The sequence below is a fragment of the Ruegeria sp. CDSA193 genome, assembly GCF_059611885.1.
This window is the reverse complement of sequence record NZ_JBXWPN010000007.1, coordinates 56623-112030: the sequence shown is the minus strand read 5'-3', so window position 1 is coordinate 112030 and position 55408 is coordinate 56623. Positions and strand designations below refer to the sequence as shown.

Sequence of the window (55408 nt, the reverse complement as noted above, 5' to 3'; positions counted from 1 at the left end):
GGCACAGCCGAAACCGATGGCGGCGTTGAGTTCTCGGCTCGTGTACGTCTGCAGGCTGACGAAGACTCGTCCACCGGCGAAGCCAACTCGGCTGGCCTGAACGGCGCGCGCTTCTCGGTCATCTACGGTGGTCTGCGTGTTGACGCCGGCAACGTTGCTGGTTCTTTCGACAACTTGGCAAACTACTACGGTAACGAGCCTGGCCTGGAAAACTTCATCGGTCAGTATTCTGCCGTTGACTATAGCTTCCTGGGTTACTCGTCGACCGGTTCGGGTTCGAACGCTGTGTTCTTCCAGTACGCAGTTGGTGATTTCGCCTTTGGTGCGTCGTACGACCAAGCAACTATCTTTAACGGTGGTGGCAGCACAACCGACGCGGATCGTTGGGACGTAAGCGCGACTTACACCTTCAACAACATCACTGCAGCGCTGGCCTATGGTCAAACTGACGCGGGCACTGGTGGCGACGATCCAAGCCTGCTGGTCTTCACCCTGGGTGCAGAATTCGGCGACTTCTCGGGTACGCTGTTTGTTGCTGACGATAAAACCGAAGTTGACGCCACCGACGGCACTGCTTGGGGTGTATCGGGTGCCTACAATGTTGGCGCCGCGACCACTCTGACCTTCGCCTACGGTGACGGTAACGCTGATGCGGACACGCAGCAGTACGGCATCGGCGCCATCTACGACCTGGGTGGCGGTGTATCGCTGCGCGGTGGTGTAGGTGTCAGCGACTGTGACGTCTGCGACGACTCGACCACACGTGCCGACTTTGGTGCACAGTTCAACTTCTAAGTTGATCTGAGCCGCAAGGTTTAAGGGCAGGTCTTCGGACCTGCCCTTTTCTTTTTGTCCGACATAGTGTTTTTCTTCGCCCATAACTGATCGAGGACCCAAATGTCGCTGCAAGAAATATCTGCCCGGATAACCAAAGCCGAAACTGCCTCGGGGCGGGACGCCGGGGCCGTGAAGCTGATCGCCGTGTCAAAGGTTCAGCCGAATGAGCGTGTAGCGGAAGTGCTTGCTTTAGGGCATCGCTGTTTCGGTGAAAACAGGGTTCAAGAAGCCGTCGGAAAATGGCCGGAATTCAAATTGCAGTACCCGGATGTCGATTTACATCTGATTGGGCCGTTGCAAACGAACAAAGCCCGTCAGGCGTTGGATCTGTTCAGCACGATCCATTCTGTTGACCGCCCCAAACTGGCCAATACTCTGGCCCGGCTCGCGCAAGAGGTCGGCACTTGCCCGGACCTGTTCATTCAGGTCAATACCGGTGAAGAGGATCAAAAGGCAGGAATTCTGCCCACTGAGGCAGACGCATTTATTGCCGATTGCCGCGGGCTCGACCTTCCGATTCAGGGCCTGATGTGCATTCCGCCTGTCGAGGAAGAGCCATCTCTGCATTTCGCCTTGCTTGCCAAGATAGCTGAACGCAATGGTCTGAAAGGGCTATCCATGGGGATGAGCAGCGATTTCGAGCAGGCCATTGCACTTGGCGCGACCCATGTGCGCGTCGGCTCGGCCATTTTCGGCGAACGAGTTAAGCCTGAGGGATAATCAGCCGCGTGCCCGGCTCGATTCGATGTGCGATCCACCGCAGATGGTCGCGCCGAAAGGCAACGCAGCCTTCTGTAGGAAAACCAGGCCGTCGCCATTGATGCAGGAAAATTGCTGAACCGCGCCCGGCCACCGCATTGGGCCAGTTCCAGTCAGTGATCAGAACCAGATCGTAAAGCGGGTCCGCGCGGCGGAGTTTTTCGTGGCTGAAAGGATAAGGTGCGCTGACCATATGATTGTACTGCGTGTCTTGCACATCATCTGACCAGAGGTCCTGAGGACCGATTGGGATGGCCCAAGGCGACGGTCTTGCGAGCCGGTCGGGCCGGTACAGCATACCAACGATGTTGAGACAGCCGGTCGGCGTGGCGCCGTCCCCCTCACGCTTGCTGTTGCTTAACCCACCTTTCCCGATCGAACATGGAAAATACCCGCCGCGAAAACGAACGCCGCGGCGGGTTAGAACCAGATCTGCGGGTGTCACAGCAAATGTCCCGACTTGGCTGCTTTGGTGGCCAGATAGTCGCGGTTATGGGCAGTTTCGCCGACTTTCAGCGGGACGCGCTCGGTGACGGCGATGCCGGTCTTCTCCATCATCGCGATCTTGGCGGGGTTGTTGGTCAACAGCCTTACAGAACTGAAGCCGAGCAATTTCAGGATGTCCGAGCCCAGACGGAAATCGCGCTCGTCATCCTCGAACCCGAGACGGTGATTGGCCTCGACTGTATCGAACCCTTGATCCTGCAGGAAATAGGCGCGCATCTTGTTGGCCAAGCCAATCCCGCGGCCTTCCTGATTCAGATACAGAAGTACTCCTGCCCCTTCAGACCCCATCTGGGCCAGGGCCCCACGCAGTTGTGGCCCGCAATCACATTTCAAGCTGCCCATCAGATCACCGGTGAAGCAGGCCGAATGCAGCCGAGCCAATACCGGTTTGCTGCGGTCGGGGCGGCCGATCTCTATTGCGTAATGTTCCTCGCCGCCATCTTCAGGGCGAAAAACGTGCAGGCGCCCGGCTTCGGATACCTCCATCGGCAGTCGGGCGGCCACGACCTCGTTCAAAATGCTTCGATCCGACAGATGTGGCGCGGCGCGGGTATGGTCTATACATGTCAGGCCATGTGCAGTAGCGAAGTTTCGGCCGTCTTGGACAGGAACAACGATTGCCGCTGGCAGAAGGTGGGCTGACTTGGTCAAAGCAATGGCAATGCGATGCAGATTGGCGTTGCCCTGACGCTCTGTCATCAGTGGGCCTTTCATAGGCGCGTTCAGATCGTCCGAGGGATCGGCCACCGCCTGCACCCAGGCAACATCGGCATCTGCCGGAACGATCACGCGCGCCAGGTCACCGTCATAGGCCCGTGCCTTTAATGTCTCGGCCCGTCGGACAGTCACTGCGACAACAGGATCGCCACCCAGACCTTGCAAGTCGGCAAGCCGCTGTGCGCTCAGCGTTTCCGACGCAATGGCCAGTACGCTAAAGCCGGTGTCATCCGTCAGGGCGACCGGCAAGCCCATGCGCAGGTCAGCCCGTGCCCGAGCAAGCAGTTCCGAGATATCCGGGATAAGACTCATCTATTGTTACCCTGTAACGATCAGCCCTTCATGTAGCCTGATCAAAAGGAAATGTGAAACAATTCCTCATCCTGAGACACGAGGGCGTGAAACGGTTGCAGCAAACCTTGTTGATTGCATCTTTCGCGCGCAAGTGGTGGAAAAGGGCTTAGGAGGACCGGATATGGCACAGCTAAAGAAAATCCTGCTAGTGGATGATGATGAGGATCTGCGCGAAGCGTTGAGCGAACAGCTCGTGATGACCGAGGATTTTGATGTATTCGAAGCATCGGACGGGGCATCAGCCATGGAGCGGGCTCGCGAGGCGATTTACGATCTGGTCATTCTGGATGTTGGCTTGCCCGACACGGATGGGCGCGAGCTGTGCCGCCTGATGCGCAAGCAAGGTGTGAAAAGCCCGATCCTGATGCTGACCGGTCATGACAGTGACGCGGACACCATCCTGGGTCTGGATGCTGGTGCCAATGACTATGTTCCCAAGCCGTTCAAGTTTCCGGTCCTTCTGGCTCGTATCCGTGCGCAGCTTCGCCAGCATGAACAATCAGAAGACGCGGTATTTGTGCTCGGGCCTTATACGTTCAAGCCGGCGATGAAGATGCTGATCACCGACGAAGACCGCAAGATTCGCCTGACCGAGAAGGAAACCAATATCCTCAAGTTCCTGTACCGGTCCGCCGACGGTGTCGTCGCCCGTGATATTCTGCTGCATGAGGTCTGGGGCTATAATGCCGGTGTCACCACACATACGCTGGAAACTCATATCTATCGCCTGCGTCAGAAGATCGAGCCCGATCCATCCAACGCGCGCCTTTTGGTCACAGAATCGGGTGGATATCGCTTGGTATCGTAACTTGATGTGGATTGACTTGGATCAAAGTGATACCCTGTAGACATCTTTAAGTTACTCCCAACCCGTACATGTCCGGGTAATGACATGTACCTCCCTGTTGGACTGCCGGGCCTGATGGCCCGGCCTTTTTTGTTTGTGCTGCAAAATGTTTTGCGGCTCCTAGCGGATTGCGACAAAGTGTATGTTCATGTAATGTTCTATTTCTGGAGTGCAAAATTGGAGGCGAAAGTGATTCATGGAAGTTGCCTGTGTGGCGCCGTAAAATTCCAACTTACCAGTGAACCTTCGGTTATGGGAACATGCCATTGTTCGCGTTGTCGGAAGGCAGGTGCAAGCACTGTTGTCTTCGTCAAGAAAGATGATGTTGTTTGGCTGGACGGTAAGGACCGAGTTGTCACTTACCAGCCTGAACCGCCCTATAAATATGGCAGGTGTTTCTGCGATACCTGTGGGACGTCGCTTGGTGAAATTCTGGCTGATGCGGACAGTTTTCCGATTGCGGCCAATGCGCTGGACACTCCGTTTGATCTGAAAGTCCAGTTTCACGAATCCGTATCTGAGAAACCGCATTGGTACGAGATTTGCGATGATGCGCCCCAATCCTCAGGGCATCCGTCCTGATAATTTCTTTTACGATGGTACCTGTGAAAGCACCGCGTTAGGGTGCGCCAACCGCGACAGAGGAATTCCCTATGCCTTTTACTCTTGCCACATGGAACATCAACTCGGTCCGCCTGCGCGAGCCTATCGTGCTGAAATTGTTGCGCGAAGAGGCGCCGGATGTTCTGTGCCTGCAGGAATGCAAGTCTCCGGTGGACAAGATCCCCACCGAAGGGTTTGCCGAACTGGGTTACACTCACATAGTTGCGCGCGGGCAAAAGGGCTACAACGGCGTTGCGATCCTGTCTCGCCTGCCAATGGTCGAGGCGGGCGACAAGGATTTCGCAGATCTCGGTCATGCGCGCCATATCGCGGGGCGGCTGGAAAACGGCGTGACGATTCACAATTTCTATGTCCCTGCGGGCGGTGATGTGCCGGATCGTGAGGTGAATGAGAAATTTGGCCAGAAGCTGGATTACCTGACCGATATGCGTGACTGGTTCCACGCGGAAAAGCCGGAAAAATCCATTCTTGTTGGTGATCTGAATATCGCCCCGCGTGAGGATGATGTCTGGTCGCACAAACAGTTGCTCAAGGTCGTTTCGCATACACCGGTCGAGGTCGAGGCTTTGGCCGAAACGCAGGACGCAGGCGGTTGGGTCGATGTCACCCGGCAGGACATCCCCGAAGGGCAGCTTTATAGCTGGTGGTCCTATCGCGCGCGGGATTGGGACGTGGCCGACAAGGGGCGGCGGCTGGATCACGTCTGGGCGACCCCGGATATCTCGAATGCAGGCCATTCCAGCCGCGTTCTGCGCAACGCGCGCGGGTGGGAAAAGCCCAGTGATCACGCCCCGGTCTTTGCGACCTTTGACGTCTGACGTGAAACTCTGCCCTTGGTTTCCGGGTCAAGCGACTGCATATAGAGCGCAAGTTTAATCGAAAGAGTGACAGCCATGGACCTTCTGAACGGCGCAGACACCCCCGCCACCGATCTGATCAAGGACGGGACCGAAGCCACTTTCATGGCGGATGTGGTCGAAGCCTCGCAGGACGTGCCGGTCATCGTTGATTTCTGGGCGCCGTGGTGCGGCCCGTGCAAAACGCTTGGCCCGCTGTTGGAAGAGGCTGTGACCGCCGCCAAGGGTGCGGTCAAGATGGTCAAAGTCAATGTGGACGAGGCGCAGATGATAGCCTCACAGATGCGCGTTCAGTCTATCCCGACCGTGTATGCCTTTCACAAAGGCCAACCGATCGACGGATTTCAGGGCGCAGTGCCCGGATCCGAGATCAAAGCATTTGTCGATCGCGTGATCGAGGCGACAGGCGGCGAAAGCCCGGGTGGTCAACTGGACGATGCTGTCGAGGCTGCCGAAGAAATGTTGACTGAAGGTGCCGCGGCGGATGCTGCACAGACCTTTGCCGCCATTCTGGGCGAAGATCCCAACCATGCCGCTGCCTATGGCGGGCTGGTACGCGCACATATCGCCACTGGCGATTTGGAGCAGGCCGAGGCAATTTTGAACGGTGCCCCGGCGGAGATTTCCACATCGCCAGAGCTTGAAGCGGCAAACGCACAGTTGGAACTGGCCAAGCAAGCGGCAGATGCCGGCCCGGTGGCCGAATTGACCGCAGCGGTTGAGGCCGATCCTGACAATCATCAGGCACGGTTCGATCTGGCGCAGGCCCTGCATGCCAATGGCGAGGTTGAAGAGGCGGTGGCGCAGCTGCTGGAAATGTTCCGCCGTGACCGTGAATGGAACGAAGGCGCGGCCAAGTCTCAGCTGTTCACGATATTTGATGCGCTCAAACCTAATGATCCGATTGTTCTGAACGGGCGGCGCAAGCTCAGCTCGATGATATTTGCCTAATTCTGGATCAGAGCTACACTCGGGTACATGATGCATCCCGCTGATCTGCCGGAAACGGTATCCGTTTTCCCTTTGCCCGGGGCGCTGTTGCTGCCCCGATCGCGCTTGCCGCTGCATATATTTGAGCCGCGCTATCTGCAGATGCTGGACGACGCTTTGAAAACCCAGGAACGGTTGATCGGGTTGGTTCAACCGAATCCCTGTCAAAGCAACGAAAACAAGCTGCACCAAATTGGCTGCGCAGGGCGGGTGACGCAGTTTTCCGAAACTGAAGACGGCCGCTATCTGATCACTCTGACTGGCATCTCCCGGTTCCGTATTCAGGCCGAGTTGGATGCATTTACCCCATACCGCCGTTGTAACGTGACCTGGCGCGGGTTTGACCGTGATCTTGGCAAGGTCGAGCACGACGAGGGTTTTGATCGCGTGGGGCTTTTGAAGCTGTTGGAAAAGTTCTTTTCGTCGCGAAAGTTGTCGGCTGATTGGGATATGTTGAAAGACGCGAATGATGAACTGCTTGTGAATTCGCTGTCGATGTTGCTGGATTTTGATCCGGAAGAAAAACAAGCCTTGCTAGAGGCTCCCTGTTTGCGCACCCGGCGCGAGACTTTGGTGACACTGATTGAATTCGCCATGCGCGGCGGAGCGAATGAGGAAACACTACAATGACCACCGTTGAACACGCTTTTGACCGCCACATGCTTGAGGCGCTAATTTGTCCGAAGACGCATACAACGCTGCATTATGACGCTGAAAAGCAGGAACTGGTGTCAAAAGCGGCGGGTTTGGCCTTTCCGATCCGCAATGGCATTCCCGTCATGTTGGTGGATGAGGCGCGCGAGCTGGACTAGATCGCCCGACCCTGCAGTAGTTTTGGCAGGTCCCCAGTCAGGCCGGCGGCCTCGCGCACGAAACCGCGACGCAGGCCGGGTAGTGACCCGACGACGCCCATCCCGATATCCCGTCCGATCCGTAGTAGAGGATTGTCGTTGGAAAACAGTTTGTTGAACACATCCGTCGCCATCGCCAAAGACGCGGTATCAAACCGTCGCCATTCCTGAAAACGCTCCAAAACCAGTGGCGAACCAATATCTTCCCCGCGCCGTCCGGCCAGGGTCAGTACCTCGGCCAGGGCGCCCACGTCGCGCAGGCCCGCATTCAGGCCCTGGCCTGCAATCGGGTGCATTCCATGGGCTGCGTCTCCGACCAGCGCCATCCGTTCTCCGATGAAAGAGTTGGCGATGGTCAGGTTCAGCGGATAGGTAAACCGATCTCCGGCCAGACGGATTTCGCCCAGGAAATCGCCGAATCTGGGGCGCAGGACCTGCAGATAGTCCTCCTCGGGCAGGGCGTTGATGCGCTTGGCCATTTCTGTTCGCTCGCTCCAGACGATAGAGCTGCGATTGCCGGTCAGAGGCAGAATGGCCAAAGGGCCGGGTGGCATGAAGAACTGATGCGCGATGCCGTGATGCGGCAAGTCATGTTCGATGGCGCAGACCAGCGCGGTCTGCCCGTAATCCCATCCTGTGCGTTTGATCCCGGCACGTTCCGCTGTGCCGCTGCGACGCCCATCGCATCCGATCAGCAGCGCACCCTTGACGACCACGCCATCATCCAATGTCAGGCTGACGCCTGTTCCCGAGGTCTGCTGTGACACTACCGTCTTGCCGCTGATCTGGGTAATGGCCTTTTCCGCGGCCATCGCGTCCAGAAAGGCACGGCGCAGGTGGCGGTCTTCGACCATAAAGCCCATCGGACCTTCTTCGATCTCGGCATGGTCGAAATGCATGAAAAACGGCGACGGGCCAGCGCCTGCATGGCCATCGGTGACCTTGATTTCGAGCATTGGCTGCGCGTGTTTGGCAACCCGTGTCCAAACCCCAATCGCCTCTAGCAGGCGCTGCGAGGCCAGGGCCAACGCATAGGCTCTGCCGTCAAAAGCCGCATTTTTGCGAACCTTTTCGGCCAGCGCGTCAATGACGGTAACTCTGTGCCCTGTTTGTGCCAGTGCCAAAGCCAAAGCAGGGCCATTCAGGCCGCCGCCGACGATCAGGATATCCGAGCTCTGTTCCATGCTGCGCACTATGCGCGCCCATTCGGGATTGTCCATGTGCGGTCCTGTCGCTACCGTCGCTGGGAATGCAGAAATCGAAGGGGGCAGTGATGCAGGATTGGTTGTCGATGACGGCTTGTGATCTGGGTCGGGGCATTGGCATGGGCCAGATTGACCCGGTTGAACTGACAGAGACCTTTCTGACTGCGATAGCAGCCCACCCGCATCGCGACCGAATCTATGCCCGCGTGACCGAAGCGCGCGCCCGAGCCGAGGCTGAGGCGGCGCAGGAACGGGCCAAGCTGGGATTGCGCCGATCATTGTTGGATGGGGTGCCGATCAGTTGGAAAGACCTGTTCGATACTGCCGGGACTGCCACCGAGGCAGGAACGGCACTGCTGAAAGACCGGGTTCCTAAAACTGATGCAGTCGTGCTGCGAAATGCCAGTGCCATGGGCGCTGTATGCCTTGGCAAAACCCATATGAGCGAGCTGGCTTTCTCGGGTCTGGGCCTGAACCCGATCACCGGAACACCGCCCTGCATAGATGATGAGGATGCGGTTCCCGGCGGTTCATCCTCGGGGGCTGCGGCTTCCGTGGCTTGGGGGTTGGCAGCTTGCGCGATCGGCTCGGATACCGGTGGGTCAGTGCGGATACCGTCAGCCTGGAACAATCTGGTCGGGCTGAAAACCACTGCCGGGCGGGTCAGCCTGGAGGGTACAGTCCCGTTGTGCCTGCGGTTTGATACCGTTGGACCGCTGGCCCGCTCGGTCGAGGATGCGACCCATATGCTGGCCATGCTGGAGGGCGGTACGCCCGCTGATTTGCGCGGAGCCAATCTAGAGGGGCGTCGTTTTGCGGATTTACAGACTGTCGCCAAGGATGATTTGCGCGCAGAACCGCGTGTCGCTTACGAGGATGCCCTGGATCGGTTGCGTGAGGCCGGTGCAGATATCCTGCCTCTTGAGGTCCCTGAACTAGCCGACGCGATGGGGCTGTCGGGGGTTCTTTACCCCACCGAAGCCTATGGCCTGTGGCGCGATGTGATCGAGGCCAACCCAGATGTGATGTATCCCGAAATACTCGAACGGTTCCGTGCTGGACGAAATGCTTCGGGCCCCGATTATGTTGCAGCCTGCTCAAGGCTGAAGGCGTGTCGCGGTGCATGGGACGTGGCCACTGCCGGGTTTGACGCCGTTTTGGCCCCAACTGCACCGATCCTGCCGCCCAATCTTGAACGGCTGATGAGCGATCATGACTATTACGTCACCGAAAACCTGCTGGCTTTGCGGAACACCCGGATCGGCAACCTCATGGGGCTGGCAGCGCTGACCTTGCCGACCGGAAAACCGGGCTGCGGGCTGATGATGATGGGTTATCCGGGGTCCGAAGAGGCGCTTTTGCGGCTTGGTTCCGCGGCCGAGGCCGCATTGGCCTGAATGCCACAATCCCCTGATTCGGCACCGCTTTGTCTGGACGAAGCCCCGCCCGGCCTGTAACCTGCTTGAAAACGGGGCGAAATGATCCCGATATTGAGGCAGTAGTTATGAATTTCCCCGAGCGGTTTTCGAACCTTCCGGAATACGCATTCCCGCGCCTGCGCACCCTGTTGGATCATCACCAACCGGGCGGTGAAGTGATTCACATGACCATTGGTGCGCCGATGCACGCTTTTCCGGCCTGGGTCAGCGACGTGATTGCGGAAAATGCTGCCGGTTTTCAGGGATATCCGCCGAATGAGGGCTCGGCCGAGCTGCGCGGTGCGATCACTGACTGGATTGCACGCCGTTATGGCGTCACGATGGATCCGGACACGCAGGTTATGGCCCTGAACGGGACGCGCGAAGGGTTGTATAACGCCGCCATGGCGCTGTGCCCCGAACAGAAATACGGACAAAAACCGGTCGTTCTGTGCCCGAACCCGTTCTATCAGGTCTATATGGTTGCCTCGATCTCGGTCGGGGCTGATCCGGTTTTTGTCCCGGCCACGGCGGCCACAGATCATCTGCCGGACTATGCGGGATTGCCCGCCGATGTGCTGAACCGCACCGTCGCCGCCTATATCTGCTCCCCCGCCAACCCGCAGGGCGCAGTGGCCACGCGCGAATATTGGGCCGAGCTGATCCGGCTGGCCGAGACATATGATTTCCGCATCTTCGCCGATGAATGCTATTCCGAGATTTACCGCGACACAGCGCCAACGGGTGTTTTGACGGTCGCAAAGGAACTGGGCGCTGATCCCGAACGGGTCACGCTGTTCAACTCGCTGTCAAAGCGGTCGAATGTGGCCGGGCTGCGGTCAGGTCTGATTGCAGGCGGGCCGGAAACGATCAAGCGGGTCAAGCAGTTACGCAATTATGCAGGCGCGCCATTGCCGCTGCCGTTGCAGGCCGCCGCCGCAAGGCTCTGGGCCGATGAGGCGCATGTGGACGAGAATCGCGCGCTCTATCAGGAAAAATACGCCATCGCAGACCAGGTGTTTGCAGGCATCCAGGGCTATATGCCGCCCGAGGCAGGGTTCTTTCTGTGGCTGCCGGTCGAGAATGGCGAGGAAACCGCATTGAAACTGTGGCAGCAGACCGGAGTTCGGGTGCTGCCGGGGGCATATCTTTCTCAAGGTGATCCGGGGCAAAACCCGGGCGAGCAATTTATCCGGGTCGCTATGGTGGCCCCAAAAACAGAGATGCGGCAGGGGCTGATCACGCTCCGCGACTGCATCTATTCGTGAGGTACGAGGGCAAAATGGCATCATATAACGCGCGCAACCGCGATCCATTGCTGGACAGCACGACTCAGGCCGCCATCGAAAGGCGCAGCAAAGAGTTGATCGGCATCGCCCTGATCCTACTTGGGTTGGCTTCGGCGGCAATGATCTGGTCCTACACACCGGATGACCCGAACTGGATGGTGTCGACGGATGCACCAGTGCAGAACTGGATGGGGCGTGTTGGTGCCTCGATCGCGGCGCCATTGTTCATGATTGTCGGTTGGGGCAGTTGGAGCATCGCGTTGGTGTTGATCGGCTGGGGTGTGCGTTTTGCCGGACATTTCGGTGAAGATCGTGCCGTCGCCCGCCTGATATTTGCACCGATCTGGATCGCCATTGTCTCGGTCTATGCGGCGACATTGGTGCCGGGTGAGGCTTGGCGCGTAACGCATAGTTTTGGGCTGGGTGGATTGTTTGGGGATACGGTCATGGGTGCCTTCCTGACCTTGTTGCCTATATCCTCGCATTTTATTGTCAAGCTGATGTCTCTGGCGATGGCTATTGGGATGCTGACGCTGGGCGTGTTTGTTCTTGGTTTCACCAAGGACGACGTGCGCAAGGGGTTCCGCGCCTTCCTGCTGGGATTGGTCATGTCCTATGACATACTGATGAATCTGCTGGGTCGTGGGGCTGCCGCAACAGCGGAGGCTGCGCGCGAACGTCGTGCCCAATGGGACGAACGCAAGACGGCCCGCGCCGAAGGGGCCGTGTTCGACGACGAGATTGCCTTTACGGACCCTGTTTTCAACGAGCCACTTCTGGAAGCGCCCGAACCGATAAAGACCGGCCTTCTGTCGCGCATTCCTGATCTGATCCGTCGCCCGGACCCCATGCCCGAACCCGAGCTGATCGACCGTGAACCTGTCGCGGGTTACGAGGAAATGCCGGGCGAGGATCGTATCCGTTCAAAGATTTCTGCCGCCGTGCGCAATCGTAAGGTTGCAGTCGGAGAGATGGCTCCTGAGCCCGATCCCGACCTGCCGCTGACCAAAGGGCGGGGCCGTGGACCCGACCCGTTGATCCTGAACGCAGGGCCTGCGGACGATCTGCCGCCCGAGCCGCCAGTGACATCAACCGGGCTGCCGCCCGAACCGATGCTGTCAGCGAAGCCTGAAACAGAATGGCAGGAACCGCTGCATCAGGATTTTGCGCCCGAGCCAGATTTCGATGACGAGGCCGTTTTCGAGGATGACGCCGATGAGATGCCGCAAGCCCGCCCAGCGATGAAAATCCCCGTGGCCGAGCCGCGCAAGCCTGTGGTTGCGCAACCCGTGCGCCGCACCCCGACGCCCTCGCGCCGGGCCCAGGCCGAGGCGCAGCCCGCGTTGTCGTTCGAGGAAAAGCACTCCGATTTCGAACTGCCTCCGCTGGGCCTGCTGTCCAACCCCTCCAGCATTCAGCGCCATCACCTGAGCGATGAGGCCCTGGAAGAGAATGCGCGGATGTTGGAAAATGTGCTGGATGACTATGGCGTCAAAGGTGAGATCGTCAGCGTCCGCCCCGGTCCAGTTGTCACCATGTACGAACTTGAGCCGGCTCCGGGTTTGAAAGCCAGCCGCGTTATTGGTCTGTCGGATGACATTGCCCGCTCGATGTCGGCCCTGTCGGCGCGGGTTTCGACCCTGCCGGGCCGCTCGGTCATCGGGATCGAACTGCCCAATGAAAACCGTGAAATGGTGGTGCTGCGCGAAATCCTTTCGAGCCGTGACTTCGGAGACGGCAATCAGGCGCTGCCTTTGGCGCTGGGCAAGGATATCGGCGGTGAATCCGTTGTGGCCAACCTGGCCAAGATGCCCCACCTGCTGATCGCGGGAACCACCGGTTCCGGTAAATCGGTGGCGATCAACACGATGATCCTGTCGTTGCTGTATAAGCTGACGCCGGATGAATGCCGCCTGATCATGATCGACCCCAAGATGCTGGAATTGTCGGTCTATGACGGCATCCCGCATCTGCTTTCTCCGGTCGTGACAGACCCGAAGAAGGCGGTTGTCGCCTTGAAATGGGTCGTGGGAGAGATGGAGGATCGCTATCGCAAGATGTCCAAGATGGGCGTGCGTAACATCGCGGGCTATAATGGCCGGGTGAAAGACGCGCTGTCCAAGGGCGAGATGTTCAGCCGCACGGTCCAGACCGGTTTTGACGACGAAACGGGTGAACCGATGTTCGAGACCGAGGAATTCGCACCCGAGTCGATGCCCTATATCGTTGTTATTGTCGACGAGATGGCCGACCTGATGATGGTCGCGGGCAAAGAGATCGAGGCCTGCATCCAACGTCTGGCGCAGATGGCTCGGGCCTCGGGTATCCACCTGATCATGGCCACGCAGCGCCCCTCGGTCGATGTGATTACCGGCACGATCAAGGCGAACTTTCCGACCCGGATTTCCTTCCAGGTGACGTCAAAGATCGATAGCCGCACCATTCTTGGTGAAATGGGCGCCGAACAACTGCTGGGTCAGGGTGACATGCTGTATATGGCGGGTGGCGCGAAGATCACCCGTTGCCACGGTCCGTTTGTCTCGGATGAAGAGGTCGAGGAAATCGTCAACCATCTGAAGCAATTCGGCCCGCCGGATTATATGAGCGGTGTGGTCGATGGACCGACGGAGGAAAAGGCTGATAATATCGACGCTGTTCTGGGTTTGAACACCGGGGGCAACACCAATGGCGAAGACGCCCTGTACGATCAGGCCGTGGCGATTGTGATCAAGGATCGCAAATGCTCGACCTCGTATATCCAGCGGAAACTTGCCATTGGCTATAACAAAGCTGCGCGTCTGGTTGAGCAGATGGAGGACGAAGGCATTGTTTCATCGGCAAATCACGTCGGAAAACGCGAAATCCTGGTGCCAGAGCAATAGGATATTTAATAACAAGGGCAGAGCGCTTATCTGGGTCTTATGAAACAGATTGCTTTTGCCCTTGCACTGACACTGGCCGCACCCGCCGCCTGGGCGGCGGACAAGCTGCCGCTGTCGCAGATATCGAATTACCTCAATGGCCTGAAAACTGTCGAGACGACATTTACACAGGTCAATGATGATGGCTCACTGAGCACAGGAAAGCTGTGGATCGCACGGCCTGGAAAGATGCGGTTCGAATATGACCCGCCAGACAGCGCCGTTGTGTTGGCGCGCGCTGGCACCGTTCAGATATTCGATCCGAAATCCAATCAACCGCCCGAGCAGTATCCGTTAAAGCGAACACCTCTGTCTCTGGTTCTGGCACGGAATGTCGATCTGGGTCAGGCTAATATGGTGGTTGGGCATGACTTTGACGGAACGGCCACTGTCGTGACAGCACAGGACCCGAAAAACCCTGACTCCGGTCGAATTGAGCTGATGTTCACCGGCGATCCGGTTGAGCTGCGAAAATGGGTGATCCACGATAATGCAGGCGGACAGACAACGGTTCTGCTGGGTCAGCTTGATACCGAAAAAAATCTAAGCAGCAGCTTGTTTTCGAACAAGAACAGAAGCGGGTCAGGCAATCGCTGACCCGCTGTTTGTTCAGTAACGACAGCCTGACAGTTGCGCCTGGTACATCCGGGCGCGCGCATCCACATCATTGGCCACGTTCAGCAACCACGTCTTGCTGTAATGGCTGCCGCGGGCATAACCGGTATGGCCTTCATGATAGGCCAGATACTGATTGCGCGTGTCGCTTGGCTGGATGCCATTCCGCTCATAGCTTTTGTTCATGTACCAGCCGATGAAATCCGAAGCGTCGCGGATACGGTCCCGCTTGGCCCGGCGTTTGCCGGTTTCGCGCTGATACTCATCCCATGTCCCGTCCAGCGCCTGGCTGAAGCCATAGGCGCTGCTCTGACGGCCCATCGGAATCACACCCAGAACATATTGATGGGGCGTTCGCGCATCGTGGCGATACCGGCTTTCCTGATAGATCGTTGCCATCTGAACGTGAACGGGGATTCCCCATTTCCGCTCGGTGCTTTTGAACGCCTTGATATATTCGGGCCGTTCACGCGCAATGCTGCATGCATCATTCAGCTTGCTGGGTGGCTGGTTAGAACCACCCCCGCAGGATGCCAAAAGCAGCACCCCGAAGAGTACGATAAGAATTCTGCTCATGTGCCTCGTGCCTTTTTTCTTCATTCTAGCGCAGATTGAGCGATTAGGAAATCACAATCGCTACAGAACAAAAGCTAGAATTATAGGCAAAGCGCCGACGGACATCAGGGTTGAGACCATAACCAGCCCCGCAACCGCGTCAGAATCCGCCTCGAACCGTTCGGCCAGCAGGTATGAGGTTACGGCAACCGGCGTACACATCTGCACCACCAGAACGCCGAACGCGACGTTATCCAGATCAAACCCTTTTGCGATTGCCCATGCCAGGGCAAAACACACGACCAGTTTCAACGCCGATAGCCAGACCGCTTGCCCTAGCTTTCTGGTGGTCAGCCGCGCAATCGCAACACCAAGCGTGATCAGCATCATCGGAATCGCCATCTGTCCCAGCAGGTCCAGCGTATTGGTCACGAAGACAGGTGTTTGCCAGCCCTGCCACAGAAACAGCGCCCCCAGCAGAGTAGCCCAAACCATGGGTTCACGTGCTACCTTGCCGAAAGCGCCTTTTCCCGCCACCAGGTAGATCCCGTAAGTAAAGGAAAACAGGGCGGTAACGGCCAGAAATATCACCGCGAAACCCAAGCCTGCCTGCCCAAATGCGAAAATGGCCAGAGGCAGGCCCAGATTCCCCGTGTTGCCGAATATCAGCGGCGCCAGATAGGTGCGCCTTTCCAGCTTGCTGGCCCGGACAAATACGCCAAATGCGACCGCCAGCCCGACATGGCCTGTGATGGCGGCCAAAGTGAAACGGGTCAGCTCTCCGGGCGGGATCTGGGTTTGCATCAGGGCCACGAAAATCAGGCTGGGCACGGCGAGCGTCACCGCAAGGCGGGTCACAAATTGCAGCCCGTATTCAAAGCCAAGTTTGACCCAGGCAAACCCGATCCCCGCCAAGAGGAAGACCGGGGCCACGATTTCGAGTACTGTCAGTAAGAGGTTCACAGACTGTTTCCCATTATTTTAGATCAATGATTGGCATTCCTATGAGGAAACGGGTAGTAAGACCTTTGGGGGCAAACGTGATGCTAAAGACACAAGCAAAGTACCGGCTGGGCCAAGTCGTCCGCCACAAAAAACATCCCTTCCGAGGGGTGATTTTTGACGTGGACCCAGAGTTTTCAAATACCGAAGAATGGTATCAGGCCATTCCCGAAGACAGCAGGCCGATCAAGGATCAGCCGTTTTATCATCTGTTGGCGGAAAATGACCAATCCTTCTATGTTGCTTATGTTTCTGAACAAAATCTGATTGCTGACCAGTCCGGAGAACCGGTCGAGCATCCGGATATCCCTGATATGTTTGGTCCGTTTGAAAACGGCGCATATCCGTTGCATTTCCATTTGAACTAAAATTGGAAGCGTGGGTGAAGCCGGGCCCATACTGTCAATAACCAAGCGCGCACCCATCTTTTCGTGGATCGCTTGCGCCTTGCAAAACGCCGCTCTTCTGGATTCGGATCGCTTGAGCCCCGCCAAGAGGTGTTTCTGAAATCAAAACTTTGTGGCCGATTTCAGATAATTGTTGCGCAACATTACGCGGAATTCCGCGTTCCAGTTTCAAGACAGGTCCGTCTGCAAAGGCGCGCGGTGTGTCTATGGCCTGCTGCAGCGCAAACTCATCGTCGGTTAGTAGCGAGACCAGCTTTGCATGCCCTGTGGGCTGAAAGGCGCCACCCATCACACCGAAGGGCATCAGGATTTTGCCTTTCTGTTTCAACATGCCGGGAATGATTGTGTGCATCGGACGTTTGCCGCCGCCGAACTCGTTCGGATGGCCTGATTGCAACGTAAATCCAGACCCACGGTTTTGCAGCAGAATGCCGAATTTCTCAGAAGCGATACCGGATCCAAAGCTATGAAAGATCGAATAGATCAGCGATACCGCCATCCTGTCCCTGTCGACCACCGTGATATAAACCGTGTCCTTGTGGATGGCTTCGGTCAGTGGGGCAGCAGCGGGCATGGCATGGTTTGGATTGATAAGCTCTGCCAGCCGATCGGCTGTTGTCTGGTCCCAAAACCTGTCTGCGTGTGTCGTATGATCCGGATCGGCGATGAACCTGTTGCGGGCATCGTAGGCGAGTTTTGAGGCTTCGGCCTCGATATGCAGACGCTCTGCGGATAGCGGATCCATGGATCCGAGGTCAAAGTTCTTGAGGATATTCAGCAGCAAAAGGGCGGTTGCACCTTGGCCATTGGGCGGATGTTCCAGCAGGTCCAAGCCACGATAGTGCCCTGCGACCGGAACTGTAGGTGTGGCGGCGGTCGCGTCCAGATCTTCTGCTGTGTGTACCCCGCCCATGGCCGTCAGGGTCGAGATAATATCTTCTGCGACCTCGCCCGCGTAAAACGCCTTTCGTCCGTATTTGGCGATTCTGCGCAGCACTTCTGCCTGCCCGGCGGACCGGAACATGTCTCCGGTCTTTGGAACGTCTCCTTTCAGCAGATAGTGGTTCCTGGCTGCCCCCTGCAACGTGTTAGCACCCGGGCCCCAATCAAAAGCCACACGTGGGGCGACCGGCACGCCCTGGTCTGCATAGCGGATGGCGGGTTGCAGGATGGCGTCCAGCCCTAGTTTGCCCTCGGTTTCGGCCAGCTGGCAGAACGCCTCGACCGCGCCGGGAATGGTGACCGCATCCGGTGTATTGAGTGGAACTGCAGTCAGTCCCTTATCGCGCAAGCTGCCAGCGTTGGCTGCTGCCGGTGCCCGGCCAGAGCCGTTGAGGGCCCGAACCTCATCTTCTCCGGCGCGGTTGTACAGAACAAAGCAATCTCCGCCCAGGCCGGTCATTTGTGGTTCGCAAAATCCCAAAAGCACTGCCCCGGTGATGGCTGCGTCCATCGCGTTGCCACCTTGCTGTAGAATGCCAAGGGCCGCTTGGGCTGCCAGCGGGTGAGATGTGGCGCACATCCCTTCGGTCGAAAAAACTTCGGATCTGCCTGGTGCCTGAAAATCCCGCATTGCGCTGCCTTCCCGTGTGATCGCGCAGAAGGTATCGCGCGTCCGGGTATTGTCCAGTCAAATCAAAGGGGAAGTTCCTCGGCATCGTTCACTGGGTGGGGGCTGTGACATACGATGCCGAGGGAAGCTATCTGAGCTACAGTTAAGACTTTGATCTTTGTTTGCGGCGCTACAATGGTTCGAAAAGGGCCTTATTGTGACGTTTTATAGCCCTAATCCGGGTCGAGAAAACTGAATCGCAGTGACAACCGGTTGCAGCCTTCGCTACGGTCATAGCGGATTTCACTGGTCAGTTGGTGGATCAGAAACCATCCAAATCCCCCCTCGGGCAGGTCTTCACGTCTTTCCCCCAGAGGTGCAGGTGCACCTTCTGGTACGCGAAAGCCAGGAAGGGGATTGCCGGTATCCGAGATGAGGATTTCCAACCAGTTCTGATGCAGGCGGCAGTGTACCTTTACGCTGGCGGGCGTGGTTCCGGCATAGGCGTGTTCAACGACATTGTTAATGGCTTCGGCCAGGGCAATTCTGACATCAGCCGCTTTGTGTGCAGGCAGCCCTTTAGACGACAGTGCCTGGCTCAACTTGGCAATGCCAGAACTTGCTTCGACCTCGGTCGCAGCGAAGCTCAAATCGAAACTGATGCCGTTACACATTAGCCTAGCGCCTGTTCAGTTTCTCCTTGTGTTCAATCCGGCGCACCGGACAGTGCGTCATCCATCGTTGGGTAAAGCTTGAACACTGTGTCCATGCGGGTAAGACGAAACACCTTTTCCACAAAAGGCTGAAGACCTGCCAGATCCAGGCGCCGTTCAGCCCCGAGTTGTTTCATGGCGGCGACAATGGCGCCCAAACCACTGGAGTCAATGAATTCGACACCGCTGAGATCCAGAACCACACGCACAGCCCCACCTTCGGTTTCCGTGCGCATGTTTTCTTTGAACTGAATGGCCATTGCGGCATCAATCCGGTTGGATTGTACAGTAATTATTTGAATATTTTTGGTCGTAGTACTGGACAGGCCCATACGTGACGGTCCTTTAACTGAAATCGCTCGTAGAAATACGCTAGACGGGAATTCTTACCATTCGGTATCCATTGAACGACAAGAATTTAGGAGCGCCCAGATGAAGCAAGTTGTAATCGCCGGAGCAGCACGTACCCCGATGGGTGGATTTCAAGGAATGTTCGATGGTGTTTCTGCCGCCGATCTGGGTGGAGCCGCGATCCGGGCCGCGCTGCAGGGTGCCGGTGCTGAAACGGTTGACGAAGTGCTGATGGGCTGCGTTCTGCCAGCCGGTCAGGGTCAGGCCCCTGCACGTCAGGCTGGGTTTGCAGCCGGTTTGGGCCAAGAGGTCCCGGCCACGACGCTCAACAAGATGTGCGGATCAGGGATGAAGGCTGCGATGATGGCCTTCGATCAGATCGCATTGGGCCATGCCAACACAATGATCGCAGGCGGGATGGAGAGTATGACGAACGCGCCCTACCTGTTGCCCAAAATGCGTGAGGGTGCGCGCTTGGGGCACGCTCAGGTCGTCGACCACATGTTTCTGGACGGGCTGGAGGACGCCTACGACAAAGGTCGTCTGATGGGCACTTTCGCCGAAGACTGTGCCGAGGCGTTCCAGTTCACCCGCGAAGCGCAGGACGAATACGCCCTGCAGTCCCTATCCAACGCGCTGGCCGCGCAGGACAGCGGCGCGTTCGACGGTGAAATCACTCCGGTAACCGTCCGCACAAGGAAAGGCGAGGTCACGCAGTCCGCGGACGAGCAGCCGAAAACCGCCCGCCCGGAAAAGATACCTTCGCTGAAACCGGCTTTTCGCAAGGGTGGAACAGTGACGGCGGCCAACGCGTCGTCGATCTCTGATGGGGCGGCAGCTCTGGTTCTGGCGTCAACTGAAGCCGCCGAAGCGCAAGGTCTCACGGTTCGGGCGCGCATTCTGGGTCATTCCAGCCATGCGCAGGCTCCGGGATTATTCACGACTGCGCCAGTTCCCGCTGCGCAAAAGCTTTTGGCCAAAATCGGCTGGTCCAATGATGATGTGGATCTGTGGGAGGTAAACGAAGCCTTTGCTGTGGTGCCGATGGCATTCATGCATGAGATGGGTCTGACGCGTGACAAGGTAAATGTGAATGGTGGTGCATGCGCCCTGGGTCATCCTATCGGCGCTTCGGGGGCGCGTATCATGGTCACCCTGCTGAACGCGTTGGAAAAGCGGGATCTGAAACGCGGCGTGGCGGCGATCTGCATCGGTGGTGGAGAGGGCACTGCAATCGCGATTGAGCGCGTTTGACGCGGGGCCGATTCCACCATAGGTCCGGTGCTGTAGAACCTGTTTACAAGATCACTGACCGGACCCGCCCCCCATGACCATTGATTACGATACGCTGACCAAGACAATCGTCGCCCTAACCGCAGGCGAGACAGATCAAGTTGCTCTGATGGCGACAATCGCCTGTGAAGTTCATCACGCCGATGATCGGTTTGACTGGACGGGGTTCTATCGCGTAACAGATCCGGGCATTTTGAAAATAGGCCCCTATCAGGGTGGTCACGGGTGTCTGGTTATTCCCTTCGGGCGCGGTGTCTGTGGTGCCGCGGCGCGGACCGGAAAGGTACAGTTGGTGGCGGATGTGCATGCGTTTCCAGGTCACATCGCCTGCGCCTCGTCTACGCAGTCCGAACTGGTGCTTCCGGTGCGCAATGCATCGGGCGAGGTCATCGCGGTTTTTGACATCGACAGTGACCAGCCGGATGCGTTCACGGATGAGGACGCAGAAAAGCTGTCTGCAATATTGTCAAAGGCGTTTTCGGGCGAGTTAAGAGGGGCCTGATGCAAAATCGGTCCGTCTGTTAGACTGGAATGGACACTAATTGCGACTGGCCAAGGCATGATCCCGGACCAATTCACCACAGAGCGGCTTGCCGTGTTCCACTGGCAAGTGGAAGTCTCTGAAGCTGATCGCCTTTCAGCGTTGACTGCCGAGTTGGCAACCGTCCTGACGCCAGCGGTTCTTGAGCCCCTGCCGCCTTCGATGCAGGTCGAAGAAGCGCCCAGCGGGATGACCGACTGGATCGCGGCTCGCAAGACCGAAAGCGATGTTCTTCTTGTTCGGTTAAGGCAAAATAATCAGCTGATCGGACTGCTGATACTGGCCTCAGAACCCGAAGATCAGGCCGCACCAACCATCCACCTTGGATATCTGTTTGCCGAACGAGCCTGGGGCTGTGGCTATGCAACCGAACTTGTGTCCGGCTTTATCCCGGCCTGCGGCACGGGTCGCGCCATTCGGGTTTTGGCCGGGGTCGAGCACAGCAATCCCGCCTCTGCTCGTGTGCTACAGAAATCGGGGTTCACGCGATCCTCAGGTCACTCCACCGACGATACCGATATGTATGTCTGCGACATTTCCTAGATCCCATCGGGATCTTACGTGGCCTGCGGATCAAGCCAACTACAGAATGTCAGGCAGAATTTCCGTGATTAGGAAATATGCCAGCCCGACCTGAGTCGCAAAGATCGCAAACAGCGACAGGGAAAACCGGCCTTTTCGGGACTTGTGATTGAAAATCCAACGCCCGACCAGGGCACCGGGACTGCCGCCCAGTGCAGCCAGCCACAATAGCCTGCGTTCCGAAACCCGGCTTTTTCTGCGTCTGGCGCGCAGTTTGTCCCAGCCAAAGGCCAACAAAGTCAGGCCGTTGATGACCCACAGGTATATAACCGCAATCCACATAGCTGACGGATAGCTAAATGCGTCGATTTTCCCAAGTGAAAAAATGCTTGGAATTTTCACCGATTCGCGGCATCGTGAAAAACACGAGGAAAATTTCACCAGATATCGGAGAGTTCGGTGAACAGCCAAGCCCCCCACAGTGCAACGCTCGGAGCCGACATTCGCGCATTGCGTAAGGCGCGTGGGTTGACGCTGACCGAGATCGCAGAGCGGTTGAACCGGTCGGTCGGATGGCTCAGCCAGGTTGAACGCGACAAGTCCGAACCGTCAATTTCAGACCTGCGTCAGATCGCGGAATGTCTGGGTGTGCCGATGTCCATGCTGTTCGCCCATTCTGCCGCCCCCGCCAATGAACAAGGCTATGTCGTGCGCGCCGGGTCGCGCCGCCCTATGGGGTCGGGCGAAGAAGGTCTGATTGAGGAACTGCTGTCACCCGATCTGACTGACGATTTTGAGATGGTGCATTCCACCTTTAAGCCGCATTCCAAGATGCAGAACCCGGCGGACCGCCCCACGCAAGAGGTTGGCTATGTGATTTCCGGTCAGTTGAATCTGACCATCGGCGCGCAAAGCTTTTCGGTTGGGCCCGGTGACAGTTTTCGGATCAAGAACGAACCCTATATTTGGGCGAACCCTCATGATGAGCCCGCTGTGGTCATCTGGGTCATCGCCCCTCCGGTGTACTGATGAGTTTCGAGGCCTGGACCATATTCGCGCTGTTCTGGGTGGTGTTTGTAACCACACCGGGGCCTAACGCGGTGAACTGTATCTCGAACGGGATGAGCCTGCCCTTCGCAAAAGCGATGCTGGGTGTCTTGGCGATCCTGACCCAAGCCAGCGCCTTTTTGGTTTTGTCGGCGCTTGGGGTGACGGCCTTGATCGCGGCCTCACCCACCGGATTCTTCATCGCCAAGCTGGTGGGTGCAGGGTTTCTGATCTGGCTGGGTGTCCGAGGCTGGAAGGCTGCAGCAAATCCCGCCCCTATATCCGAACGCCCTGCACGGCATGTCTATCTGCACGCGCTGGCCGTCGCGACAATCAACCCCAAAAGCGTCGCGGGTTATCTTGCTGCATTCTCGCAATTCGTGCAGCCGGATGTGCCGATCTGGGAGCAAATGTTGGTCATCATGCCAACGGCGCTGATCATCACAACGCTCAGCTACATCGGGTTCACTCTTCTAGGTGCGCTTATGGGGCGGGCCGCGCTGGGGGCCGTGTTCAACATTTGGGTACGCCGGGTCATGGCCACCTGTTTCATCATTTATGGCGTGTTGCTGGGCACCACCAGCGCGCCAGCAGCAAGGGGATAAGCGAAATGCATACAGGTTCCTGTCTGTGCGGCTCGGTTGCGTTCAAGATCGAAGGCGATCTTCCTGCCGCCTCGGCCTGCCATTGCGGTCAATGCCGCAAACAGTCGGGTCATGTCTGGGCCTCGACCTCGGCCCATCAAGACGACATCACCTTCACCGCCAGCGATACGCTGAGCTGGTTTCGTGCTTCCGACATCGCCCGACGGGGATTTTGCAACGCCTGCGGCTCTTATCTGTTCTGGCAGCATAAGGACGAAGACCGGATTGCCATTGCTATGGGGGCGCTGGATGCACCCACCGGACTGACCCTCGCCCGCCATATATTTGTGGCTGACAAAGGCGATTACTACGACATCACGGACGATCTGCCTCAAGAGGCACAGTAACAGGGACTGAAAGACATGAGTGATTTTCCGACAAAAGCCCGCGTGGTTATTATCGGTGGCGGAGTGGTGGGGACATCGTCCCTGTATCATCTGGCCAAAAAGGGCTGGACCGATTGTGTTCTGCTGGAGAAAAACGAGCTGACCGCCGGGTCGACCTGGCATGCAGCTGGCAACGTGCCGACCTTTTCGACCTCTTGGGCGATCATGAACATGCAGCGCTATTCGACCGAGCTTTATGCGCGGCTGGGTGAAGAGGTCGACTATCCGATGAACTATCACCAGTCCGGCTCAATCCGGTTGGCCCATTCGAAAGAGCGGGTGCAGGAGTTCGAGCGGGCAATGGCGATGGGCCGTTATCAGGGCATCGAGATGGAGATGTGGTCACCCGAACAGGCCAAAGAGCATTACCCGTTCCTGGAAACTCATGACCTTGAGGGTGTTCTGTTCGACCCGACCGATGGCGATATCGACCCGGCGCAGCTGACCCAGGCACTGGCCAAGGGTGCGCGCGACATGGGGGCGAAGATCCTGCGTTTCTGCCCGGCCACGGGTGTGACCCAGAAGGAAGACAAGACCTGGATCGTGCATACTGACAAGGGCGATATCGAAGCAGACCACGTGGTCAATGCCGCCGGGTATTACGCCCAGCGCGTGGGTGAATGGTTCAAGCCCTTCGGCGGTCGCACCGTTCCGGCCATGGTGATGAGCCACCAGTACCTGCTGACCGACGAAGTGCCCGAGATCGAGGAATGGTCAAAGGCCAATGGCGGTAAAAAGCTGCCGCTGCTGCGCGACGTGGATATCTCCTATTACCTTCGGCAGGAGAAGAACGGATTCAACCTCGGCCCCTATGAGCCCAACTGCAAGGGCCACTGGATGACCGAGGATGATCCGATGCCCGAGGATTTCAGTTTCCAGCTATGGAATGATGATCTGGACCGGATCGAAGACATCGTCACCGACGCGATGGAGCGGGTGCCGCTGATGGGGACCTCGGGTGTGGGTCGGGTGATCAACGGGCCCATCCCCTACGCGCCGGACGGGCTGCCGCTGGTTGGCCCGATGCCGGGCGTGACCAACGCGTTTGAGGCGCATACCTTTACCTTCGGCATTGCGCAGGGCGGTGGTGCCGGCAAGGTGCTGGCCGAATGGATCGTCGATGGCGCAACTGAGTGGGATATGTGGGCCGTCGATCCGCGCCGTTACACCGATTACACCGATCAGGATTACTGCAACCAGAAGGGGCTTGAGGTCTATGGCAACGAATACGCCATGCATTTCCCGCACCATGAATGGCCCGCCGCGCGCGACAAAAAGCTGTCGCCTGTCCACACCAAGGTCAAGGAATTGGGCGGCGTGATGGGGCCCTATAACGGCTGGGAACGCGCCAACTGGTTTGCGCAACCGGGCGACGATACCTCTGAAGAAGCGACCCATACCTGGGGCCGTTCGGGGCCATGGGAGAAGCGGATCAAGGAAGAGTGCGAGGCTGTCCGTGATCATTGCGGCGTATTGGACTTGCCCGGATTTTCGCGTTTCATCGTAAAAGGTGAGGGTGCCGCCGAGGCGCTGCGGTCGCTGGTCACCGGCGGTTTGCCCAAGGTGGGTCGCATCAACCTGGTCTATATCTCAGATGGTCGCGGCCGGATCCTGACCGAAATGTCCTGTATCCGCCTCGGCGATGACGAGTTCGTCATGATCACGGCCGCTACAGCGCAATGGCATGACCGCGATATCCTGACCGAGGCAATGCCCACTGGCGTCACCGTCGAGGATGTCACCACCACTCGTGACACGCTGATCGTGACAGGTCCAAAATCGCGCGACATTCTGGCGGGGCTGAGCGATGCGGACCTGTCCAGTGGCTGGCTGACCCATCAATCGGCCACGGTTGCAGGTCAGCCCGCATTCCTGATCCGCGTCTCGTTTGCGGGAGAACTTGGCTGGGAGGTTCACGCGCTGAACGACCATATGCCCGCGATCTATGGCGCGATCCTTGACGCTGGTGCCAAACCGTTCGGGATGTACGCCCTGAACTCTCTGCGCATCGAAAAGGGTTATCGGGCTTGGAAAGGCGATCTGTCCACTGATTACTCTCTGTTGGAAGGCGGGTTGGAACGGTTCGTCAAACTTGACAAACCGCAGGACTTCCCCGGCAAGGCCGCGATCCTGAACGAAAAGCAGCAGGGCGTGAAAAAGGCGTTTGCCACTATGTTGGTCGAGGCAGGTGACGCGGATGCACCCTACATGTCCTGTATCTGGCACAACGGCGAGATCGTTGGCGAAACCACCTCGGGCGCTTGGGGGTATCGCGTTGGCCAATCCATTGCGCTGGGCATGATCCGTCCCGAATTGGCGGTGGCAGGTACCGAGCTTGAAATCGAAATCTTCGGTGAAAAGCGGCGCGCCGTGGTACAGGACGATAAACCGCTCTGGGATCCAGAAAACGAGCGGCTGCGCGCCTGATCGCCCGAAGGAGACCTGCATGAGCACGCGTTATTCAAAACGGGGGCCCGGAGAGGGCCTCAATTATGACTGGGAAAATGACCACACATTTGTGAAGGTTTCGACCCGGGATACTGATGGCGCCTATACGCTCATGGAAGACAATCTGAAGGCCAGCTTTGCGCTTGGCCTTCATCGCCATGAAACCCATGCCGAAAGCTTCTATTTTCTGGAAGGCGAAGTGGACTTCTACGTTGATGGCGACTGGCATCGCTGTGGGCCGGGCAGCACGATGCATGTGCCGCCCGGTATGCCGCATGCCTGCCGCGTTGCTGGTAAAGCACCAGCCAAGATGCTGATGATTTTCCAACCTGCCGGTTTTGACGGCTTCCTTGCTGAGCTGGCCAAGATGACCGAGGCGGACTTCGCCGATGAGGTGAAAATGGCCGAATTGAACGCGCGGTATGACATTGTCCCGATGGGCTCTGTGCCGCCTCATCCCGATGACGAGGTCTGATCATGACACTGCCTAAAACGATGTCCGGTGTATTCCTGACCTGTCACGGCGGGCCCGAGGCGCTGGAATGGCGTGACGATATACCCGTCCCAACCCCTGCGCCGGGGCAGGTTCTGGTCCGTGTGGCCGCAGCCGGGGTGAACAACACCGATATCAACACCCGTATCGGCTGGTATTCTTCGGACGTGACCGGCGCCACAGATGCCGTGGATCAAGAGGTCGAAGCCGGAGGCTGGGGCGGCGCGTTGAACTTCCCGCGCATTCAGGGCGGTGACCTTTGCGGCATCGTCGAAATCGCGGGGCCCGAGACCGGGTTCACCCCGGGCCAGCGCGTGACCTGCCCGATCAACCTGCCACGTCCGCGACCGGGCAACCCAACAGGCTTCATCGTGCTTGGGTCCGAGATTGACGGCGCCTTTGCGCAATATTGTCTGGTGCAGGCCGATGACCTTTACGATGTCAGCGCCTCACCCCTGTCCGATATTGAAATTGCCGCCATCCCCTGCGCATTCGGAACTGCCGAGGCTTTGCTGACCCGATCCGGTGTGACTGCCGGGCAAAAAGTGCTGATCACCGGCGCATCCGGTGGCGTCGGCCTTGCCGCTGTGCAACTGGCGGCGCTGCGCGGTGCCTCGGTTTGGGGCGTGACCGGTGCGGCCAAGGCCGAAGCGGTGAAAAGCCAGGGCGCGACCGCCACGTTCGACCGGGATGCGTCGCTGCCCACCGACATGTTCGACGTGGTCATTGACGTGGTGGGCGGGCCTGCATGGGCTGACCTGATCCTGGCGCTGAAACCCGGCGGTCACTATGCCGTTGCGGGTGCGATTGCTGGCCCGATGGTTCAAGCCGATCTGCGGGATATCTATCTGCGCGACATCACCATTCACGGCAGCACCCATCAGCCGTTCGAGGTCTTCGGTCGCCTGGTCGAACTGATGAATGCGGGGCGGATCAAACCGATGATTTCAAAAACCTATCCGCTGAAAGACATTGCGACGGCGCAAGAGGACTTTCAGTCAAAAACGTTTCCGGGAAAACTGGTTCTGGTTCCCTGAGGAGGTTCATTGATGGCAGATATAACCCTTCTGGATGGGTCTATCGGACAGGAACTGGTCAAACGCAGCGGTGATGCGCCGACGCCTTTGTGGTCGACCCGGGTGATGATGGACCATCCCGAGTTGGTCGGGGATGTGCATGCGGATTATTTCTCACGCGGTGCGACTGTGGCCACGACAAATACCTATGCTGTTCACCGGTCGCGCCTGGACCGTGTCGGCTTGGGTGATCAGCTGCCAGATCTGATCGAGGCGGCCCTGTCGCAGGCCGAGCGTGCGCGCCCGGCGGGTAGGCGCATCGCTGGGGCTTTGGGTCCGCTTCTCGCCTCTTACCGGCCGGACCTGAATCCAGAGGTCGAAGAGGCGGCAGAGAAATTCGCCGAACTGGTGGCGATGATGGCAGATCGCGTTGACCTGTTCCTGATCGAAACCGTGTCGTCGGTGCAAGAGGCCGAAGGCGCGTTGCGTGGAACGGAACAGGCAGACAAGCCGGTCTGGCTTGCGCTGTCCGTGATGGATGATGATGGGACGCGGCTGCGGTCGGGTGAGCCATTGTCGGGAATAGCATCTTTGGTTGATCGCTTTACGCCTGAGGCCGTGCTGATCAACTGCTCACGCCCGGAGGCGGTGCCTGCTGCGCTGAATATTATCGCTACCTTCGGGCGTCCGTTTGGGGCATATGCCAATGGCTTCACCGGGATTACCCAGGAATTTCTACAGGACGCCCCAACCGTCGATGCGCTGCAACAGCGCCACGACCTTGGGCCGGATGAATATGCTGATCAGGCGATGGGGTGGGTGGCGCAGGGTGCAACTATCATCGGCGGATGCTGCGAAGTCGGTCCCGATCACATTCAGCGACTGGCAGATCGGCTGTGCGCTGCTGGCCACAGCATCGTCTGAAGGGGGTAAAGATGCGGCAACGACCAGATAGCTTGACCGACAAGGCGCAGATACATTTCGATGTTCTGGTCGCGCCGGGCTATGTGCTGTTGGAGCTTGCCGCATTGATTGAGGTTCTGAGGCTGGCCAACCGCGTCTGCCCCAACCCGCCCTTCAGCTTTACCTATCGGTCTCTGAAAGGTGGGCCCGTTGCCAGCAGCAGCGATGCGACGGTCCAAACTGAACCTGTATCAACCCATCCCAAGGCGGATTATCTGTTTGTGATCGGAAATTCCGACCCTGACCACCCCGATCTGTCCATCGGACGGGTTGTATCGGACTATACGTTCCGAGGTGCTCAGGTCTTTTTGCTGGCCGAAGCTGCCAGCCGCTATATCGACGAATTCGGCTCCGCAGACATGGCGACCCATTGGGAAAACGCCTCTTTCCTGAGTGAACGCGGGGCCCGGTTCGAGGCGAAGCTGTCGATAGCCACAGAACAGGGCCAGGTCGTGACCTGCGCAGGGATGGAGGCGACAACCGATATTGCTTTGTCCGTGATCGGACGCCACATCTCAGGGCCTGCCAAGATGACGGTGGCCAATATCATGCTGCACGAAAACATCCGCGACTTTTCATCGATGCAGCCTTTCTCGGGGGCGCAACTGACAGCTACTGGGGACGCCAAGCTGGATCAATGTATCAAGCTGATGCAGGCCAATATCGAAGACCCCTTACCCATCCAGCAAATTGTCGAGGCGTTAAATCTTTCGAACCGATCGCTTGAGCGAAAATTCAAAGCTTTCTTTGGCACCAGTCCAAACGGTTTCTATCGCGAGATGCGGCTGGCGAAGGCTAACAACCTGCTGCTGAACACCACGATGAGCGTTCGGGAAATCGGTCTGGCCTGCGGCTTTCCGAACGGTTTCTCATCGGTCTACAAAAGCTTTTTCGGGGTCACGCCCTTTGTTCTGAGACGCGAAAGACGGGCTGCGTCACATAGGTGAAAATCGCCCATAACATGACGCTTTTGGTGCATTTATTGTCGATCTTCCATGGCAACGTGCCCAAAACCTGATTCAGCGGAGACCTCAGGATGGTTGATCTTCCAAACAAAGCCCGAGTTGTCATCATCGGCGGCGGCGTCATCGGATGCTCGGTCGCCTATCATCTGACCAAGAAAGGTTGGAGTGATGTTGTGCTGCTTGAACGCAAGCAGTTGACCAGCGGCACCACATGGCATGCGGCGGGTCTGATCGCTCAGCTGCGGGCCTCGTCCAACATGACCAAACTGGCGAAATACACGCAGGAGCTTTACGGCGCGCTGGAAGAGGAAACCGGTGTGTCCACCGGGCTTAGGCGCTGTGGATCGATCACCGTGGCGCTGACCGAGGAACGCCGTGAAGAGATCTATCGCCTGGCCGCCATGGCCCGCGCCTTTGGCGTCGAGGTCGAAGAGATTTCCAATGACCGCGTCAAAGAGATGTATCCGCATCTGAATGTCGAAGACGTCAAGGGCGCGGTCTATCTTCCGCTGGACGGGCAGGGTGACCCGGCCAATATCGCGCTGGCCCTGGCTAAGGGCGCGCGGCAACGCGGTGCCATTACCAAGGAACGAGTGAAGGTCACCGACATCACTAAACAAGGTCGCACTGTGACCGGTGTGGACTGGGTTGCCGATGACGGCAGCGCTTCGGGTCATATTGAATGCGACATGGTGGTGAACTGTGCCGGCATGTGGGGGCACGAGGTCGGCCGCATGGCCGGTGTGAACGTCCCGCTGCACGCCTGCGAACATTTCTACATCGTCACCGAAGGCATTGACGGGCTTTCGCAACTGCCGGTTCTGCGAGTGCCCGATGAATGCGCCTATTACAAGGAAGATGCCGGTAAAATCCTGCTGGGCGCGTTTGAGCCCAATGCCAAACCTTGGGCGATGAAGGGCATCCCGGACAGTTTCGAATTCGATCAGCTGCCCGAAGATTTTGATCATTTCGAGCCCATTCTAGAAGCGGCGTGTAACCGGATGCCGATGTTGGCGGAGGCGGGCATTCATACCTTTTTCAACGGCCCTGAATCCTTTACTCCGGATGACGCTTATCATCTGGGTCTCGCGCCCGAGATGGACAATGTCTGGGTCGCAGCGGGCTTCAACTCGATCGGCATTCAATCTGCAGGCGGTGCGGGCATGGCGCTGGCGGAATGGATGGATAGCGGCGAGAAACCGTTTGATCTGGGCGATGTGGATATCAGCCGGATGCAACCGTTTCAGGGCAATAAGCAATATCTGTTTGAGCGTTCGAAAGAGACGCTGGGCCTGCTCTATGCCGACCACTACCCCTATCGCCAGAAAGCCACTGCGCGCGGTGTTCGGCGCACCCCGTTCCATCACCATCTGAAAGAGCAGGGCGCGGTGTTTGGTGAACTGGCGGGCTGGGAGCGTGCAAACTGGTACGCAAATCCGGGGCAGGAGCGCGAATACCAGTACAGTTGGAAACGTCAGAATTGGTTCGAGAACTCAGCTGCTGAACACCGCGCGGTGCGCGAGAATGTGGGCATGTACGACATGTCTTCTTTTGGCAAGATTCGCGTTGAAGGACCGGATGCCGAGGCGTTCATGAACTATATCGGGGGCGGCGATTATTCGGTGCCGAACGGCAAGATCGTCTATACCCAGTTCCTAAACCGCACCGGCGGGATCGAGGCGGATGTGACGGTGACCCGTCTGACCGAGACCGCCTATCTGGTCGTGACCCCGGCGGCGACGCGGCTGGCGGACCAGACCTGGATGATGCGCCATGTAGGTAGCTTCAACGTGGTCATAACCGATGTCACCGCTGGCGAAGGCGTTTTGGCCGTGATGGGCCCCAATGCGCGCGCTTTGCTGGAAAAGGTCTCGCCGGCGGATTTCTCGAACGCGACCAACCCCTTTGGCACCGCACAAGAGATTGAGATTGGCATGGGCCTGGCCCGCGCTCATCGGGTGACCTATGTGGGCGAGCTGGGATGGGAGATCTACATGTCCGCCGATATGGCGGGCCATGTGTTCGAGACGCTGCATGAGGCCGGTCAGGACATGGACCTGAAACTCTGTGGCATGCACATGATGGACAGTTGCCGGATCGAAAAGGGTTTTCGCCATTTTGGTCATGACATCACGTGCGAGGACAACGTCGTGGATGCCGGGCTTGGTTTTGCGGTCAAGGTGGACAAAGGCTGTGACTTTATCGGGCGCGAAGCAGTGATTGCCCGCAAGGAAAGCGGGCCCAAAAACCGTCTGGTTCAGTTCCGCCTGACCGACCCGGAACCGCTGTTGTTCCATAATGAACCGATCGTGCGGGACGGGGAATATGTCGGTTATCTCAGCTCGGGCAATTATGGTCATACTTTGGGTGGCGCTATCGGTATGGGCTATGTGCCCTGCGAGGGTGAGAAGGCGGCGGATCTTCTGGGGTCAACCTATGAGATTGACGTGTGCGGCGTGAAGGTAATGGCCGAGGCATCGTTGAAACCGATGTACGATCCGAAATCCGAACGCGTCAAAGTGTAATCAAATTGTCGGAGCGCTGCGGCGCTCCGGCTTTGTTCTGGTCTCACATATCAAATATCCTGATGGGTTGCTTCACAGTTTTCGCGGTTCCCAAGTATGTCCGGGTTGCCGTAAAGACGACCGGTATTCCCGGAGATCCGCAATGGCTGACGCAACACCCACACAAAATGCCGATACGCCAAAAGGACTTGTTCTGGCGGTAACGGCCTATGTTTTGTGGGGCTTCTTGCCCATATACATGAAGGCGATGGCCCATATCGGACCGGTTGAGATCGTAGCGCATCGGATCATCTGGTCTGTACCCGTTGCCGGACTATTGCTGATCGCACTGGGGCGGACGCGGGATCTGAAGTCAGCTTTGCGCGATCCCAAGATGCTGGGCATGGCCTGTCTGACGGCTGCATTGATATCGGTGAACTGGGCGATCTATGTCTGGGCCATAGCCAGTGGGCATGCGCTGGACGCAGCGCTGGGCTATTACATAAATCCGCTGTTCAGTATCGCGCTGGGCGCGGTGCTGCTGCGCGAACCTTTGAACCGGACGCAGCTGATTGCTGTTGGGTTGGCCGCAGCCGGGGTGGTGGTTCTTGTTGTAGAGGCCGGAAGCCTGCCTTGGGCGGCGCTGGGGCTTATGTTCAGCTGGGGGTTCTACGCCTTCTTCAAACGCTCACTCCCCATCGGGCCAAATCAGGGGTTCTTGCTGGAAGTGCTGATCCTGCTGATCCCCGCATTGGTTTATGTGACTTGGCTGGGGATCAACGGGACGGGGCATTTCGGGCTGGTCGCAACCGACACCATGCTGCTGGCCGGGGCAGGGGTGGTGACCGCGGTGCCGTTGCTGATCTATGCCAATGGTGCCAAACTGGTGCGCCTGTCGACGATAGGCATCCTGCAATACATCGCGCCGACCATGATTTTTGTGACTGCCATCGCGGTTTTTGGAGAGCAGATTGACCGTGGCCGCATGATTGCGTTTCCGCTGATCTGGGCCGCACTTGTGGTCTATTCGATCCCGATGATCCGGCAGATACGCGCTCAGGTCTGACGCAGCAATTCGGCAGCCTTCTGCGCCCAGATCGCATAGGCTTTGGGGCTCGGATGATAGCCGTCCGGTGCGGCCAGCGCCGGGTCATCGGGTAAATCAATGGACAGATGGCGGATTTGCGGGAAGCCGGTCGCAATCTGTTGCAGGCCTTGGTCCAGGCGGGCTGCCTGACGCCCCAGCACCCAGGCAAGCGGTTGAGGCAAGGCGGGAAACCGACCCATCTGGGGAACGGCCGTTACAACGACACGCCGGGCTCCAAGCTGGTCGGTGATCAGGTGCATCAGACGGGATTGGTGTTCGACAAACCGCTTTTTAGTGACGCCACGGGTGACGTCATTGACGCCAAGCGCCGTAATGGCGGCATCAAATTGATCTGTCAGACCGTCAAGGCGTTTCAGTGTATCCAGCGTTGTATGCCCTGTCATAGCCTCGAGCCGCCATTCGACACTGTGGCTTTTTGCTAGCTGTGCGACCAACTGACCGGACAAAGCCTGCGCCTGGGTGCCAGCGCCAACACCTGCTGCCGAGCTGTCGCCTGCGATTAGCAACCGCAAACGCGGGCCGCGCCCTTCACGGCCTTCGCGCGGCCCGGTCGGTTCGGGCAGGAACCGCGCCTTTCGTCGAACTGAAATCCCCTGTGCCGCCAATAGTGGCAACAGCGGTAATCTCAGAAACTGATCAGCTCCGATCCGGGAAGGCTTGGTCAACCCAAAGCGTCCTTGAAATTGATAAAGCGAGGGTCTTTTGCCACGCGTGCCATCATCTCGGTGCGCAGGGCTGCAATGGTTTTAAGTGGGCGCATGACCACTTCGAACTTTTCGACCAAACCTTCATCATTCAGCCGGATCAAGTCCACACCAACCGCATCCAGATCACCAACCTTGCACTGAAATTCCAGCGCCCAGTCTTTGCCGTCACCCATGATCCGACGATAGCTGAAGTCCGAGAATACCTGCCCCACATGCCCTAGCAGAGCCGCCACGGGTTCGCGCCCGGCCCAGGTGCTGTAGTAGGTCGGCGGCAGAAAACGCACGTCTTCGGCCAGAAACTCGTGAATCAGACTGTCATCGCCTTTTGTGATGACATCTTTGAGTTGTTCGATTGTTGGGTGCATGGTTTCTCCTCCGAGTTGTCGCATGATTTGCTGAACTATTCAGTTCAGGCAAGCGCGACGTTGCGGGAGGTTGTCGCTTGCGATAGGCAGACCCGCATGAGCGAGACCTACGATCCCCCGAAAACACCGCTGGATGTGCTGCACGAAGATGCGCATCTGATTGTGGTGAACAAGCCCTCGGGGCTTTTGTCCGTACCGGGTCGCGGAGAGCATCTGGCCGATTGTCTGTTGACCCGTGTGCAGGCGGCGTTCCCGCAAGCCCTGCTTGTGCACAGGTTGGACCGCGACACTTCGGGCGTGATGGTTTTTGCCCAAACCCCTCATGCGCAGCGCAATCTGAGCATGCAGTTCGAACAGCGTCAAACTCGCAAGACTTATATTGCCCGCGTCTGGGGCATGGTAGAGTCAAAGTCCGGAACTGTTGATCTGCCGTTGATTGTAGACTGGCCCAACCGGCCGCTCCAAATGGTCTGCCATGAGACCGGCAAACCTGCGGTGACGGATTGGCGCGTGGTCAAACATGAAGGCAACACTACCCGCATACGCCTGTTCCCGAAAACCGGGCGCTCGCACCAGCTGCGGGTTCACATGCTGGCGCTGGGCCATCCGATTTTGGGTGATCCGTTCTATGCAAAAGGTGAGGCACGGGCCTTCCCGCGCCTGATGTTGCATTCCGAGGAATTGCGGCTGAAGAACCCCGATGGCGGGGCGTCGATGAAGTTTCGCGCCAAGGCCGAGTTCTAGAGTCAGGCGGGGTTGGTCCAAAGCAGTTTGAGATTGCCCAGTGAAAATCGTCTGACCCGTTTCCTAGGAGCGCAGGGCTGTCGGCTGGCCATGATCTCGCGTTCGATTTCAAAGGCGCGCAGGGTATGGTCCTGGGACCAGCGTCCCAGTTGCAGGGTCATCATTACGTGATTGTCGAGGCTGGGCATCAGTAATCTCCTGTGAATTGTTGAACCAGCATCCCGCATCACTCCTGACAGCGCGTTGTCAGGGGGGTGTGCTAAGGTGTCAGCAGAGAAACCGGAGTTTGCCATGCGCCGTTCGTCCCGCCTGTTTGAAATCATCCAGATTCTGCGTGCCGCCGACGCTCCGGTTACCGCTGAGATGCTGGCGCAAAAGCTCGAAGTCTCGGTGCGCACGGTGTATCGCGACATCGCGGCACTGCAGGCCCAACGAACACCGATCGAGGGCGAAGCCGGCGTCGGGTATCTGATGCGGCGGGGCTATGACTTGCCACCACTGAACTTCGACGCTGAAGAGGTCGAGGCGCTTTGGGTCGGTCTGTCAATGCTGGCACGGACTGGCGACAGTACCCTGCAGGAAGCCGCCAAACGCATTTGCCGGAAAATAGAAGGCCTGCGCGCAAGTCCCGACTGGTTGCAGGTCGCGCCTTGGGGGGCTCCGGTTGATGATCCGGCCAAGGGCTGTATCCCGGTCGTGAATTACCGCGAAGCCATCCGGGACGAGCGCAAGCTTCGCCTCACATATGTCAGCTCGCAAGACGTTCGCTCCGAACGGGTCGTCCGTCCGGTTGCCCTGATCTATCATATCGAGTGCACGATGCTGGTTGCGTGGTGCGAATTGCGCAACGGTTTTCGCCATTTTCGGACCGATCGCGTCTGGGCCTGCGAAATGGTTGACGATCATTTCTGCGGCCAAGGGCAGCCGCTGCGGGAGATCTGGCAGGAGCAGAACCAATGGGGTTCCCCTGCCGAGGCCCATTGAGCGGCGGGTATTCGCCGATATCACCTGATTGTTGCTTGAGCCTGCGGGGGGGCAGCGCGATATACTGTGCCAAATAATGGGACCCGGCAAACGGGCCTCTGAGCAGAAGGTGATATCATGACGATTTCCAAGCTTGTGGTTTCTGCTGGGCTTTGCTCGGCCTTGTTCTTGGCGGGCTGCACCGACCCCGGAACGCTGAACTTGCCCTCGGACCCCAATCAAAATACCAAACAGGGTGCGCTTTTGGGTGGGTTGGTTGGTGCCGGTGTCGGGGCCATTGCGAACGACTCGGATCCGCTTTTGGGTGCGCTGGCTGGTGGTGCAATCGGTGCAGCAGGTGGCGGCCTTATCGGCAATCAACTGGACCGTCAGGCGGCTGAGTTGCGCCAGCAGCTGGCAAATGACGGCATCACAATCGTCAACGCGGGCGACCGCCTGATTGTTACCGTCCCCAACGACATCACCTTTGACACCGACAGCTCGACTGTGCGGCCTGCATTGCGTTCTGATTTGGTCCGGGTGGGTCAGAACTTGGTGAGATATCCCAACTCGGCCGTTCAGGTCATTGGCCATACGGACAGTGATGGCGAAGCCTCTTATAATCAGGCCCTATCTGAGCGTCGGGCTAGGTCCGTGGCGGATGTTCTGCAAGCCAATGGTGTGAACGGGGCCCGTATCAGCACTATCGGTTTGGGTGAGAACCGACCTGCGGCCTCGAATCTCACACCCGAAGGGAAGGCGCGGAATCGTCGGGTCGATATCGAAATCATCCCCAACGGCAACACCTGATGTGACCGGGCACCGACAAGGTGCCCGTTTTTGCACATTGACTGCGCGTCAAGTGGGCTTTGGCTGGCGGTGATCAGGCGCTACCTTCTGGAAAACGCCTGAACGGAGACCTTTTATGTCCGAACCGATCCTTCTGAGCCTGTCAGGTTCGCTGCGCCAAAATGCCACCAACCGAAAACTGCTTCGCGAGGCGGCGCGGCTGTTTGAGCCGGGCACTCATATCGAGGCTGACTTGAACTTGCCATTATATGACGGTGATCTTGAAGAAGGCGAAGGGGTTCCCGTGACCGTCCAGATTTTGGCGGATCAGATTGCCCGTTCGGATGCGGTCATCATTTCGACGCCGGAATATAATAAAGCGCCGTCAGGTGTGTTGAAGAATGCGCTGGACTGGGTCAGCCGCACCAAGGACAAGCCTTGGGCGAACAAGCCGGTTGCGGTGATGTCTGCCGCTGCGGGTCGTGCCGGCGGGGAACGTGCACAGATGATACTGCGCAGCTATATGGTTCCGTTCCAGACGCGCATCTTGCAAGGGCCGGAAATTCATCTGGCCGACAGTTCGAACGAATTCGACGCGCAGGGCAAGCTGGTTAACGAACGCTATGAAAACGCCCTTCGGACCTTGATGCAGAACTTGCGGTCAGAGGCCGGTTTCTGAAACTGCCGGTTTGCTTGCCCGTATGGGGCAGGCCGCCTAATCTTGCGCTATGTCGATGGAAATTCAGACAGATGTGATGGACGCAGCCCGTGCTGGCGCGTTGCAGGTGGCGCTTGGGAAACAGGCAACTGCGAGGGGCGGCACTGCGTTGCCGCCGTTCTTTCATCACCTGTATTTCTGGACTCCGCAGCCACCCGGCCAACTTGGGCGCGACGGACATCCCAATGTCGGGGGCCTGATCCCCGATATGGGCCTACCCCGCAGAATGTGGGCAGGCGGACGCTTGGAGTTTTTCGCGCCTCTGATAGCAGGTCAGTTAGCCGAACGGCGATCGCTATGTGAAAGTTCGAGTTCGAAATCGGGACGCACCGGCCCCTTGGGCTTTGTCACGTTGCGCCACGAGGTTTGGCAGGGCGGTGCGCTGCGCCTGACCGAATGGCAGGATCTGGTTTACCGCCAAGACCCCTCGGCAGATACGGCCACCCCTCCGGCACCACTGGCCAGGCAGGATGAAACCGAACATCGCGAGCTGTCCTTCGACAGCACAATGCTGTTTCGCTACTCGGCCCTGACATTTAACGGACACCGTATTCACTATGACATCGACTATGCCCGTGATGTCGAAGGATATGCCGGGCTGGTCGTGCATGGCCCGCTTTTGGCGCAGCACCTGATGTTGTTTGCGGAAGATGTGATGGGCCCATTGGCGCAGTTTTCTTTCCGCGCAACCTCGGCATTGATGCATTTCGAAACTGCGAGCCTGTGCCGGAGGGCCAATACCCTGTGGGTGCGTGCGGCAGACGGGCGCCAATGTATGATTGCCGAAGCCTCAGCCTAAATGTTTCTGCATGGTAATTGAGGTCGCCCGGGTGAACCCGGGATGCGCCGTTTCCGCGGTTTTGACAAAGCCCATCCGGGCAAAGGAGGCATGGTTTTCGTCCAATTCGACCCGTGTCTTCAGTTCCAGCGTCGCAAAACCTATTTCAACCGCCCGCGCGGATGCCAGATCGACCAGACGCTGTGCCAGCCCCTGACCACGTCGGGTTTCGTCCACAGCCAGTTTGCTCAGATACAGACAGTCCTGTTTGGGTGTCAGAAAGACGACCGCATCCGGGCGATTGCCTATGATCCAAACCTCGTGGTCGCGGGCCTGTTGTCGAAGCGTTTCCTCGGTCAGGCGATGCATTGACGAGGGCGGGTCTATACGCCCCTCCATGAATGCAAAGCTGTGGCGGATCAGGCGTAACACCTGTGGCAATATCGGATCGTCCGGTTGCAGGCGAACTGGGGTGTCGTCGAGGGAGGTCACAAAGAAGCCTCGGGTTGAAAATCTGCGGGGATTTCATCGCGCCCTTCAAGCACCAGTTCGGCCATGACTTCTGCCACTTTGGGCGCCATGCCAAAGCCGATCTTGAACCCTCCATTGGCGATGAATTCTCCGGCGTGCAGCGGATGTGCACCCAGCATCGGGGCACGGCTTTTGCTGCGGGGTCGGATCCCGGCCCAGCGTTCGATCACTTCGGCACCGTGCAGGACCGGAACCGCCCGCGTGGCCCGATTCAGGACATCATCCAGCGCCGCATCGGTGCTGGTTGGGTCGTCATAGTCCCGTTCCGAGGTCGATCCGATGGCCAATGTGCCATCCGCATGCGGGACAATGTGAACGGCATCTGCAAACAGCTGGGAAACGTCCCCGGCATCGAACCGCAGCAAAGCCGCCTGTCCCTTGACGCCATTGCCGACCGTTTTGCCAAAGGCGTCGTTCAGTTCTAGCAGGCCAGAAAGCCCAGTGGCGTGAATGATCTGCCCTTGATTGGCCGCATCGGTTTTGACCTCAACCCCCATCACCGCCAGCGCCGAAACCAGTGCAGAACATGCCCGCCTTGGGTGCATCCGGGCGCTAAGCGTGTCGTGGATCACAAAGCCGGTGGGGCTGGGAGGACACCACGACCCGACCTCATCCATTGCAACAACGCGCCATTCGGCCCGCCCCTGCCAAAGCTCCGCGGCGGTGACCGTACGTGCATGGGCCAGATCCAGCGTGCGGCTATCTGCGATGGGCTGTAGCCTACCCAACCGGGCATATCCGGCTGAGACGCCTCCGGTCGCCTCAACCTGTTTCCAGAAGGGTTCGGCCATGATCAGGCTTTCGAATTGAAATGCTTTCTTGGCATTCCAATTCTCGGGCACATGTGGTGCCAAAGCCCCGACCAGACCGCCGCTGGACCCGGCACCGGGCCCAAAAGGGTCAATGATCTGAACTTTTGCGCCGCGTTTTGCGCAGGCCCAGGCGATCGAAAGGCCAAAAATGCCCGCGCCTCGCACCGTCACATCGACCATTGCCATTCCCCTTTTCCTTGTTCAGTGTCGCGCCGCTTAGCTACAGGATTCCCCGATGGCAGACCAGCGCGCCGAACTGACCTGGAAAGACGGGCAGATACCCGTCTCGGACCGTTTCGACGACCCCTATTTCTCGTTGCAGAACGGGCTGGAGGAGACGCGGCATGTGTTTTTGGCGGGCAATGACCTGCCCGCGCGGTTTGCGCCGGGGTTTCATATTGCCGAGCTTGGTTTTGGCACCGGCCTGAACTTGCTGACTGTCTGGTCCGAATGGGAAAAGGCTGGCCAAACGACCCCGCTGACATTCACCAGTTTCGAAGCCTATCCAATGGCGCCAGACGACATGTCGCGCGCTCTGGCCGTCTTTCCTGAGTTGTCCCCTTGGGCCGACCGGTTCCTGTCCCAATGGCAGGGCGGTACCTGCTATCTGGGCACCCTGCGGCTTGAGGTTATCGAGGGCGATGCGCGGGCCACCCTGTCCGCATGGTCGGGGCAGGCGGATGCGTGGTTTCTGGACGGGTTCTCGCCGGCTAAAAACCCCGAGCTTTGGGGCGCAAAGCTGATGCAGCAGGTATCCGACCACACGGCGCCCAATGGAACCGCCGCCACCTATACCGCCGCTGGGTTCGTCCGACGCGGGCTCCAAGACGCGGGATTCAACGTCACCCGCGCGCCGGGCTATGGGCGCAAGCGTCACATGACGCGGGCGGTCAAGCCATGACCCAACAGAACAACACTCGCGCCGGTATCGCGCTGATGATCGCGGCGACTGTGGTTTTTGCGCTGCAGGACGGTATCTCGCGCCATCTGGCCGGGACTTATAACACCTATATGGTCGTGATGATCCGCTATTGGTTCTTCGCAGCATTTGTCGTCGCTCTGGCGCTGCGTGCACCCGGCGGTATCGCGGCCACGGCCCGCACCAGTCAGCTTGGCCTGCAGATCCTGCGCGGGGTGCTTCTGGCCGGAGAGATTTGCGTCGCGGTCTATGCCTTTACCATCCTGGGCCTGATCGAAAGCCAGGCCGTGTTCATCTGCTACCCGCTGCTGGTGGCGGCACTCAGCGGCCCGGTTTTGGGCGAGAAAGTCGGTTGGCGCCGTTGGTCCGCCATCGGCGTGGGCTGCATCGGCGTGCTGATCATCCTGCAGCCGGGAGTGGGCGTCTTTAACCCTTGGGCGGTGATCCCGCTGATCTCGGCCCTGATGTTTGCCGTCTATGGCCTGCTGACCCGCTATGCGGCGCGGCGCGACACTACCGCCACCAGTTTTTTCTGGACCGGCATCGCCGGGGCGGTTGCCATGACGGCCGTGGGCGTGTGGTTTTGGGAGCCTATGCAGGGCGGTGACTGGCTTTGGATGGGCCTGCTCTGCCTGACCGGAGTTCTGGGACATTGGTTGTTGATTAAGTGCTACGAAATGGCCGAGGCCAGCGCCGTTCAGCCCTTTGCCTATTTTCACCTGATGTGGAGCGCCATTCTGGGAATCTCGGTCTTTGGTGAAAGCTTGAGACCCGCGGTTGTTGCAGGGGCCACATTGGTTATTGCCGCCGGACTGTTCACCTTATGGCGCGAACGACGCCAGAGTTGACCCGATCAGTTCCTCGGAAAATGGCACCGGCAACGCCTGCTGCCCCAACCGTGCGCGATACACAGGTAGGCTTTCGGCGACGCGCATGACATAGTTGCGGGTCTCGCTGAAGGGTATGAATTCGATCCAGTCGACGATATCGGCCTCACCCCGGCGCGGGTCACCATTGCGTTTCATCCACGAGATCGGCCTGCCCGGCCCGGCATTATACCCCGCAGCCATCATCACCACATTGCCGTTGAATTCTGCTGCCAGCTCGGACAGGTAATTCGCCCCCAGCTTGGCGTTATATCGCCAGTCCGAGGTCAGTTTTCCGGTTTGGTGGCTGCTTAGGATGCCCATATTCCGAGCCACAACTTTCGCCGTTGCGGGCATCACCTGCATAAGCCCGCGCGCGCCCGCGCCGCTGATGACAACCGGGTCAAACTCGCTTTCGCGCCGGGCGATTGCTAGCGTCATTTCCTTTGCCATAGGCAGGCCTAGATCTGCCACCGGATGAACCGGGTAATACGCGGCGGGCAGGACAACGCCGGTGGTCGCGGCGCGCTTGGCGATCATCACCGCCAGATGTGGTTCGTTCAGTTCGATGACCAGATCGCCCAGTTGGCTTGCCTGAACGGGGTCGAGCCCCTCAACCAGATGGGTCAGGAACCGCTCGGATAGGTTTGCCTCACCTGCGCGCAACAGCAATAGCCCCGCTTCCAGAACGCTGGAATCGGCAAACTCCGCTTGTTTCCAGTGCGGTGCCCTTCGCGGGTTTGCCAGATCGCTGTCAAAGGGGCGCCCTATCCGTTCGGCGGCAAGAAGCCCGTAGAACGAGGTCTGGTGATCAGCACCCATGGCATAGGCCTCATAAGCCTTTTCCGCATCCCCCTGCGCGGCATAGGCCCGACCTAGCCAATACCCGCCGCGTCCCTTGGAAATCGGTGACTGCACCGCGCCCGAGAAGTTTTGGAAATGCCGTACAGCCGTTGCGGGATCATTCAACCGACGCAGGGCAAGGAACCCGGAAAGCCATTCGAGATCGGCATAGGCATAGCCCATGTCCGGCGTCATATGGTGACTAGAGGCAATCTTGTATGCGCGGCTCATATCACCATTGCGCATCTCAAGCCGTGCCAGTCGGCGACGGCCCTCGGCCCATTTGCCTGGCTCGCCCAGAGCATCCGGGCTGGATGACCGCGCTAGCATCAGATCAATCGCACTGTCATCTAGTTCCTTTTTATCTCGCCAGACAAAGCGGTCAAAGGCAAGTCCCGCCGATCCGGCCACGGATTCGGGAACCGCCCCTACTTTAGCATCAACACCCGGCGCACGTTTTTGCAATGCAATCCGCGCCTCGGCCAGCTTGCGCTGATCGTCATTCACCAATGGCAGCATTTGTCCTGCGCTGATCAGATGACCGTCCCACAGCATCCGGTCTAACCGCGCCGCGTGGTGGGGTTTCAGCAATGTCGCGAAGTTCTCGATATAGTTTTTCTGCAGGCCCGATCCCATCGGCATCGTACGCCAGGCGGTGACGATATCCGCCTGCGCATCGCCCTGTCGCCCTTTAGCCTTCAGCGCTACGGCGAAATTCAGCGCCCCTTCCGCCGTTTGTGGGGCAGTGCCGGCGTAGAATTTCAACACCCGGTCCGGGTCAGCCCCGGTAAAGGCGGGTTCGCTTTCGCGCCGTAACCATGCCAGCCCCGGCCAATCCGGCCTGCGGTTCAGAAATACCAGCACATCGCCCGAGCTTCCGAACCCCTCGCGCAGCCAATGCCATACGATGATGTCACGTGACACAGATCCGCGCGGACCTGCCTCTTGCAGCGCGGCGTTCCAATCGCCCTTGCGCATTTCATACATGCCAGCGCGCAGATCGCCCACCGAGTCGGCTTGGGCCGGCCCGAAGGATGCCAGAATCACCGCTGTCAAAAGCGCCAGAACGCGTGTCATGCCTTGCATTTCCCAACCAACCAAGGATAGAGCCATTTAGGATAAACCTTGCGCCGGCGGGATCAACACACATTGCTAGGAATGTGATTGCCCAAGGCGCAAAAATTGCTAACCGCACAGCAAGGAGCGTGTCATGTTCAAAGGCTCGATGCCAGCCCTCGTTACCCCGTTTTCGAATGGCGAGTTGGATCTGGGCACGCTCAAACGTTTGGTGGAATGGCAAATTCAGGAAGGCTCGACCGGTTTGGTGCCGGTGGGGACCACCGGTGAAAGCCCAACCCTCAGCCATGAAGAACACGAAACGGTGGTGGCAGAAGTTGTCAGTGCCGCAGCCGGTCGTGTCCCGGTGATCGCTGGTGCGGGCTCGAACAACACGGTCGAGGCGATCCGATTCGTTCAATTTGCGCAGCAAGTCGGCGCGAATGCCGCTCTAGTGGTGACCCCGTATTACAACAAGCCGACCCAGAAGGGCTTAATTCAGCATTTCCGCACCCTACATGATTGTGCTGATATTCCGATCATCATCTACAACATTCCAGGCCGTTCCGTCATCGACATGACGCCCCAGACGATGGGCGAGCTGGCCGAGTTGCCAAGGATCGTTGGGGTTAAAGACGCAACCGGAGATTTGGGGCGTGTCAGCCAACAGCGTGCCTCTTGCGGGCCCGAGTTCTGCCAACTGTCGGGCGAAGACGCCACGGCGCTGGGTTTCAATGCGCATGGTGGTGTGGGCTGTATCTCGGTCACGGCGAATGTTGCGCCCAAGCTATGTGCCGAATTCCAGCAGGCCACCCTGCAGGGGGATTATGCCAAAGCGCTGACTTATCAGGACCGCCTGATGCCTCTGCATGAGGCGATCTTTATCGAACCCGGTCTGGTCGGGGCCAAATACGCCCTCAGCAAGCTGGGCCTGTGCAGCGAAGAAGTTCGCTCGCCCCTGACCACGTTGGACGACAGCACCAAAACAGCCATCGACGCAGCCATGAACCACGCAGGTCTGCTGTAACCAGGGGTGTTCTTGGCCTGATCCGATCTTCATCTGGCCAAAAATACCTCGGGGGATGAATTGGCCTGTTAGGGCCACTGGCCCCCTTCTTTACCGTTTGCCGTAATACAGACCCACGACATGCTCGGCCTGCGCAAAGAACAGCCAGCGCGAAACTGCAACGCCTGCCACATGCGACAGCGCAGCCAGAAGAGCGAAGAAGTGGTTGAACGGCAGGATCAGCAGGATGACCGGCAATAGGAAGGCCAGCACAAACGAGATGACCCGCAATTTGTCCGCATGTTTCCTGCCAACCACGTGGACAAATTCGCGCAGAAGATAGTTTGTACCTGTATGTGGAGGCTCAAACGCACGCACTGCCCCGCGCTGCCCCAAACCCGTAGCGGTGCCAAGGTTTGTTCCTGAGTTCGCAAATGCCTTATCCCCTTGCCACCAGTAAAATGTCTGCGCAACGGCAGCGACCACCAACAGAGGAACGGCAAGGCTGACCTGACCGGCCAGAAGCGAGCCACCGGCAAGGCTGAAGCTCAGAAACATGATTGGTGTCAGTTTCATGTTCCAGCGTGGGATTGTCTTGAGCTGGGTGTAGATCATTGAGGTGGTGAAAACTGTTGCCAGCGAAAACAACGCGCCAAGGACGCCCAAAACACCCCAACGCTGACCAAAGATGACAGCGCCCAGCGCGTAGAAGCCCATAAGAATCAAGGCGATCACTGCGCACCAACCCTCACGGCTGAGCCAGCTTGACCGCCATTGGGTGAATGCTTTCCACGCACGTTCAGGATGGCCCAAGTGAAAGGTCGAGGCCATCAGCCCACCCACCGACAGGCCAAAGGCCATGGCATAGAATACGAAGGCCACCCACCCGGTGACATCCGGCATCCCAAGGCCCAGAAAAAACAGCAGCCCAAAGCCCAGACCGGACAAGGTGGTGAAGATAATGACGGATGGGGCCGGATGCATCAGAGCTTCTCCAGTGTCTTGTCGAGCCAACCCAGAAAGCCCTTGGGCTCTTCGACTACCGGGGCCAGAAGGGGCGCGAGAATGTCGATCTGGTCCTCGATCTGATCTTTAGGGCGAGGTGGCAGGTATTTGTTGACGGGCTTGGTGCCCATTTCAGGCATCAGATCCATGCCACCACGTTCGGCGACCAATTTGCTGACATCGCTATCTGCGTCGCCCAGATCACCGAAATGGCGGGCTCCGGCGGGGCAGGTCCGCACACAGGATGGCACGCGGTCCACTTCGGGTATGTTCTCGTTATAGATGCGATCCACGCAGAGGGTGCATTTCTTCATCACGCCCTCGGCCATATCCATCTCACGCGCGCCGTAAGGGCAGGACCAGGCGCAAAGCCCGCAGCCGATACAATCGCTTTCATTGACCAATACGATACCGTCCTCGACCCGCTTATAGCTGGCCCCGGTGGGGCAGACGGTGACGCAGGGCGCGTCCTCGCAATGGAGGCAGGATTTGGGGAAGTGGATCAGCTGGGCGTGACCCTGTTCGGGTTGGACCTCGTAGGAATGTACCCGGTTCAGGAAGGTGCCGGACGGGTTGCCGCCATAAGCGTCCTGATCCGACAGAGGCGCGCCGTAGTTTTCAGTGTTCCAACCTTTGCAGGAAATCACGCAGGCATGGCAGCCGACACAGGTGTCCAGGTCGATGACCAGACCCATTTTCTTGTCTGTGGATTGGGGGAGCTGGGTCATTTTCCTACCTTCCACGCCAGATCTTTTGGTCCGGTGCCGACCGGTGATTTGATCGGTTTGAATTCGGGCTGGCTTTCTGCATCCGAAGGTGGCGCTGCCTTTTCGATCCTGACCTTCAGGTCGAACCAAGCCGCCTGACCTGTAATCGGATCAGAATTGGTCCAACGCATTCCATCGCCTTTTGACGGCAGCAGTTCGTGGATCAGGTGGTTCAGCAAAAAGCCTTTGGTGGCCTCTGGTGCGTCTTCCTGCAGGGCCCAAGCACCTTTGCGTTTGCCTATGGCATTCCAAGTCCAGACAGTATTTTCATTCAGCGCGGCCATCTCCATGACCGGAACAGTAATTTCCCCGTGCGGAGACGTGACTTTGGCCCAGTCGCCGTCCTGCATCCCGTGTTCGCGCATCAGTTTGGTTGGCACATAAAGCGGGTTGCGCCCGTGTAGCTGGCGCAGCCAGGCGTTTTGGGTGCCCCATGAGTGATACATCGCCATCGGGCGCTGAGTCAGGGCATTGATGGTGAAACCTTCATTGCCCTGCTGATCGGTTTCGTACCAGATCGGCAGCGGATCCATGGTGTCCTTGAGGCGCTGGCGCAGATTTTCCGGCGGTTGCCGGTCCCCGTGGCCTTCGGCGGCCAGCTGGAACTTGCGCATCGGTTCTGAATAGAGCTGGAACAGATAGGGTTGCGGGCTGTCGTAGATTCCCATGCCCACGGCCCAATCCTGATAGGCAGCGTTCCAGGGTTTGTAGTAATCCGCCCCTTCGGGGATATGCGCGACGTAGAAGCCGCCATTTTCGATGTAGCGATTTAGCTGGTCGGGGTTGACCTTGCCACGACCTTCCTTGTCGCCATTTTCGCCTCGAAACCCGGCCAGCGGGCCGATACCGGGCTTTCGCTGATGGTTAACGATATAGTCAGCGTAGTCTTTCCACTTCGGCGTACCGTCTTCGTTGGTAAAGCCTGGCAAGCTCATGCGGTTGGCCAGTTCCACCAGCACCGACTGAAAGCCCCGCACGTCGCGGTCGGGCTCGATCACCGGCCAGCGGATTGCGTCGGCGGCGGCGTCTGCCTCGCAGATCGGGCGGTCGAGCAGCGAGATACAGTCGTGCCGTTCAAGATAGGTGGTGTCGGGCAGGATCAAGTCGGCATAGGCCACCATTTCCGAGGAATAGGCATCGGAATAAATGATATTGGGGATGACGTATTTGCCGTCTTCGGTCTTGGCGGTCAGCATCTCCATCACACCTTTGGTGTTCATGGAGGAGTTCCACGACATATTCGCCATATACATGAACAGCGTGTCGATCTTGTAGGGATCACCGGCGGCGGCGTTTGAGATTACCATATGCATCAGCCCATGGGCTGACATCGGGTTTTCCCATGTGAATGCTTTGTCGATCCGTTGGGGAGTGCCGCAGTCGTCCAGCAACAGGTCTTCGGGCCCGCGGGGGAAGCCTAGATGGGGGCCTTCCAGTGGTCTGCCGGGGCGGCGGTCGCCATGCGGGGTAGGGTGCGCCTCGACTGGTTTGGGATAGGGCGGTTTGAAGCGGAAACCGCCTGGAACTTCGACCGTGCCGAGGATGATCTGCAGCACGTGCAGCGCGCGGCAGGTCTGGAACCCGTTGGCATGGGCCGAGATGCCACGCATGGCGTGGAAGCTGACCGGGCGACCGATCATCTTGGCATGGGTTTCGCCGCGGAAATCGGTCCATTCCTGATCCAGCTCGATCGCCTCGTCAAAGGCGACGCGGGCGATTTCCGCCGCGATGGCGCGAATGCGACTGGCCGGGATGCCACAGCGGTCAGCCACGGCCTCAGGGGCGTGCTCGTCGCTTAGGTATTTCTCGGCCATCAGGTGGAAAACCGGGCGATGGGTGACGCCGTCCTTTTCGTAAGTAGCCGACAAGTCCGGGCGTACGCCCGGCTTGTCGAACGCAGTGAGTTCGCCTGTGGCCCGGTCGATCACCAGCGGTTTGCCGTCACTATCGCGCAAGAACAGACCTTTGTCGGGGCCTTCGGATGCGTTCACCAGAACAGGCGCGTTGGTATAACGGCTGAGGTAATCCAGGTCGATCTTGCCGGCCTTCATCAGCACATGGATCAGCGACAGGATGAACAGCCCGTCGGTGCCGGGCGTAATCCCGACCCAGTCATCGGCGACGGCGTTATAGCCTGATCGAATCGGGTTCACACCGATCACCCGTGCGCCGCGTGCCTTGATCTTGCCGATGCCCATCTTGATCGGGTTGCTGTCGTGGTCTTCGGCTACGCCGAACAGCATGAATAGCTTGGTGTGGTCCCAGTCGGGCTGGCCAAACTCCCAAAACGCGCCGCCCATGGTGTAGATGCCGCCTGCGGCCATGTTGACGGAACAGAAGCCGCCATGGGCCGCATAGTTTGGGGTGCCGAAATTCTGAGCCCAGAAGCTGGTGAAGCTTTGGCTTTGGTCGCGACCGGTAAAGAAGGCCAGCTTTTGCGGCGCTGTCTCGTGCAGCTCATTCATCCAGCCGACGGCTGTGCTGATCGCTTCGTCCCACTCGATCTCGCGGAACTCGCCCGATCCGCGCGGGCCGACACGGCGCAGCGGTTTGCGTAGGCGCGACGGCGCGTTAACCTGCATAATGCCCGCGGACCCTTTGGCGCACAGAACGCCTTTGTTCACCGGGTGGTCTCGGTTGCCCTCGATATAGGCGACCTTGCCGTCTTTCATGTGAACGTTGATGCCACAGCGACAGGCGCACATGTAACAGGTGGTCTGCCGGATCTCGTCCGAGACTTTGGGCGAGGTGTCAATCACTGGCTGGTTCATAGGCGCCCCTGTAGTTTGCAGACCGGTATTCCCCCGAGTATTGCCGGGAACCGGAATAAAATTTGTTTTTCACGGACTTGTCGAGACTTATATTCCGTTTTCGCCATGTTGTGCTTGAACAGCAGTCACGGCGATCATGTGAAGGATGTCCTCTGCCGTACAGCCGCGCGATAGATCATTTGCCGGCTTGGCCAGGCCTTGTAGGACTGGCCCGATTGCCTCAACCCCTCCGATACGCTGTGCGATCTTATAGCCCAGATTGCCCGCATTCAGGCTGGGGAAGACAAAGACATTTGCTTCTCCCTTCAGTGGCGAATCCGTCGCCTTTTGCGCCGCAACCTCGGGGACAAAGGCGGCATCGAACTGTAGCTCTCCGTCGATCAGAAGGTTCGGATCTTTTTCGCGTGCGATCCGGGTTGCCTCGACGACCTTGGATACTTTTGGATGTTCGGCGCTTCCCGAGGTGGAAAAAGACAGCATCGCCACACGCGCCGTGTTTCCAGTCAAAGCTGAATAGGATGCGGCCGATGCGCGGGCAATTTCCGCCATTTCTTCGGCGTTTGGATCCACCACCAGGCCACAATCGGCAAAGATGCGCGCGCCTTTGACCTCGTGATGATCCTGGCAGAACAGCATGAGAAAAAAACTGGATACCATTGTTGTACCCGGCGCTGTTCCGATGATCTGCAACGCCGCGCGAACTGTGTCAGAGGTGGTTTCAACCGCTCCGCCCACGGTGCCGTCAGCGATACCCTGATGCACCAGCATGGCGGCAAAGGTCAGCCGGTTGGTGATCTGTTGCCCTGCCTCTTCAAGGGTCATGCCCTTGTGCTTGCGGCGATTAAACAGCGCTTCAGCCAGTTCCGTGGTGATTGAGGAATACGCCGGGTCAAGAATGTCTATCCGAGTGGGATCAAATCCTTCATGCGCATCCAGAAGGGCCGAAATTTTGGCCCCGTCGCCGATCAGGATGATCCGTGCAACGTCCTCTTTTATGGCCCTGACCGCACCTTCCACGACGCGGGGATCATCGCCCTCTGACAGGGCGATGATCTTGTCCGACGCGCTGGCCGTCCCAAGAATGGCGCGCAGCGGTTTCACGCGGATTATACCCCGGCCTGCGGTTCCATGTCGTCATTGCTGATGCCTGCCACCGCGACCGGTTTCTTCATTGCGTCCCGACGGAACGGCTCGCCCAGTTCCTGGTTGATCATGGCTTCGATCAGCGTGGTGATCCCATTCTTCTGATCCTCAATGGCCTGATTCAGGGCTGCAGTCAGCTCATCCTGTGTGCGGGCCACGACACCTTTCAGGCCACAGGCCTGAGCGATACCGGCATAGGACACTTTGGTGTCCAGTTCGGTTCCAACAAAATTGTCGTCGAACCACAGGGTCGAGTTGCGCTTTTCAGCACCCCACTGATAGTTGCGGAAAACGATCTGGGTGACTGCGGGCCATTCATCGCGGCCGATTGCGGTCAGTTCGGTTACAGCAATACCAAAGGCGCCGTCACCCGAGAATCCAACGACAGGCACATCCGGGCAACCGATCTTGGCACCCATGACAGATGGCAATCCGTATCCACAGGGGCCGAACAGCCCGGGGGCCAGATATTTGCGGCCCGCTTCAAAGGATGGGTAGGCGTTGCCGATGGCACAGTTATTGCCGATGTCGGACGAGATGATCGCCTCTTTCGGCAGGGCTGCCTGAATGGCGCGCCACGCCATGCGCGGGCTCATCCAGTCGGGCTTGGCTGCACGGGCGCGTTCGTTCCAGGTTGTGCCCGGATCGTCCTGCTCGTGGTCCATCGAAGTCAGTTCCTGCGCCCAGCGTGACTTGGTTTCCGCAATCTTCGCTTTGCGTGCATCGCGTCCTTCGTCACCTGCGGTGTCCGACAGCTGTGCCAGGATATTGGTTGCAACGGTGGCTGCGTCGCCAACAATACCGACAGATACCTTCTTGGTCAGGCCAATGCGGTCGGGGTTAATGTCAACCTGAATGATCTTTGCATTCGCCGGCCAGTATTCCATACCATAGCCAGGAAGAGTCGAGAACGGGTTCAGGCGAGTGCCGAGACACAGAACCACGTCTGCTTCTTTTATCAGCTCCATACCGGCTTTCGAGCCATTGTAACCCAACGGGCCAGCAAACAGCGGGTGCGAGCCCGGGAAGGCGTCATTGTGCTGGTAGCCAACACAAACCGGGGCGTCCAGACGCTCGGCCAGTGCTTTCGAGGCTTCGATGCCGCCCGCAGACAGAACCGTGCCCGCTCCGTTCAGGATGACAGGGTTCTTGGCATCCGACAGCAGCGCGGCGGCTTCGGTAACGGCTGATGCGCCGCCAGAAGGCAGTTCAAATTCAACTACGGCAGGCAGTTCGATATCGACAACCTGAGTGAAGAAATCACGTGGAACATTGATCTGTGCCGGTGCCGAGGCGCGCTTGGCTTTGGTGATAACGCGGCTCAGAACTTCGGCCATCCGCGAAGGGTCGCGTACTTCTTCCTGGTAGCAAACGCAGTCCGCGAACATGCGCATTTGTTCCATCTCTTGGAAACCGCCCTGACCCATGGTCTTGTTTGCGGCCTGAGGGGTCACAAGCAGCAGCGGGGTGTGATTCCAGTAGGCGGTTTTGACGGCAGTAACAAAGTTGGTGATCCCGGGGCCGTTCTGCGCGATCATCATCGACATTTTGCCGGTGGCGCGTGTGTACCCGTCAGCCATCATCCCACCCGAGCCTTCGTGTGCGCAATCCCAGAACGTAATGCCAGCTTTTCCAAAAATATCCGAGATCGGCATCATTGCCGAACCGATGATCCCAAACGCATGCTCGATCCCGTGCATCTGCAGAACTTTAACAAAGGCCTCTTCGGTGGTCATTTTCATCTGATTTGTCTCCGCGGATTTGTGGATGAAGCCGGACGATCAGCCCAGCCTTTGGGTACGGTTGTGGCCCAAGGGACGGAATGGCGTTAGGTCCAAAACGAATTGCGGATTAGGTCCAGACGCGGTCTACTGCGTTTGGATGGCATCCGCGATCAGCTTCACGCCCGGAGCGATGCGGTCGGGCGCGATGGATGAGTATCCGAGCCGATAGAAGTTCTGTGGCCTATCTGGCCCTGCGAAAAACGGTGCACCAGGCTCGATGTGAACGCTTTGGTTTTGCAGGCTGCGCGCCAGCTGGGACATGTCGACATGTTCAGGGGCGGACATCCACATCGAAGATCCGCCCATCACACCGCGCCCCGCCACCGACAGCCCGTATTCGTCGATAGCCTTGTCCATTGCATCCCGCCGCTTGGACAGCTCTTTGGACATGCGCCGGATCTGTGCATCGTAATGTCCCAGAGACAGAAAATACGCTGCCGTGCGCTGAATGTGGCCCGGCGGGTGGCGCAGCACCAAAGAGCGCAGCGCGCGCGCCTCGCGGATAAACGGCTCGGATCCAACCATGTAACCAAGGCGCAATCCGGGGAACAGCGATTTCGAGAAGCTGCCCACATAGATGACACGGCCATCCCGGTCCATGGATTTCAGCGCAGGCGAAGGCGCCCCTAGAAACGCCATTTCGAACTCATAGTCATCCTCGACCACCATCGCGTCCAGGTCCCGGGCCCGGTCCAAAAGTTGGCGGCGACGGTCGATCGGCATGGTGGCCGTTGTCGGGCTTTGATGACTGGGCGTGGTGAAGATGACATTCGTATCATCGGGCAGCGCTTCGGGTGGCAGGCCATCCCTGTCCACGCAGATGGGGGTGACCGCGCAATCCCAGTGGTTCAACAGGCTGCGCAGCGCATAGTAACAAGGGTCTTCGATGGCGGCTGTGTGATTGTGGGTCAGCAGGATGCGCGACGCCAGCCAAAGTGCGTTCTGCGCCCCCAGTGTGATCAATATTTCTTCGGGGCGGGCCGAGATTCCACGGCGGGGCAGAGTGTGGCGGGCGATGAACTCGATCAGCAACGGATCGTCCTGATCGACATAGTCGCGGGTCAGCGATTCGAAATCCTTGTGCCCCAATGCCCGCACTGCGCATAGTCGCCAGTTGGCATGATCGAACAGGGTTCGGTCCGCCTGACCATAGATAAAAGGATAGGTATAGTCCCGCCAATTCCAGGGCTTGGGCAACACATCCGAATCTACAAACCGGCGGGCCAGCGCCTTGTCCCAATCCACGGTCTCAGTGCCCCGTTGGATGGGCGTGTATTTAGGCGGTACTGGCGCATTTTCCGACACATAATACCCAGATCGGCCCCGGGCCGTCAGGTAGTCATTGGCCAACAGCTCGGTATAAGCCAATGTCACGGTGATCCGGCTGACACCCAGATGCGAGGCCAGTTTACGCGACGAGGGCAGTTTTTCTCCGACATGGAACCGGCCTGACAGGATACCTTCTGCAATCATTTGCTGAATCTGGGCCTGCAAGGTGCCTTGCCCATTCAGCTCTAGAAAGAACGTATCTACTGAAATCCCCATAAGACCTTATAGAGTGGCCTTATTGATTGAGCAATCTGGACTCACTCTCTTTTCACGAATTCTGATCAGAATTTGTTGACGGTAGCTTTCAATACTTCTATATAACTAGAAATCTAGTTTATTGGAGTTGTGGATATGTGGGAAACCGCTGCAGCAGGATTTTCGGCGATGGGGTCAGAGGCGCGACTGAAAGTCCTCAAGACACTCGTTCGCGCCGGAGAGACCGGGCTCACCGTAGGTGAAATCCAGGAGAGAACCGGCATTGCCCCGTCGACGCTGGCCCATCACCTCCGGTTTCTTGCGGCCGGTGATGTTGTCGAACAGGAAAAGATCGGGCGCACCACGATCAACCGTGCCCGGTATGACCATCTCAGAAACCTCGCGCAGTTCATTCTGTCGGAATGTTGTGCGGACGAAACTGGAAAGGCGGCAAACGATGGCTGACCTTACTCAGAGCCCTCGAGCCCCGTTCAAAACCGTCTTCGACCTGATCAAAACCCCATGGGCGGTGATTGTCGCCATTCTGATCGCGGTGGCGATACTCGACCCAGGCAATCTAATGGAGGTGATAACATTTGCCGGTAAGGCACTGGCCCATACCGGCCAATATATTCTGTTTGCTGTGCTGCTGTTGTCATACCTCAAGGCCACCGGTGCCGAAGTCATGGTGGCCCGAGCCTTTGAGGGCCGCGAGACGCGGATGATCCTTTTGGCTGCCCTGTTTGGCGGGTTGGCCCCATTCTGTTCCTGCGAGGTCATCCCGTTCATTGCTGGTTTACTGGCGCTTGGGGCGCCACTGTCTGCGGTTATGGCGTTCTGGCTCAGCTCTCCGCTGATCGACCCGCCGACGCTGTTGATTACGGCTGGCGCTTTGGGATGGCCCTTTGCTATCGGAAAAGCCTTAGCCGCAGTGGCACTTGGCCTGTTTGGCGGATTCGTCGTGCGCACCATGACGCGCAGCGGTGTGTTGACCCAACCTTTGCGGAACTACCAACCAGCTGGATGCGGCAGTTGTGGACCTAAGCAAGAGGACAAACCGGTCTGGAAATTCTGGCATGACCCTGCGCGCCGGAATAAATTTCGTAGCGAGTTCTTTCGAAACGGCCTGTTCTTGTTGAAATGGCTGGCGCTTGCCTATGTTCTCGAGGCGTTGCTGATCAATTATGTACCCGCTGATCTGATCGCACGCGCGGTCGGAGGAGACGGCGTGTTGCCCATAATCATCGCAGCACTTGTTGGGATGCCGGCCTATCTGAACTCATACGTCGCGCCGCCGCTATTGGCAGGTCTGATGGAGCAGGGGATGAGCGCCGGGGCAGCAATGTCCTTTATGATCGCGGGTGCGGTCAGCTCGATCCCGGCCATGGCTGCGGTATGGTCGCTGGTCAGGCCGAAAGTGTTTGCGACCTATCTGGGCCTGGGGATAGTCGGCGCAGTGATCGCAGGAATCATCTTTCAGATGATCTGAAGGAAAAACCGCCCGGTGTGGACACCGGGCGGTTTTGCTTTGTCAGCTTGCTTCGCAATAACGCGGAAGTTTGAAGCGATACCTTGGTTCGCCACTTTCCACATAGACCCGCTTTTCGACACAGGCGCTTTGGCCGACGGTCTGGGAAATCGGGGCCTCGGTCGAAGTGATCGACGTCGCGGACCCGTCGGGTAAACGTACCGAGGCAATCACCCCGTTCTTGAGGTCGCCGTTGATAGCGGTGGCGGACAGAACCGGGACGGTCATGAAGGCTTCGTGTTCATGCGTGCCGTCGTCGTTCAGCAACAGCAGGGCTGCGGCAACCGCGATAACGCCTACGACACCGAACACGAGCAGGCCCCAGGTTCTTAGGAAGGCATAGATTGTCACGGCGCGGTGTGGGCCAAAAATGGCAGACAGTATGTTCAGCATCAGAGTCTCGTCAAAAAAGCCCCGGCCAGTTTGACCGGGGCTGTCTGCGTATCAGAAACGCGGATCGCTTTCGTCTTCATCCTCGGCCTCGCCTT

General features: G+C 58.3%; 59 protein-coding genes (2 of these 59 running past the window's edge). 36 read left to right on the top strand and 23 right to left on the bottom strand.

All coding sequences use genetic code 11. The features are described from left to right. Both AC2FLG_RS14950 and AC2FLG_RS14945 read left to right on the top strand, forming a co-directional pair. On the top strand, positions 1-795 hold the 3' portion of the coding sequence (locus tag AC2FLG_RS14950; protein WP_496692521.1) for a porin. The gene continues 243 nt to the left of window position 1, outside the view; only the last 795 of its 1038 coding nucleotides appear in the window; the start codon falls outside the window, past its left edge; it ends in the stop codon at positions 793-795. Positions 796-897: 102 nt separating this feature from the next. Then, positions 898-1557 (top strand): YggS family pyridoxal phosphate-dependent enzyme, encoded by a 660-nt coding sequence (locus AC2FLG_RS14945; protein WP_496706814.1) that lies wholly within the window; start codon positions 898-900, stop codon positions 1555-1557. Here the strand turns inward: AC2FLG_RS14945 and AC2FLG_RS14940 are convergent. Both AC2FLG_RS14940 and ribA read right to left on the bottom strand, forming a co-directional pair. Further along, positions 1541-2041 (bottom strand): L,D-transpeptidase family protein, encoded by a 501-nt coding sequence (locus AC2FLG_RS14940; RefSeq protein ID WP_496706812.1) that lies wholly within the window; start codon positions 2039-2041, stop codon positions 1541-1543. The genes AC2FLG_RS14945 and AC2FLG_RS14940 overlap by 17 nt on opposite strands. Next, positions 2038-3132 (bottom strand): GTP cyclohydrolase II, encoded by a 1095-nt coding sequence (ribA, locus tag AC2FLG_RS14935; RefSeq protein WP_496706810.1) that lies wholly within the window; start codon positions 3130-3132, stop codon positions 2038-2040. The genes AC2FLG_RS14940 and ribA overlap by 4 nt, the downstream gene beginning before the upstream one ends. Before the next feature lie 163 nt (positions 3133-3295). On the opposite strand from ribA, the gene AC2FLG_RS14930 reads away from it, so the two are divergent. The 6 genes from AC2FLG_RS14930 (at position 3296) to AC2FLG_RS14905 (ending at position 7304) form a co-directional block, all read left to right on the top strand. Next, entirely contained in the window at positions 3296-3982 is a 687-nt protein-coding gene (locus AC2FLG_RS14930; protein WP_142637092.1) for a response regulator transcription factor, read from the top strand. A gap of 228 nt (positions 3983-4210) precedes the next feature. After that, the gene (locus AC2FLG_RS14925; protein ID WP_271949675.1) at positions 4211-4603 is read left to right on the top strand and encodes a GFA family protein; all 393 of its coding nucleotides are present in this window, start codon (positions 4211-4213) and stop codon (positions 4601-4603) included. Positions 4604-4674: 71 nt separating this feature from the next. After that, positions 4675-5463: an exodeoxyribonuclease III gene (locus tag AC2FLG_RS14920; RefSeq protein WP_496689926.1), complete on the top strand. Its 789-nt coding sequence runs from the start codon at positions 4675-4677 to the stop codon at positions 5461-5463. A gap of 75 nt (positions 5464-5538) precedes the next feature. Continuing rightward, entirely contained in the window at positions 5539-6453 is a 915-nt protein-coding gene (gene trxA, locus AC2FLG_RS14915) for a thioredoxin (protein WP_496706808.1), read from the top strand. A gap of 27 nt (positions 6454-6480) precedes the next feature. Beyond that, positions 6481-7122 carry an LON peptidase substrate-binding domain-containing protein gene (locus tag AC2FLG_RS14910; protein ID WP_142637086.1) on the top strand — a complete coding sequence of 214 codons (642 nt, stop codon included), beginning with the start codon at positions 6481-6483 and terminating at the stop codon, positions 7120-7122. Continuing rightward, positions 7119-7304, top strand: coding sequence for a Trm112 family protein (locus AC2FLG_RS14905; protein WP_142637084.1), 186 nt, complete (start codon positions 7119-7121; stop codon positions 7302-7304). The genes AC2FLG_RS14910 and AC2FLG_RS14905 overlap by 4 nt, the downstream gene beginning before the upstream one ends. Here AC2FLG_RS14905 and AC2FLG_RS14900 read toward each other — a convergent pair. After that, entirely contained in the window at positions 7301-8563 is a 1263-nt protein-coding gene (locus AC2FLG_RS14900; protein WP_496706806.1) for an FAD-dependent monooxygenase, read from the bottom strand. The two genes, AC2FLG_RS14905 and AC2FLG_RS14900, sit on opposite strands and share 4 nt — an antisense overlap. Positions 8564-8616: 53 nt before the next feature. Here AC2FLG_RS14900 and AC2FLG_RS14895 point away from each other — a divergent pair, with 53 nt between their 5' ends. The 4 genes from AC2FLG_RS14895 to AC2FLG_RS14880 all read left to right on the top strand — a co-directional run bounded on the left by AC2FLG_RS14895 (position 8617) and on the right by AC2FLG_RS14880 (position 14773). Further along, positions 8617-9945 carry an amidase gene (locus AC2FLG_RS14895; protein ID WP_496706804.1) on the top strand — a complete coding sequence of 443 codons (1329 nt, stop codon included), beginning with the start codon at positions 8617-8619 and terminating at the stop codon, positions 9943-9945. A gap of 107 nt (positions 9946-10052) precedes the next feature. Beyond that, complete coding sequence (locus AC2FLG_RS14890) at positions 10053-11234, top strand: aminotransferase class I/II-fold pyridoxal phosphate-dependent enzyme (protein ID WP_496706802.1); 1182 nt, start codon at positions 10053-10055, stop codon at positions 11232-11234. Between the two features lie 14 nt (positions 11235-11248). Then, positions 11249-14137, top strand: a complete 2889-nt coding sequence (locus AC2FLG_RS14885) for a DNA translocase FtsK (protein WP_496706800.1) — start codon at positions 11249-11251, stop codon at positions 14135-14137. A 39-nt stretch (positions 14138-14176) separates the two neighbouring features. Then, positions 14177-14773, top strand: coding sequence for a LolA family protein (locus AC2FLG_RS14880; protein ID WP_496706798.1), 597 nt, complete (start codon positions 14177-14179; stop codon positions 14771-14773). 12 nt (positions 14774-14785) lie between these two features. Here the strand turns inward: AC2FLG_RS14880 and AC2FLG_RS14875 are convergent, their stop codons facing one another. After that, the gene (locus AC2FLG_RS14875; protein ID WP_282021966.1) at positions 14786-15367 is read right to left on the bottom strand and encodes a transglycosylase SLT domain-containing protein; all 582 of its coding nucleotides are present in this window, start codon (positions 15365-15367) and stop codon (positions 14786-14788) included. Positions 15368-15427: 60 nt separating this feature from the next. Next, on the bottom strand, positions 15428-16309 hold the full coding sequence (locus tag AC2FLG_RS14870; protein WP_496706796.1) for an AEC family transporter: 882 nt from the start codon (positions 16307-16309) through the stop codon (positions 15428-15430). 80 nt (positions 16310-16389) lie between these two features. Here AC2FLG_RS14870 and hspQ point away from each other — a divergent pair, with 80 nt between their 5' ends. Further along, complete coding sequence (gene hspQ / locus AC2FLG_RS14865; RefSeq protein WP_142637073.1) at positions 16390-16716, top strand: heat shock protein HspQ; 327 nt, start codon at positions 16390-16392, stop codon at positions 16714-16716. Between the two features lie 34 nt (positions 16717-16750). On the opposite strand, the gene AC2FLG_RS14860 is transcribed toward hspQ, so the two are convergent. From AC2FLG_RS14860 to AC2FLG_RS14850, 3 genes are all read right to left on the bottom strand, one after another. Further along, entirely contained in the window at positions 16751-18328 is a 1578-nt protein-coding gene (locus tag AC2FLG_RS14860) for a gamma-glutamyltransferase family protein (protein WP_496706795.1), read from the bottom strand. A gap of 212 nt (positions 18329-18540) precedes the next feature. Then, positions 18541-18981, bottom strand: coding sequence for an ATP-binding protein (locus AC2FLG_RS14855; RefSeq protein WP_496694160.1), 441 nt, complete (start codon positions 18979-18981; stop codon positions 18541-18543). A 32-nt stretch (positions 18982-19013) separates the two neighbouring features. Further along, on the bottom strand, positions 19014-19352 hold the full coding sequence (locus AC2FLG_RS14850; protein ID WP_496706793.1) for an STAS domain-containing protein: 339 nt from the start codon (positions 19350-19352) through the stop codon (positions 19014-19016). 100 nt (positions 19353-19452) lie between these two features. Between AC2FLG_RS14850 and AC2FLG_RS14845 the strand changes: the two genes are divergently transcribed. The 3 genes from AC2FLG_RS14845 (at position 19453) to AC2FLG_RS14835 (ending at position 21748) form a co-directional block, all read left to right on the top strand. Next, positions 19453-20625 (top strand): thiolase family protein, encoded by a 1173-nt coding sequence (locus AC2FLG_RS14845; RefSeq protein ID WP_496706791.1) that lies wholly within the window; start codon positions 19453-19455, stop codon positions 20623-20625. A gap of 73 nt (positions 20626-20698) precedes the next feature. After that, positions 20699-21166 (top strand): GAF domain-containing protein, encoded by a 468-nt coding sequence (locus tag AC2FLG_RS14840; protein ID WP_496706790.1) that lies wholly within the window; start codon positions 20699-20701, stop codon positions 21164-21166. Positions 21167-21223: 57 nt separating this feature from the next. Further along, positions 21224-21748 carry a GNAT family N-acetyltransferase gene (locus AC2FLG_RS14835; RefSeq protein ID WP_496706788.1) on the top strand — a complete coding sequence of 175 codons (525 nt, stop codon included), beginning with the start codon at positions 21224-21226 and terminating at the stop codon, positions 21746-21748. 39 nt (positions 21749-21787) lie between these two features. Here AC2FLG_RS14835 and AC2FLG_RS14830 read toward each other — a convergent pair whose 3' ends face one another. Beyond that, positions 21788-22069, bottom strand: a complete 282-nt coding sequence (locus tag AC2FLG_RS14830) for a DUF1294 domain-containing protein (RefSeq protein ID WP_496702681.1) — start codon at positions 22067-22069, stop codon at positions 21788-21790. A gap of 117 nt (positions 22070-22186) precedes the next feature. Between AC2FLG_RS14830 and AC2FLG_RS14825 the strand changes: the two genes are divergently transcribed. The 10 genes from AC2FLG_RS14825 (at position 22187) to rarD (ending at position 33259) form a co-directional block, all read left to right on the top strand. Then, entirely contained in the window at positions 22187-22756 is a 570-nt protein-coding gene (locus AC2FLG_RS14825; RefSeq protein WP_281973073.1) for a helix-turn-helix domain-containing protein, read from the top strand. Next, positions 22756-23379, top strand: a complete 624-nt coding sequence (locus AC2FLG_RS14820) for a LysE family translocator (protein WP_281973074.1) — start codon at positions 22756-22758, stop codon at positions 23377-23379. Before AC2FLG_RS14825 ends, AC2FLG_RS14820 begins: the two co-directional genes overlap by 1 nt. A 5-nt stretch (positions 23380-23384) precedes the next feature. Continuing rightward, positions 23385-23765 carry a GFA family protein gene (locus AC2FLG_RS14815; RefSeq protein WP_142637055.1) on the top strand — a complete coding sequence of 127 codons (381 nt, stop codon included), beginning with the start codon at positions 23385-23387 and terminating at the stop codon, positions 23763-23765. A gap of 15 nt (positions 23766-23780) precedes the next feature. Next, entirely contained in the window at positions 23781-26231 is a 2451-nt protein-coding gene (locus AC2FLG_RS14810) for a GcvT family protein (protein WP_496706786.1), read from the top strand. A gap of 19 nt (positions 26232-26250) precedes the next feature. Continuing rightward, the gene (locus AC2FLG_RS14805) at positions 26251-26727 is read left to right on the top strand and encodes a cupin domain-containing protein (RefSeq protein WP_271949698.1); all 477 of its coding nucleotides are present in this window, start codon (positions 26251-26253) and stop codon (positions 26725-26727) included. Positions 26728-26729: 2 nt separating this feature from the next. Next, complete coding sequence (locus AC2FLG_RS14800) at positions 26730-27782, top strand: alcohol dehydrogenase family protein (RefSeq protein WP_496706785.1); 1053 nt, start codon at positions 26730-26732, stop codon at positions 27780-27782. Between the two features lie 12 nt (positions 27783-27794). After that, positions 27795-28685, top strand: a complete 891-nt coding sequence (locus AC2FLG_RS14795) for a homocysteine S-methyltransferase family protein (protein WP_496706784.1) — start codon at positions 27795-27797, stop codon at positions 28683-28685. 11 nt (positions 28686-28696) lie between these two features. Continuing rightward, positions 28697-29671 (top strand): GlxA family transcriptional regulator, encoded by a 975-nt coding sequence (locus AC2FLG_RS14790; protein WP_496692502.1) that lies wholly within the window; start codon positions 28697-28699, stop codon positions 29669-29671. Between the two features lie 89 nt (positions 29672-29760). Next, positions 29761-32214, top strand: coding sequence for a GcvT family protein (locus tag AC2FLG_RS14785; protein ID WP_496706782.1), 2454 nt, complete (start codon positions 29761-29763; stop codon positions 32212-32214). A gap of 142 nt (positions 32215-32356) precedes the next feature. After that, positions 32357-33259 carry an EamA family transporter RarD gene (gene rarD / locus AC2FLG_RS14780; RefSeq protein ID WP_496706780.1) on the top strand — a complete coding sequence of 301 codons (903 nt, stop codon included), beginning with the start codon at positions 32357-32359 and terminating at the stop codon, positions 33257-33259. On the opposite strand, the gene AC2FLG_RS14775 is transcribed toward rarD, so the two are convergent. After that, a complete protein-coding gene (locus AC2FLG_RS14775; RefSeq protein WP_496706779.1) occupies positions 33250-33966 on the bottom strand; it encodes an SGNH/GDSL hydrolase family protein in 717 nt (238 codons plus the stop codon). The genes rarD and AC2FLG_RS14775 overlap by 10 nt on opposite strands. Then, entirely contained in the window at positions 33963-34373 is a 411-nt protein-coding gene (locus AC2FLG_RS14770; RefSeq protein ID WP_496706778.1) for a nuclear transport factor 2 family protein, read from the bottom strand. The genes AC2FLG_RS14775 and AC2FLG_RS14770 overlap by 4 nt, the downstream gene beginning before the upstream one ends. A 60-nt stretch (positions 34374-34433) precedes the next feature. On the opposite strand from AC2FLG_RS14770, the gene AC2FLG_RS14765 reads away from it, so the two are divergent. Beyond that, positions 34434-35117: an RluA family pseudouridine synthase gene (locus AC2FLG_RS14765; protein ID WP_496706888.1), complete on the top strand. Its 684-nt coding sequence runs from the start codon at positions 34434-34436 to the stop codon at positions 35115-35117. A gap of 2 nt (positions 35118-35119) precedes the next feature. Here the strand turns inward: AC2FLG_RS14765 and AC2FLG_RS14760 are convergent, their stop codons facing one another. After that, a complete protein-coding gene (locus AC2FLG_RS14760) occupies positions 35120-35305 on the bottom strand; it encodes a hypothetical protein (protein WP_496703340.1) in 186 nt (61 codons plus the stop codon). Between the two features lie 103 nt (positions 35306-35408). Here AC2FLG_RS14760 and AC2FLG_RS14755 point away from each other — a divergent pair, with 103 nt between their 5' ends. The 4 genes from AC2FLG_RS14755 (at position 35409) to AC2FLG_RS14740 (ending at position 38386) form a co-directional block, all read left to right on the top strand. Further along, positions 35409-36101 carry a helix-turn-helix transcriptional regulator gene (locus AC2FLG_RS14755; protein WP_271949714.1) on the top strand — a complete coding sequence of 231 codons (693 nt, stop codon included), beginning with the start codon at positions 35409-35411 and terminating at the stop codon, positions 36099-36101. Positions 36102-36218: 117 nt separating this feature from the next. Further along, the gene (locus tag AC2FLG_RS14750; protein WP_142637036.1) at positions 36219-36890 is read left to right on the top strand and encodes a YiaD family glycine zipper/OmpA-like lipoprotein; all 672 of its coding nucleotides are present in this window, start codon (positions 36219-36221) and stop codon (positions 36888-36890) included. 115 nt (positions 36891-37005) lie between these two features. Continuing rightward, the gene (locus AC2FLG_RS14745; protein WP_496706776.1) at positions 37006-37548 is read left to right on the top strand and encodes an NADPH-dependent FMN reductase; all 543 of its coding nucleotides are present in this window, start codon (positions 37006-37008) and stop codon (positions 37546-37548) included. 49 nt (positions 37549-37597) lie between these two features. Beyond that, entirely contained in the window at positions 37598-38386 is a 789-nt protein-coding gene (locus tag AC2FLG_RS14740; protein ID WP_496706775.1) for an HTD2 family dehydratase, read from the top strand. Here the strand turns inward: AC2FLG_RS14740 and AC2FLG_RS14735 are convergent. Both AC2FLG_RS14735 and AC2FLG_RS14730 read right to left on the bottom strand, forming a co-directional pair. After that, positions 38378-38857, bottom strand: coding sequence for a GNAT family N-acetyltransferase (locus tag AC2FLG_RS14735; protein ID WP_496706774.1), 480 nt, complete (start codon positions 38855-38857; stop codon positions 38378-38380). The genes AC2FLG_RS14740 and AC2FLG_RS14735 overlap by 9 nt on opposite strands. Next, positions 38854-39894: an NAD(P)/FAD-dependent oxidoreductase gene (locus AC2FLG_RS14730; protein WP_496706773.1), complete on the bottom strand. Its 1041-nt coding sequence runs from the start codon at positions 39892-39894 to the stop codon at positions 38854-38856. The genes AC2FLG_RS14735 and AC2FLG_RS14730 overlap by 4 nt, the downstream gene beginning before the upstream one ends. 49 nt (positions 39895-39943) lie before the next feature. Between AC2FLG_RS14730 and mnmC2 the strand changes: the two genes are divergently transcribed. Further along, positions 39944-40609, top strand: coding sequence for a tRNA (5-methylaminomethyl-2-thiouridine)(34)-methyltransferase MnmC2 (mnmC2, locus tag AC2FLG_RS14725; protein ID WP_496703346.1), 666 nt, complete (start codon positions 39944-39946; stop codon positions 40607-40609). Next, positions 40606-41475, top strand: a complete 870-nt coding sequence (locus AC2FLG_RS14720; protein WP_281973084.1) for a DMT family transporter — start codon at positions 40606-40608, stop codon at positions 41473-41475. Before mnmC2 ends, AC2FLG_RS14720 begins: the two co-directional genes overlap by 4 nt. On the opposite strand, the gene AC2FLG_RS14715 is transcribed toward AC2FLG_RS14720, so the two are convergent. Beyond that, positions 41449-43413 carry a lytic transglycosylase domain-containing protein gene (locus tag AC2FLG_RS14715; RefSeq protein WP_496706886.1) on the bottom strand — a complete coding sequence of 655 codons (1965 nt, stop codon included), beginning with the start codon at positions 43411-43413 and terminating at the stop codon, positions 41449-41451. The two genes, AC2FLG_RS14720 and AC2FLG_RS14715, sit on opposite strands and share 27 nt — an antisense overlap. A 133-nt stretch (positions 43414-43546) precedes the next feature. On the opposite strand from AC2FLG_RS14715, the gene dapA reads away from it, so the two are divergent. Further along, on the top strand, positions 43547-44419 hold the full coding sequence (gene dapA / locus AC2FLG_RS14710) for a 4-hydroxy-tetrahydrodipicolinate synthase (RefSeq protein ID WP_496697646.1): 873 nt from the start codon (positions 43547-43549) through the stop codon (positions 44417-44419). Between the two features lie 90 nt (positions 44420-44509). On the opposite strand, the gene AC2FLG_RS14705 is transcribed toward dapA, so the two are convergent. The 6 genes from AC2FLG_RS14705 to pdxR form a co-directional block, all read right to left on the bottom strand. After that, positions 44510-45382, bottom strand: a complete 873-nt coding sequence (locus tag AC2FLG_RS14705) for a dimethyl sulfoxide reductase anchor subunit family protein (RefSeq protein WP_496706771.1) — start codon at positions 45380-45382, stop codon at positions 44510-44512. Continuing rightward, positions 45382-46131, bottom strand: a complete 750-nt coding sequence (locus AC2FLG_RS14700) for a 4Fe-4S dicluster domain-containing protein (RefSeq protein ID WP_496706769.1) — start codon at positions 46129-46131, stop codon at positions 45382-45384. The genes AC2FLG_RS14705 and AC2FLG_RS14700 overlap by 1 nt, the downstream gene beginning before the upstream one ends. Next, entirely contained in the window at positions 46128-48941 is a 2814-nt protein-coding gene (locus AC2FLG_RS14695) for a molybdopterin oxidoreductase family protein (protein ID WP_496706768.1), read from the bottom strand. The genes AC2FLG_RS14700 and AC2FLG_RS14695 overlap by 4 nt, the downstream gene beginning before the upstream one ends. An 87-nt stretch (positions 48942-49028) precedes the next feature. Continuing rightward, positions 49029-50042, bottom strand: coding sequence for a phosphate acetyltransferase (gene pta / locus AC2FLG_RS14690; protein WP_496706766.1), 1014 nt, complete (start codon positions 50040-50042; stop codon positions 49029-49031). Between the two features lie 5 nt (positions 50043-50047). After that, positions 50048-51826: a sulfoacetaldehyde acetyltransferase gene (xsc, locus tag AC2FLG_RS14685; protein WP_142637005.1), complete on the bottom strand. Its 1779-nt coding sequence runs from the start codon at positions 51824-51826 to the stop codon at positions 50048-50050. Positions 51827-51952: 126 nt separating this feature from the next. Further along, the gene (gene pdxR, locus AC2FLG_RS14680; protein ID WP_496677818.1) at positions 51953-53413 is read right to left on the bottom strand and encodes a MocR-like pyridoxine biosynthesis transcription factor PdxR; all 1461 of its coding nucleotides are present in this window, start codon (positions 53411-53413) and stop codon (positions 51953-51955) included. A gap of 135 nt (positions 53414-53548) precedes the next feature. Between pdxR and AC2FLG_RS14675 the strand changes: the two genes are divergently transcribed. After that, positions 53549-53857: an ArsR/SmtB family transcription factor gene (locus AC2FLG_RS14675; RefSeq protein ID WP_282021955.1), complete on the top strand. Its 309-nt coding sequence runs from the start codon at positions 53549-53551 to the stop codon at positions 53855-53857. Beyond that, positions 53850-54881, top strand: coding sequence for a permease (locus tag AC2FLG_RS14670; RefSeq protein ID WP_496706765.1), 1032 nt, complete (start codon positions 53850-53852; stop codon positions 54879-54881). Before AC2FLG_RS14675 ends, AC2FLG_RS14670 begins: the two co-directional genes overlap by 8 nt. A 42-nt stretch (positions 54882-54923) precedes the next feature. Here the strand turns inward: AC2FLG_RS14670 and AC2FLG_RS14665 are convergent, their stop codons facing one another. Together AC2FLG_RS14665 and AC2FLG_RS14660 are read right to left on the bottom strand one after the other, a co-directional pair. After that, complete coding sequence (locus AC2FLG_RS14665; RefSeq protein ID WP_142636997.1) at positions 54924-55313, bottom strand: hypothetical protein; 390 nt, start codon at positions 55311-55313, stop codon at positions 54924-54926. Positions 55314-55364: 51 nt separating this feature from the next. Beyond that, positions 55365-55408, bottom strand: partial view of a DUF1013 domain-containing protein gene (locus tag AC2FLG_RS14660; RefSeq protein WP_142636995.1) — the final stretch only. It continues 715 nt past the right edge of the window; only the last 44 of its 759 coding nucleotides appear in the window; its start codon lies off the right edge, out of view — the gene reads right to left on this strand; its stop codon occupies positions 55365-55367.

Bases quoted from the DNA above. Each gene is read 5' to 3' on its own strand.
- AC2FLG_RS14945 (WP_496706814.1), top strand. From the start codon at position 898: ATGTCGCTGCAAGAAATATCTGCCCGGATAACCAAAGCCGAAACTGCC.
- ribA (WP_496706810.1), bottom strand. From the start codon at position 3,132: ATGAGTCTTATCCCGGATATCTCGGAACTGCTTGCTCGGGCACGGGCT.
- AC2FLG_RS14930 (WP_142637092.1), top strand. From the start codon at position 3,296: ATGGCACAGCTAAAGAAAATCCTGCTAGTGGATGATGATGAGGATCTG.
- AC2FLG_RS14920 (WP_496689926.1), top strand. From the start codon at position 4,675: ATGCCTTTTACTCTTGCCACATGGAACATCAACTCGGTCCGCCTGCGC.
- trxA (WP_496706808.1), top strand. From the start codon at position 5,539: ATGGACCTTCTGAACGGCGCAGACACCCCCGCCACCGATCTGATCAAG.
- AC2FLG_RS14910 (WP_142637086.1), top strand. From the start codon at position 6,481: ATGATGCATCCCGCTGATCTGCCGGAAACGGTATCCGTTTTCCCTTTG.
- AC2FLG_RS14905 (WP_142637084.1), top strand. From the start codon at position 7,119: ATGACCACCGTTGAACACGCTTTTGACCGCCACATGCTTGAGGCGCTA.
- AC2FLG_RS14900 (WP_496706806.1), bottom strand. From the start codon at position 8,563: ATGGACAATCCCGAATGGGCGCGCATAGTGCGCAGCATGGAACAGAGC.
- AC2FLG_RS14895 (WP_496706804.1), top strand. From the start codon at position 8,617: ATGCAGGATTGGTTGTCGATGACGGCTTGTGATCTGGGTCGGGGCATT.
- AC2FLG_RS14890 (WP_496706802.1), top strand. From the start codon at position 10,053: ATGAATTTCCCCGAGCGGTTTTCGAACCTTCCGGAATACGCATTCCCG.
- AC2FLG_RS14885 (WP_496706800.1), top strand. From the start codon at position 11,249: ATGGCATCATATAACGCGCGCAACCGCGATCCATTGCTGGACAGCACG.
- AC2FLG_RS14880 (WP_496706798.1), top strand. From the start codon at position 14,177: ATGAAACAGATTGCTTTTGCCCTTGCACTGACACTGGCCGCACCCGCC.
- AC2FLG_RS14875 (WP_282021966.1), bottom strand. From the start codon at position 15,367: ATGAGCAGAATTCTTATCGTACTCTTCGGGGTGCTGCTTTTGGCATCC.
- hspQ (WP_142637073.1), top strand. From the start codon at position 16,390: ATGCTAAAGACACAAGCAAAGTACCGGCTGGGCCAAGTCGTCCGCCAC.
- AC2FLG_RS14860 (WP_496706795.1), bottom strand. From the start codon at position 18,328: ATGCGGGATTTTCAGGCACCAGGCAGATCCGAAGTTTTTTCGACCGAA.
- AC2FLG_RS14855 (WP_496694160.1), bottom strand. From the start codon at position 18,981: ATGTGTAACGGCATCAGTTTCGATTTGAGCTTCGCTGCGACCGAGGTC.
- AC2FLG_RS14850 (WP_496706793.1), bottom strand. From the start codon at position 19,352: ATGGGCCTGTCCAGTACTACGACCAAAAATATTCAAATAATTACTGTA.
- AC2FLG_RS14845 (WP_496706791.1), top strand. From the start codon at position 19,453: ATGAAGCAAGTTGTAATCGCCGGAGCAGCACGTACCCCGATGGGTGGA.
- AC2FLG_RS14840 (WP_496706790.1), top strand. From the start codon at position 20,699: ATGACCATTGATTACGATACGCTGACCAAGACAATCGTCGCCCTAACC.
- AC2FLG_RS14835 (WP_496706788.1), top strand. From the start codon at position 21,224: ATGATCCCGGACCAATTCACCACAGAGCGGCTTGCCGTGTTCCACTGG.
- AC2FLG_RS14830 (WP_496702681.1), bottom strand. From the start codon at position 22,069: ATGTGGATTGCGGTTATATACCTGTGGGTCATCAACGGCCTGACTTTG.
- AC2FLG_RS14820 (WP_281973074.1), top strand. From the start codon at position 22,756: ATGAGTTTCGAGGCCTGGACCATATTCGCGCTGTTCTGGGTGGTGTTT.
- AC2FLG_RS14815 (WP_142637055.1), top strand. From the start codon at position 23,385: ATGCATACAGGTTCCTGTCTGTGCGGCTCGGTTGCGTTCAAGATCGAA.
- AC2FLG_RS14810 (WP_496706786.1), top strand. From the start codon at position 23,781: ATGAGTGATTTTCCGACAAAAGCCCGCGTGGTTATTATCGGTGGCGGA.
- AC2FLG_RS14805 (WP_271949698.1), top strand. From the start codon at position 26,251: ATGAGCACGCGTTATTCAAAACGGGGGCCCGGAGAGGGCCTCAATTAT.
- AC2FLG_RS14800 (WP_496706785.1), top strand. From the start codon at position 26,730: ATGACACTGCCTAAAACGATGTCCGGTGTATTCCTGACCTGTCACGGC.
- AC2FLG_RS14795 (WP_496706784.1), top strand. From the start codon at position 27,795: ATGGCAGATATAACCCTTCTGGATGGGTCTATCGGACAGGAACTGGTC.
- AC2FLG_RS14790 (WP_496692502.1), top strand. From the start codon at position 28,697: ATGCGGCAACGACCAGATAGCTTGACCGACAAGGCGCAGATACATTTC.
- AC2FLG_RS14785 (WP_496706782.1), top strand. From the start codon at position 29,761: ATGGTTGATCTTCCAAACAAAGCCCGAGTTGTCATCATCGGCGGCGGC.
- rarD (WP_496706780.1), top strand. From the start codon at position 32,357: ATGGCTGACGCAACACCCACACAAAATGCCGATACGCCAAAAGGACTT.
- AC2FLG_RS14770 (WP_496706778.1), bottom strand. From the start codon at position 34,373: ATGCACCCAACAATCGAACAACTCAAAGATGTCATCACAAAAGGCGAT.
- AC2FLG_RS14760 (WP_496703340.1), bottom strand. From the start codon at position 35,305: ATGCCCAGCCTCGACAATCACGTAATGATGACCCTGCAACTGGGACGC.
- AC2FLG_RS14755 (WP_271949714.1), top strand. From the start codon at position 35,409: ATGCGCCGTTCGTCCCGCCTGTTTGAAATCATCCAGATTCTGCGTGCC.
- AC2FLG_RS14750 (WP_142637036.1), top strand. From the start codon at position 36,219: ATGACGATTTCCAAGCTTGTGGTTTCTGCTGGGCTTTGCTCGGCCTTG.
- AC2FLG_RS14745 (WP_496706776.1), top strand. From the start codon at position 37,006: ATGTCCGAACCGATCCTTCTGAGCCTGTCAGGTTCGCTGCGCCAAAAT.
- AC2FLG_RS14740 (WP_496706775.1), top strand. From the start codon at position 37,598: ATGTCGATGGAAATTCAGACAGATGTGATGGACGCAGCCCGTGCTGGC.
- AC2FLG_RS14730 (WP_496706773.1), bottom strand. From the start codon at position 39,894: ATGGCAATGGTCGATGTGACGGTGCGAGGCGCGGGCATTTTTGGCCTT.
- mnmC2 (WP_496703346.1), top strand. From the start codon at position 39,944: ATGGCAGACCAGCGCGCCGAACTGACCTGGAAAGACGGGCAGATACCC.
- AC2FLG_RS14720 (WP_281973084.1), top strand. From the start codon at position 40,606: ATGACCCAACAGAACAACACTCGCGCCGGTATCGCGCTGATGATCGCG.
- AC2FLG_RS14715 (WP_496706886.1), bottom strand. From the start codon at position 43,413: ATGACACGCGTTCTGGCGCTTTTGACAGCGGTGATTCTGGCATCCTTC.
- dapA (WP_496697646.1), top strand. From the start codon at position 43,547: ATGTTCAAAGGCTCGATGCCAGCCCTCGTTACCCCGTTTTCGAATGGC.
- AC2FLG_RS14705 (WP_496706771.1), bottom strand. From the start codon at position 45,382: ATGCATCCGGCCCCATCCGTCATTATCTTCACCACCTTGTCCGGTCTG.
- AC2FLG_RS14700 (WP_496706769.1), bottom strand. From the start codon at position 46,131: ATGACCCAGCTCCCCCAATCCACAGACAAGAAAATGGGTCTGGTCATC.
- AC2FLG_RS14695 (WP_496706768.1), bottom strand. From the start codon at position 48,941: ATGAACCAGCCAGTGATTGACACCTCGCCCAAAGTCTCGGACGAGATC.
- xsc (WP_142637005.1), bottom strand. From the start codon at position 51,826: ATGAAAATGACCACCGAAGAGGCCTTTGTTAAAGTTCTGCAGATGCAC.
- pdxR (WP_496677818.1), bottom strand. From the start codon at position 53,413: ATGGGGATTTCAGTAGATACGTTCTTTCTAGAGCTGAATGGGCAAGGC.
- AC2FLG_RS14675 (WP_282021955.1), top strand. From the start codon at position 53,549: ATGTGGGAAACCGCTGCAGCAGGATTTTCGGCGATGGGGTCAGAGGCG.
- AC2FLG_RS14670 (WP_496706765.1), top strand. From the start codon at position 53,850: ATGGCTGACCTTACTCAGAGCCCTCGAGCCCCGTTCAAAACCGTCTTC.
- AC2FLG_RS14665 (WP_142636997.1), bottom strand. From the start codon at position 55,313: ATGCTGAACATACTGTCTGCCATTTTTGGCCCACACCGCGCCGTGACA.